We start from the raw sequence: 57,671 nt of genomic DNA on the forward strand, positions 1-57,671 counted from the left end.
CTTTTCCAAAGAGACCACCCTGCTTTTTTCAATTTCAGAAAACAGAATCAAATCCAGCAGAAGTTTCTTTTGATAGTCTACATGAGAGTTCCAATTACACAACATTAATATAGCCTCCAAAACCAGTGTTATGGCAATTAATACCATACGCTGTGGTTTTCAAATTTTTGGAAGCTAATGTCAAGGTGTACAGTAACCATATATGGTTACTACTGGTAAATGTTGTTGGAAAATTTAAAGTAAAAAACTGGAGAATGTTAGAGGTGCGAGAAGAAAATTGCATCTTAAAACATAGAGCTCGAAAGCTATTGGAGTTTTCGAGAGTATTATAAAAATTGAGAGGGGATTTTTATTATGACAAGAACTGAACTGATCAACGAATTAAGAAAGTACAGATGTGCGGATTTATCCGATGCCATGGATGCCCTGGGAATGGTGAATGTCGGTTCAATGAACCCAAACATGAAACCTTTAAGGCCCGGAATGGAATTTAAAGGTTTTGCCTATACGGTAAAACTGCTTCCTAAACAGACTCCCAATAAGCAGTGTAAAACAGTTGCGGAATACAAGGAAGAATTGACCAGGGAATGTGAAAACATATACTCCTTCGTAAACGATATCACACCCGAAAATGCAAAGGACATGGTTGTGGTCATTGACATGGAAGGCATCGTGGGAGGAATATGGGGCTCGGAAATAGCAATGAACATGATGATAAGGGGAATTGAAGGTGCTGTAATAGATGGGGCCTGCAGAGACTCATATGAAACTAATCTTGAAAAGGCAAATGTATTCTGCACCCAGAGAACCTACAACCATGTATACGGACGTGCCCGCGGAGGAGCCAGAAACATACCGGTTCATTGTGCGGGAGTGACCGTAAAACCAGGAGATATCATATGCGCAGATGATGACGGTGTTCTGGTCATACCATATGAAGTTGCCGAAGATGTCATTAAATTTGCCAGATTGCAGCTGGAAGAGGATATTGCCACAAGATCTTCGCACTATGAAAAATTGGGTTTTGAACCTGATGCAACTCTTGAAAGAAACAGATGATTTTTTAGTATTCCATACAAAAACGGCTGTTACATTATCTTATTATGAAACAGCCTGTTTTGTAAAATTTAAGAAAGGGGGTTTCTATGAAAGCCATACAAAAAACAGCCGGAAAGCCCGGAGCACAGTTTGTTGAGTTGGAAATTCCCAGGCCCGGGAGGAATGAAGTCCTTGTACAGGTCAAGGCAGCCGCCCTGTGCAGGTCGGATGTGGATGTATATGAATGGACGCAGCTGGTCCAGAATGCCCATTATAAACTGCCGTTTACCATGGGCCATGAATTTTCAGGGATTGTGGTTGAAGTAGGTGCGGATGTAAAGGGAATCAGGGCGGGGGACAGGGTTGCGGGTGAGACACATATTCCCTGCGGCTGCTGCAATACCTGCAGGACCGGCAACCAGCACATCTGCAGGAACAATATGGGCGTGATAGGCAGGAGCTTCGACGGGTGTTTTGCCCAATACATAAAAATTCCTGAAATAGCGGCAGTTAAACTTCCCGATTCCATAACCTACAGGCAGGGTGCACTGCTGGAACCTTTTACCACAGCCATGCACGCCCTTTCAAAAGCAAATCCCTCCGGCAGCAGCACAGCCATTTTGGGAATGGGCACCATCGGATTGATGGCTGTTGAGCTTGCAAAATTTTTAGGCAGTACCAAAATCTTTGCCATGGGCAATAATGAGCTGCGGCTTGCAGAGAGCAGACGCCTTGGTGCAGATGTGGCCATCAATGGTTCCAGGGAGGATTTTGTGCAGGCTATAATGAGGGAAACAAATGGAGTAGGGGTTGCTTCAATCATAGATATGACCGGAAACGAAGACGTAATAAATAAGAGCGTTGAGGCTTTAAAGGTGGCAGGAACCCTTGTTCATGTGGGAATGGTGCCAAAGCCGCTGACCTTTAACAATTATATGTACGGTGTGGTGTACAAGGAACTGAATGTTACCGGGATATTCGGCAGGAGGATGTTCGAAAGCTGGGAAACCGTACTGTCCATATTGAGCACCGGCAGGATCGGGTTGGACAATTACATTGGGAAGGTAACAGAGCTTGAAAATTTTGAGCAGGCCATAGCCGATTTCAGAGGTGTAACAGGAAGAATAATTTTTGAGCTTTAATATAGAAAAAGAAGGTGTAAAGATGATAGCAAATCACAACTGCAAAGAGGTCAGTATTTTTGAGGTGGGTCCCCGGGACGGCCTGCAGCCCGAACCGGTATTCATACCTACTGAAAAGAAGATTGAACTGGTAAATAGGCTGACGGATGCGGGATGCAAAAGAATAGAGGTCACTTCCTTCGTACATCCCAGGTGGGTGCCTCAGATGGCCGACAGCAAGGAAGTTCTGGCCGGCATAAGAAAAAAGGAAGGTGTCACATATAACGCATTGATCCCTAATTTGAGAGGGCTTGAATTAGCTATGGAATGCGGCTTGAAGGAAGTGGTCACCATCATGAGTACCAGTGAAAGCCACAATAAAAAGAACCTTAACATGAGTACCGGAGATTCTCTTAAAGAAATAGAACAAATAAATAAAGTTGCGGCAAAAAACGGTGTTAAGGTACGTTCATATATAGCAACTGTCTTCGGGTGTCCCATCGAAGGGGAAATGAGTCCCAAAAGGGCTCTTGAGATAGCATTGAAACTGGAAGAGTACGGCTCTTATGAAATTTCACTTGGAGATACAACCGGAATGGCAAATCCGGTTTCGGCATATGAAATCCCAAAAATGATAAACGAAAAACTTACCGGAGCAAAGCTTGCTGTTCACTATCATAAATACCACGGTCTTGAATTTGCAAATAACCTGGCATCCTTCGAGGCCGGTATCAGAATATTTGACGGCGCAGCCGGAGGCCTTGGAGGCTGTCCTTATGCACCCGGTGCCAAGGGAAACTGTCAGACTGAAATACTGGTGGAGATGTTCCACCGAATGGGAATTGAAACAGGAATAGATCTGAAACAGATTTATGAGGCAGGGGAGTATGCTCAAACCTTGAGCACACTTTTGCACAGCAGATGTGTATAAGAGCCTGTTCAATATCTCATTGTACCCGTCATTCTGGCTGATTTTGCGCCATGCCACGTTAAATTTTCTTGCAATAAACAAATTATTACTTCGAAAATTTGCCTTGCCTGACACAAAATCCACCTGAGATGCCGGACACAAGCAGATATTAAACAGGCTCTAAAAGAGCCGGAGTTATAAAGGGGGAGAGGTTTAAAAATGAATGCAAAGTTGTTGGACATAAAGAAAAAATACATATCCGGAGATATTAAAAGCCAGAACCTTGAGAGTGCCATTTTCACCCAAGTCTATGGAGCAGATCCGGAAAATATAAGGGAAGCATGCAATGATGCGGCTTATGTCCGTTGTGAAGCAGTTGAGGAAGCAACGGGAGCCAGCCTTGATATTATAAAAAATACCCGCCTGGACAACTGTTCACTGGTTGGAGGGGACAGAATCCTGGCCGGAATTGAAGGGAAAATAGGTGCGGCCACTATACCCATGGGAATAGCCGGCCCTGTAAAAATCAACGGACAGTTTGTGGATGAAAAGGTATATATTCCGCTTGCCACCAACGAGGCAGCTCTGGTTGCGGGAGTTCAAAGGGGAATCAAGGCGATTAATATGGCAGGAGGGCTGAACACACTGGTGCATTTTGACGGAATGACCAGAGCACCTTTGATAGAAGCTCCCAATATCGCCGAGGCCAGAAGATTCTGCAGGCAGATAGTAACGGATAAGGTGCTGTTCAAGGAACTGGCCGTGCTGTCAAGGGACCCCTTTGTACGGCTTGAGCAGATCGATCCCTATCAGCTGGGTACCAAAGTATTCTTGAGAATGACCTTTAAAACAGGTGATGCAATGGGGATGAACGGTGTGACAAAAGCTTCGGCAGATATTACAAGAGGGATTCTGGCAAAAATGCCCCAATGGAAGCTTATAACCATAAGCAGTAATCTTTGCTCGGATAAAAAATCCTCCCATATCAATGTATTGAACGGCCGCGGAAAATCCATACAGACTGAGGTATTCATTCCGGATGAGGTTTTAAAGGCCGTATTTAAAAAGGGAGTAAACGCCAGAAGTGTTGAGAAGACTGTTTTCCATAAATGTTATCTGGGCTCCTGCTACAGCGGAACCATAGCCGGCTTCAACGTAAATGCGGCAAATGCGGTGGCGGCATTTTACGCGGCCACCGGACAGGATCTGGCACATGTCATTTCCTCCTCCAGCTGCTTTGTGCAGGCTGATGCAGCCGAAGGCGGTGTCCATTTTATGGTTTCCCTGCCCTGCATGGAGCTGGCAACCATCGGAGGGGGCACGATGTTCGGAACTGCAAAGGAAGCCTTAAGGCTCATCGGCTGCGGAGGCTTCGGAAAGAGTGTGGACGATAATGTGAATGTACTGAGATTGGCTGAAATTGCGGCAACAGCCGTAACGGCGCTTGAGTTGAACACTGCCTGTGCCCAGGCGGCAGGGTATGAAATGGCAGATTCCCATGTCAAGCTTGCAAGGGGCGAGGAAGCCTAGTGTGCATGGCCAATTAACCTCCTTCATTCGCTACATTGCGATAAAGGATATAAGTTTTCATCACTTTTTGTGCCTTGAGCACAGCGAAAGGAATGATAGTTAATATGTACGAATCCATAAAAAAGTATATGAAGGTGGGCCTGATTCATTTTATGGCCTATCCCGCCACAATGAAAGGTGAAGGGCCTATTGAAGAGACTGTGAAAAAGATTGCTGCAGACAGTTACTTTGATGCAATCGAGTTAACCTGGATCAAAGACCCGCAGACAAGAAAGAATGTCAGGAAAATGCTGGACAGTTCCCACATGACGGTGGCTTACGGGGGACAGCCCAGATTGCTCACTACCGGTATGAATATAAACGACCTGGATGAGAGCAAAAGGATGGCAGCTGTTGCAAATCTGAAGGAGGGAATTGATGAGGCGTATGAAATGGGAGCTTCAGGCTTTGCCTTTTTGTCAGGCAAATATCTGGAGGAAACAAAGGAGCAGTCCTATCAGGCTTTGATTAAATCTACAAAGGAATTGTGCAGCTATGCCAGGAGCAAGGGCAGTATGAAGGTAGCGCTGGAAGTCTTTGACTACGATATAGACAAGAAGTCCATTATCGGCCCTGTTGAGCTTGCAGAACGATTTGCACGGGACATAACTTCGGAATTTGATAATTTCGGTTTAATGGTGGACCTGTCCCATATCCCGATGATTCATGAAACACTTGAAGAAAATCTGCTTCCCATAAAAGACTATATAATACACGCACATATGGGCAACACCGTCATAAAGGATCCATCCTGCGAGGCCTATGGAGATACACATCCGCGTTTCGGCTTTCCCGATTCGGAAAATGATGTGGATGAATTGACGGCATATTTGAGAATACTGATGCAGATCGGTTTCATCAGCGAAGAGCGCAGGCCCATAGTCAGCTTTGAGGTAAAGCCCTGGGGCGATGAGGAGCCGGATATTGTCGTGGCAAATGCAAAGAGAGTACTGGATCTGGCCTGGTCAAGAGTTTGAGGTCACATATAGCATAATCTTTGCAGATTTATCCACAGCGAAGAACAAAGTTGCGCAGCGGTTTTGTTCTTGCAGGTTATTACGAGGAGGGCGATTATGAAAATAGTAGTACTGGACGGATATACTCTTAATCCGGGTGACATCAGCTGGTCGGGATTGGAGGAGCACGGAGAACTGACGGTATATGACAGGACTCCGGCAGATAAGATTGTTGAGAGGATCGGCAATGCTGAAATTATTTTTACAAACAAGACACCGCTTACAAGGGAAACCTTTGACAGGTGCCCTGAAATAAGGTTTGTAGGTGTACTGGCCACAGGCTATAATGTGGTTGATACCGAGTACGCAAAGTCCAGAGGCATACCTGTGACAAATATACCTACCTATGGTACTGCTGCAGTGGCTCAATTCGCTTTTGCACTGCTTTTAGAGCTTTGTCATCATGTGGGAGCCCACAGTGACAGTGTACATAAGGGTGATTGGACGAAATGTCCTGATTTCTGCTACTGGAATTATCCTCTGGTTGAACTTGCCGGTAAAACCTTCGGCATTATCGGTTTTGGCAGAATAGGGCAGGCAGCTGCCAGGATTGCTCAGGCCATGGGTATGAAGGTGCTGGCCTATGACCAGTTTTTCGATCCCAAACTGGAAAATGACGGGCTGAAATATGCCCGGTTGGATGAACTGTTTGCAGGGTCGGACGTTATCTCACTGCACTGTCCGCTGTTTCCTTCAACCCAGGGCATAATAAATAAAACAAATATTGCAAAAATGAAGGATGGGGTAATGATCATAAATACGTCCAGAGGTCCCCTGGTAGTGGAACAGGACCTGGCGGAGGCTCTTAATTCCGGAAAGGTGGCAGGAGCGGCACTGGATGTTGTGTCGACCGAGCCCATCGGCAGCGGCAATGTATTGCTCAAAGCCCAAAATTGCATTATTACACCCCATATAGCCTGGGCACCAAGGGAATCCAGAAACAGGCTGATGAACATCGCAGTCGATAATCTGAAGGCGTTTTTATCAGGCAGTCCGGTAAATGTAGTGAACCTGTAAGAGGGTGAAAGGATGATTCAATGAAAATCGTGGTTGCACCTGATTCGTTTAAAGGTAATCTGACTGCTCTGGAAGTGGCTGAATTTATAGAAGCCGGTATAAAGCAGGCCGATAAAGATATCGAGGTAATAAAGATTCCCGCTGCCGATGGCGGTGAGGGCACGGTTGAGGCTATTGTTGCCGCAACCGGCGGTAAAATAATAAAACAGCGGGTTCATGGCCCGTTTATGGAGGAAATGGACTCCTTTTTCGGCATTTCAGGGGATGGAAAAACAGCTGTCATTGAAATGGCCGCATGCTCAGGAATCATGCTGGTCAAAAAAGAGGAACTCAACCCTCTGTACACAACCACATACGGTGTGGGGGAATTGATATTGGCTGCCAGAAATCTTGGGTGCCGAAAAATAAACCTGGGCATCGGTGGAAGTGTGACCAATGATGGCGGTATGGGGATGGCGCAGGCCCTGGGATATAAATTCTACGACAGGCAAAATAAACTGTTGGGTCAGGGCGGAAAATATTTGTGTGAAGTGGCAGGAATTGATTCAAGTGGCTTTATAAAAGAAATAGACGGAATTGAGATCATAACTGCCTGCGATGTAAATAATCCATTATACGGGCCAGACGGAGCTGCTTATATATACGGACCTCAAAAAGGTGCCGATGCAGAAACAATACAGTTTCTTGACAAAGGGTTGAGGCACTTTGCCGAAGTTATCAAAAGAGATCTTGGCAAAGATATTGCCGCCATTCCGGGAAGCGGTGCCGCCGGAGGCCTTGGCGGCGGCCTGCTGGCTTTTTTGAACAACGCCAGGTTGTGCTCCGGCATAGATATGGTTGTCAGCAGCTGTAATTTTGAGGAGGCCGTCAGGAATTGTGATTTGCTCATAACCGGAGAGGGCAGGACCGACAGCCAGACAGCAAATGGCAAGGTTGTTGCGGGACTTGCCAAAGTGGCTGCAAAGTATGGTGTGCCTGTAGTCTGTCTATCAGGTTCATTGATGGAAGGATATCAGAAAATATATGAACATGGAGTTGACGCTGCATTTAGCAATATAATTTCTCCTATGACTTTAGAGGAGGCCATCCGTTCTTCTCCGCAGATGTTAACCCAGGCATCCTATTCAATAGCAAGGCTTATGCTGAAAATATATTCAAGGGCAAAGGCAAAATAGGTTAAATATAATAGTACTGTATAGGCAAGTGTTGTATAATTTATTTATTGTATGTTTACCCTCTATTGACAACGTATTGTACATTGTCAATAGAGGGTAATGCATATTGAAATAAATGGTTATAAGCTATACCGGATATAGGCTAAAAACAAATATATTTTCAAATGGGAGAGGTTATATGACAAACAGAAAACTAATTCTATATATTGCCGTGAGCTTGGATGGATTCATTGCAGATGAGGGTGAATCACTTGAATGGCTGTTGAAAACAGAAGGTGAAGGGGATAATGGTTATGGCGGGTTTTACGAGACAATTGACACCGTCCTTTTAGGCAGACGGACATATGATTGGATTATGAGACATGAAAATGGAAACTTTCCTTACAAGGGTAAAAAATGTTATGTTTTTTCAAAAAGTCTGAAGGGAAAAAATGAGTATGTCGAGTTTACGGATGAGGAAATACCGGCCTTGGTGAAAAACCTTAAAGGACAGGAAGGCGGGGATATCTGGATTGTTGGCGGAGGGGAGCTTCTTTACTGCTTCATAAAGGAAAGATTGGTAGACAGATTTATTATAACTGTTGCCCCGGCACTGATTGGCAGAGGAATTCCGTTATTCAAGGAAAACGATATTGAAATGGATCTGGAGCTCAAGAGTGTAAGACGGTTTAATCAATTTGCAGAACTTCAATATGATTATAAAGGCAGGCCTGTGCTTTAATACAATAAAACTTAAAGAAACTAATGTTCAGCTGATTCCGGCATTAAAAGCAGAAATTTACAGGAAAAGAAACTTGAGGAAGAACTTAAAGGCGGTGTGGATTCTTTTTTTGAAAAAGGGCAGAATGGTATTTCAAAAAATCTGTTTGTGACCGAAAAGGAAGGCAAAAAATACGTTGTCCAATTCACCAGGGATGAGGTGGGTAGAATTACCGGAAAAGTAATACTGATACAAAAAGATAATTAGTTAATTTCTGACGGCCTGCGATTTTTAAACAAGTAAAAATTGCAGGCCGTTTGGCAGCAATAAAATAAATTTCAAAGTTTAATTGCCTGATATATTTTAGTATGCTATAGTTCATTTATATTGATACTCTTAACCTGAATATATGAGGTGTAAACATGGGAAAACAGGCACTATATAATGTAAGAACTGTGGTAAATTTGAAAGATATGTTAAATCAAAGCACTTTTCTGTATGGAAACAAGGCTGCGTTTATTGTAAATAACAGAGGGGTTAATGAGAATATCAGCTATTCCCGGTTTAAAACCGATGTTGACGCATTGGGTACTGCATTGCTGGAGCTTGGTCTCAAGGACAAATGCATAGCGGTTATTGGAGAAAACAGGTATGAATGGTGTGTGTCATATCTGGCTGTTACAAATGGAACCGGTATTGTCGTTCCAATAGACAGAGAGCTGCACGTTTCTGAAATAAATAATATTCTCGGCAGATGTAATGCCGATGCCATCATATACTCCGGCAAGCATAACGACAGCATGAAAAAGCTTTCAACCACGGTACCGTCTGTAAAATATTTTATAAACATGGATGAAAGCCAGGACAGTGATTTTTATTTGTCCTTTAAAAGTCTTGTTGAGAGGGGAAAAGAACTTTTAGCTTCAGGCAATCTTGATTATGTTGACTCGGAAATAGACATGGATGCCCTGGCAGTGCTGCTGTTCACCTCCGGGACCACCGGACTTGCCAAGGGAGTGATGCTGAGTCACAGAAATATTTGTTCAAATGTGGTTTCAGTACGTTCAACCGTTCTGGTTGATACAAATGATACTTCTTTGTCCATTCTTCCCATGCATCACACCTATGAATGCACTATCGGGTTTCTGGCCTTTATTTATTCGGGAGCCACAATATCCTTCAATGAAGGTTTAAAGCATATAGCCAGGAATTTGAAGGAAATGAAGCCTACAGTTCTTGTAGTCGTGCCCTTGATACTGGAAAATCTCTATAAGAAGATATGGACCCAGGCTGGAAAACAAAAATTCGGCAGGTTGAAGCTCAAGCTGGCTTTAATTATAACAGCCATATTAAATCATCTCTTCCGTATTGACATTGCCAATAGGGTATTCAAGCAGGTGCATGACAACGTAGGAGGAAGGCTGAGGCTCATATTGACCGGTGCCGCGGCAATAGACCCCTCTGTTTCCAAAGGATTCAGACGTATGGGTATAAAGGTTTTACAGGGGTATGGTCTGACCGAATGTGCTCCTCTGGTCACGGGAAACAGGGATCATGAGTACAGGGACAGCAGTGTGGGTAAAGCCTTGCCGGGTGTGGAAGTTAAAATAAACAATCCTGATGAAAATGGTGTGGGTGAAATCCTTGTAAAAGGTGAAAATGTTATGCTGGGCTATTACAAGGATGAGGAAGAAACCGGCAGAAATCTTATTAATGGCTGGTTCCATACCGGTGATCTCGGAATGGTGGACAAGTCCGGTTATGTATATATAACCGGAAGAAGTAAAAATATCATTATTACAAATAACGGTAAAAATGTATACCCAGAGGAATTGGAAGCTTCCATAAACAAGAATCCCTGTGTACAGGAATCCCTTGTTTCGGGTGAAATTGACCGGACAACAGGAGAAACGCATATTCATGCGCATATATTGCCAAACCTTGAATATATAAAGGAAAAGTTCAAGGGAGTAAGTCTGACGAAGGATGAACTGCTGAAGCTGTTTAATGAGATTGTAAAAAGTATAAATAAAGATCTGCCCATATACAGGCGCATAAGGAAATTTACGCTGCGTGAAAGTGAATTTATTAAAACCACAACAAAAAAAATAAAGCGTTATTGTCCAGAAAATGTTGAGGGTTAATATTTGCCGTACTCTTTCGAAGGTGGTTAAATACTTTGGAATCTTTAATAAATGTCAGCATTTTGAAGGATTTCACAATATAACAGCCGGTAGACAGGTATTCATCGGTTGAGGTTATTCTTCTATAGATTTACAATTATAAAATGCATAAAAATTTATACATTATACAAAATTTTATTTACACACTAGTTTATGCAATTTTATATTAAAGGCCGTGATATAATTGTTTTCTAAAAAAGAACTGATGCGTCTCTTCTTTCCTGCATTTGTTGAGCAGTTTCTTTCCACAGCTATAGGGGTTGTCAACACCATGATGGTAAGCGGACTTGGAGCTTTTGCAGTATCAGCCGTGGGTATCGTGGATTCCATCAACTTTGTCGCAATGAATCTGTTTCTTTCGGTAGCAACGGGAGCGACAGTAGTAATTGCACAGCATCTGGGTGCGGGCAACCAGGAAAAGGCTTCAAATACGGCAGCGCAATCAATCGTATCGGTTTTTTTACTCTCTGCTTTGACAGGCTTGGGACTCTTTGTTTTCGGACAGCAAATCATTGGATTCATGTTCGGAGGAGCCGAACCGGTTGTAAAATCGGCGGCCTGGACATATCTGGTCTGCTCAGCAATATCATATCCCCTGTTGGGACTATTTAATGTTTTTACAGGTGTATTGCGTGCCAATAATAATTTTATTGCTTCAATGACGTCAATAGTTATTTCCAACCTTGTAAATCTCGGCGTGGGAGCCATATGTATCTTCAAGCTTGACCTGGGAGTGCTGGGCGCAGGCCTGGGCCTGATTTCGGCCAGACTTGTGGGTGCGGTGGTATTGCTCTTCCATTTGCTGGGGAGCCCCAAAATACATATCAGGTCGGCTTCCTTCAAGGTATCCTTCAACATAATGAAGCCTGTTTTATATATAGGGGTTCCTGCGGGCCTGGACAGTCTTGTGTTTAACGGAGGCAAGCTGCTGGTTCAGGCAATTGTGGCGTCCCTTGGAACGGCTTCCCTTGCGGCCAACAGTATTGCAGGTTCGCTGAATTCAATTATAAACATTCCCGGAGGTGCCGTTTCCATAGTTGCTGTCAGCATAATAGGCTACTATGCGGGAGCAGGCGACAAGCAGGAACTTAAGAAAATGATCAACAGGCTCACATTATATGCAATGATTTTACTTGGTGGGGTTTCACTGCTTTTCCTGCCATTTTCGTCCCATATCCTCAAACTTTATCAGCCTGCTGATGATGTGTTGACCATGGCACTGCACATAACCTATCTGACTCTGGCCTGCATACCTATATTCTGGCCTGCCGCCTTTATTATACCGGCTTGTCTCAGAAGTACCGGCGATGTTGTGTATGTGACTGTGGTATCAATACTGAGCATGTGGCTTGTAAGAGTTCTGCTGGGATATCTGCTGGTGAAGTACACCAGCCTGGGAATTATGGGTATATGGATTGCCTGGTGCTTTGACTGGGTTACAAGAGGGGTGCCTTTTTACGCCAGGGTGCTCAGCCGGAAATATGAGAAATATATTCCGGCCCGGACTGACCAGACTGTAACCGAATAGGCAGGAACAAAATTTTTAATATTTCTTTTAATATTTAATGATTGATAAATTTCATACTATGTGGTATACTAGCTAGCGGAAAAATACACACGCATCTTGAATTGTTAAAGTGTCGGTAAAATGATAAAATCGTCAATATTTAAGTTGTACGATAACATGGGATGCGGAGGTATTAACTTTAACGGAGGTGTTTTAATATGGCAGTTATTTCAATGAAACAACTTTTGGAGGCAGGTGTCCACTTCGGTCACCAAACAAGAAGATGGAACCCGAAGATGGCAGAATACATCTTTACAGAACGTAATGGTATTTACATCATTGACCTTCAGAAAACAGTAAAGAAAGTGGATGACGCATACTTCTTCATAAGAGAAGTGGCAATGAACGGACAGGATGTTCTCTTTGTAGGAACTAAAAAGCAGGCTCAGGATTCCATTAAGGAAGAAGCCGACAGAAGCGGACAGTTCTTTGTGAACAACAGATGGCTGGGCGGTATGCTCACCAACTTCAAAACTATTCGCAAGAGAATAGACAGATTGAACCAATTGAATGCTATGGAAGCAGACGGAACTTTTGAAGTTCTTCCCAAGAAAGAAGTTATCAAGCTTAAGAAGGAAATGGAAGATCTCGAAAAGAACCTTGGCGGAATCAAGAACATGAAGAAGATTCCGGGAGCAATGTTCGTTGTTGACCCACGCAAGGAAAGAAATGCTATCCTTGAAGCCAAAAAGCTCGGTATTCCGGTTGTAGCCATAGTTGATACAAACTGTGATCCTGATGAGGTTGATTTCGTAATTCCGGGTAATGACGATGCTATAAGAGCTGTTAAGCTCATTGCAGCAAAAATAGCCGATGCTATTATCGAAGGCCGTCAGGGTGAACAACTTTCACCTGAGGCTGTTGAAACAGTTGAAGCTGTGGAAGTTGTAGAAGCTGCTGCTGAATAATTTAGTATGAAATGATATATTGCCGGATTGTGTTTAATACACAATCTGGTAATTAGTCTTAATCGATAATGAACTTAATATTTTATTCGGGTATATTATTCTATTACTAAATAATTAATGGCACAGGCGATAAATTATTGTTTATCCCATTTATGACATGGGGTAATTCAATTGGCCTATGTCGGAAATGGAGATAAAAATGATTACTGCAGAAATGGTAAGACAGCTCCGTGAAAGAACCGGAGCCGGAATGATGGACTGCAAAAAGGCACTCACAGAAACAAACGGCGATGCCGATAAGGCAGTTGAGTATTTGAGAGAAAAGGGTATAGCCAAAGCCGCCAGCAAAGCGGGAAGAATTGCTGCTGAGGGCTTGGTTGAATCTTATATACATGGCGGCGGAAGAATTGGTGTTCTCGTTGAAGTAAACATTGAAACCGACTTTGCTGCAAAGAATGAAGAATTCAAACAATTGGTCAAGGATATTGCAATGCAGATAGCTGCAAGCAAACCTGAATTCGTAAGAAGAGAAGAAGTACCTGCTTCGGTATTGGAAGCTGAAAAGGAAATTTTAAGAGCACAGGCCAGGAACGAAGGAAAGCCTGAAAAAATCATTGATAAAATGGTTGAAGGCAGAATCGATAAATACTACGGTGAAAAATGTTTGATGGAACAGGCCTTCATTAAGGATCCTGATATTACAGTCGATCAGCTGATCAAGGAAAAAATAGCTCATATTGGTGAAAATATCACTGTTAGAAGATTTGTTAGATTTGAAAGAGGCGAAGGTATAGAAAAGAAAGAAGAAAACTTCGCTGATGAAGTAATGAAACAAATAGGCGGTTAATAATAAAGGGGGCTGTTGCAAAACAAAATAAACTGTTTGTTTTGTGGCAGCCCCTTTTGGAACATATGCTTGTATGTTCCTTTTATTAGGGCCTTTTTTGGAAAAATAATATATTTATCTAACGGAGGAAAACCATGTCGGAAATAAAATATCGAAGAATAATGTTGAAGATCAGTGGAGAGGCTTTATCCGGTGAAAAAGGCAATGGAATTGATACCAACACTGTTAACGAAATATGCGACAGAATTCTTGCAGTACACAATCTGGGAGTGGAAATTGCCATCGTAGTGGGCGGAGGTAACTTCTGGAGAGGCAGAAGCGGTAAGGGCATGGACAGGACCACAGCGGACCACATGGGGATGCTTGCAACAGTTATAAATTCACTGGGGCTCCAGGATGCACTTGAGTCGAGGGGAATTCAGGTGAGAGTCCAGACTGCCATTGAAATGAGACAGATAGCCGAACCCTATGTAAGAAGAAAGGCCGTAAGACATCTGGAAAAGAAGAGAATCGTAATATTTGCCTGCGGCATGGGTAATCCTTATTTTTCAACTGATACGGCAGCAGCTCTCAGAGCGGCTGAAATTGATGCTCAAGCCATACTTATGGCTAAAAATGTTGATGGGATATATGATTCCGATCCTTCAAAAAATCCCGATGCCGTTAAATACAACAAACTCAGCTATCAGGAATATCTCAATAAAAATCTGTGTGCCATTGATTTGACAGCAGCTTCCTTCTGTAAGGATAACGGAATACCTACGCTTGTATTCGGATTGAATGATCCTGATAATATCATCAGGGCGGTCAAGGGTGAAGAGATTGGTACTACAATATATTGAAATCCTTTGTGATTAATTGTATTATATATAGGGAATGTATAAATTATTCCTGGGAATATTCAGGAAGATAATCTTTATTTATTGGCAACAAATTTTTTTAGGAGGAGTATTATGGATAAAGAGCTTTATAAACCTATTGAAGAAAAGATGAAGAAGACCATAAATGTATTAAAGGACAATCTTGCAGGCATCCGAGCAGGAAGAGCAAATCCCCAGATACTTGATAAAATTACCATTGATTATTACGGCGCGCCAACACCTATTCAACAGGTTGCAACTGTGTCAGTACCGGAAGCAAGAGTTATTCTGATACAGCCATGGGAAGCAAAGCTCCTTAAAGATATAGAGAAGGAAATTCAAAAATCTGATATCGGCATTAATCCCAATAATGACGGAAAGATGCTCCGTCTTGTTTTCCCGGCCCTCACAGAGGAGAGGCGTAAGGAATTAACCAAATCGGTTAAAAAGGAAGGCGAAGAAGCCAAGGTTGCCATCAGAGCTATAAGAAGAGATTCCATAGAGCATATGAAGGCCAAGAAGAAGAGCAGTGAAATTACCGAGGATGATTTAAAGGATGCTGAAAAGGACATTCAAAATCTCACCGATAAATTTATTGCCGAAATAGATCGTATAGTAGAAGCAAAAGATAAGGAAATAATGGAAGTATGAACCGGCTAATAGGGTATACGCTTGGAGATGCCTTTAAGCTGGCCCGGGAGGAAGGCTTTGAAATCGGGGAAATTACAATTACATCTCCTCCCAAAATGGAGATTTTGGAATACGATGATTCTTTCCGGGTACTTCGTGTCAATACTTCGGAAAATAAATTGAATATTCTGGTATGCAAACCCCTCTAAATGAGGGGTTATTTTAAAAGCGGCCGGGATATGGACAGAGTTTACATACAGGTATTTTAAATACTATTTGTTTTATTGTGCGTACTTTGGTACGCCTGTGTACGAAGATGGAGGTCGGTGTGGGTATTTGGGACAGTGTTGCCCGGTTGTTGGGACGAAAAAAAGACGTTAAGCAGGAGTTTGCTTCAATTCCGAAGCACATAGCCATTATCCCCGACGGAAACGGAAGATGGGCAAAGAAAAGGGGTCTGCCCAGAAATGTAGGTCACAGGGAAGGGTCCATGGCTTTGAAAAAGGTTGTCATATATTGTTCAGAGGCAGGCGTAAAATATCTGACGGTATACGCTTTTTCCACAGAGAACTGGAAGCGTCCCAAAAGTGAAGTGGATGCCCTCATGAGTCTGCTTGTGGAGTTCCTGCGGAATGCGGAAAAGGAACTTGACGGCAGCAATGTAAAAATAAAGGTAATAGGAGATGTAAAAGGTCTTCCGGAAGAACTTCAGAAGGAAATTATCAGAGTGGAAAAGCTGACCGGCATTAATAACGGCCTTAATTTAAATATTTGCCTTAATTATGGAGGAAGGCTTGAACTGCTGCATGCAGTCAAGGAAATTGCAGTCAAGGTTAAATCGGGTAATTTAAAAATAGATGAAATAGATGAAAAACAATTTGAAAGCTGCCTGTATACTGCCGGAATTCCAGAACCGGATCTGCTTATCAGAACCAGCGGTGAACAGAGGATAAGCAATTTTCTTTTATGGCAGTGTGCATATACTGAATTCTGGTTTATAAATGAATTATGGCCTGATGTGAACGGAAGCCATATTGCAGAAGCAATAAGAGCTTATGAAAAAAGAAACAGAAGATTTGGCGGACTGGAGCAATAACGCCGGATTTAATAACCCAAACGGTCCTGACGTATTAAAGCCGGGTGCTGTTGGAATCATGGAGGCATAATGTTAAAAACAAGAGTTATCAGTGCATTGGTAGGACTTATCCTGCTCATAGCAGTTTTATATCTGGGATCTATCGTATTGGGAGTTGTAGTAAGTATAATTGCAGCAATAGGGTTGTATGAGTTTTACAATTCTGCAGCCAAGCTGAAAAATATTCATCCCATAAAGCCGGTGGGCTACCTGTCAATAATTCCGCTTTTATTGCTGGGGCTGGAGGAAACAGGTTGGTACAGACTTGATCTGGGAATTTTGACCGGAATTTCTGTTTGTGTTGTTATATTTTTAAGTATGGCTTTTATTGTTTTCGGGCATAAAAGATATAATATAATAGATGCCTGTGTAACTGCCTTTGGTATTGCCTATGTGCCTTTCCTTATGAGCTTTTTGATTCTGATAAGGAAGATGGATTTTGGAATTCTGCTGATTTGGCTCATATTCATAGGAGCATGGGGCACCGACACCATGGCATATACCTTTGGAAGATTATTCGGGAAAAGAAAGATCGTACCCGAGATAAGTAAGAATAAGACCATGGCAGGTGCAATCGGAGGCATTCTAGGCTGTGTGGCGCTGATGTTCGTCTTCGGACTTATATCCAGGTCCTTTTTTGGACTTGAGCTTTCCACGGCTGCACTTGTATTGCTGGGACTGTTCTGCGGTGTAATTTCCCAGATCGGTGACTGGTCGGCATCTGCTGTCAAGAGATATGTGAACGTGAAGGATTACGGCAGTATCATGCCAGGTCACGGCGGAGTTCTGGACAGGTTTGACAGTATATTGTTCGTTGCTCCGGTAGTTTATTATGTAATAGTAGTCTGTAACATCTAAATTCATACATTGCCGACGGTTAAATTTCCCCAGAACTGCGTTGTCGAAAAGCACTGCTTCGCAGTACTTCGTTGGAATAAAGCGATTATTCCGCCCTTCTCCGCCTTGTCCTGAAAAAATTTTCCTCGCCGGACAATATACGTTTTAGATGTTACAGACTACCAGTACTTTTCTTTAAAGGCTGAAAGACCTAATATTGTTGTTCCATTGGGGATGTGGAGGTTAAATGGCAAAGATAATTTCAATTATAGGATCGACCGGTTCTATAGGTGTACAGACATTGGATGTTGCCAGAAATCTTGGAATAAAAGTTGCAGCAATGTCTGCAAATTCAAATATAGATTTACTTGAAAAGCAGGTTCATGAGTTCAAACCCCGGCTGGTTTCGGTTGGGAGCAGGGAGCTTGCCTCAGAACTGAAAGCCAGGCTGGCGGGTATGAAGGTGCAGGTTTTGTCGGGCCTTGAAGGAATGCTTGGCGTGGTGGAAGTACAGGAGGCGGATACTGTGGTGACGTCGGTGGTTGGCACTGCCGGCCTTATTCCGACTATGCATGCGATAAAAAACAGAAAAAATATCGCATTGGCCAACAAGGAAACCCTTGTAACGGCCGGCCAATTGGTTATGGAGGAGGCTAAAAAGCAGGGAGTGGCAATATTCCCTGTGGACAGCGAGCACTCGGCTATTTACCAGTGTCTTATGGGCAACAGCGACAGACAGGTTGAGAAAATAATCATTACTGCTTCGGGCGGGCCTTTCAGAGGCAGAACGCTTGAGGAGCTTAGGGATATTACCCCTGCACAGGCCCTGAAACATCCCAATTGGAGCATGGGGAGCAAAATAACCGTTGACTCTGCGACACTAATGAACAAAGGGCTGGAAGTAATAGAAGCAAAATGGCTTTTTGGCAGGGAACTGGATAAAATACAGGTGCTGGTGCACCCTCAGAGCATCATACACTCCATGGTTGAATATGTTGACGGATCGGTTATGGCGCAGCTGGGTTCACCCGATATGCGCATACCTATTCAGCTGGCTCTCACATATCCAGACAGGTGCGGGAATAATTTCTCAAGGCTGGATTTCTTGAAATGTTCCCAGCTAACCTTTGAAGAGCCTGATACAAAAACCTTCAGGTGTCTCCAGCTGGCGTATGATGCCATGTCAACGGGCGGGACAATGACTGCCGCGATGAATGCGGCCAATGAAGCAGCCGTGTCGGCATTTTTAAACAATAGAATAGCTTTTACAGCTATTCCGGAAATAATTGAAAAGATAATGATGTTACATAAGGTGAATATTTGTCCAGGCCTGGATGATATAATAGAAGTAGACAACTGGGCCAGAACACAGGCTGAAAAAGCAGTAAACGGTTAAGGAAACAAGTCTTGAAAAACAAAACAAACGGAGGAATCTATGGGAATTGTACTGGCAATATTAGCTCTGAGCTTTTTGATAATAATTCATGAACTTGGCCATTTTATGGTGGCAAAGGCTTTCAAGGTAAGGGTAAATGAGTTTTCGCTTTTTATGGGGCCCAAGCTGTTTTCCTTTCAGAAAGGTGAAACCCTTTATTCATTAAGGCTTATACCCCTTGGCGGCTACGTCAAGATGGAGGGCGAGGAGGAAGCTTCGGAGGATGACAGGGCTTATAATAAAAAGCCTATAGGCGTGAGAGCTGCTATTATTGCTGCAGGGCCGTTGATGAATATCCTTACGGCACTTGTATTTGCCTTTATAATAATATCCCAGACAGGTTATTTTACCACACAGATAAAGGATATTGTACCCGGTTCGGCGGCAGAAAAGTATGACCTTCGGGTTGGAGACAAACTTCAGAAGTATAACGGAAAAACCCTTTTTAATGTAAATGACCTGGGAATATTTTCCTACCCGCTTACAAACGAAAGTATAACACTGCAATATGAGAGAAATGGCGTATCAAAGACAGTTGAGCTGACACCCGAAAGAGAAAATTTTATACTTGGTTTCACACCCCTGCAGGATGAACTTGAAGGGCCCGATTCAAATGTAGTTAAAGCTGTTTCGGACAATTCTCCTGCAATAAAGGCCGGGCTCAAGGTAAATGACAGGATAGTTGAAATTAACGGAGCCGATATAAGGACAAGAAAAGACATACGTGATATACTGCAGCAGAATCAGGATAAAAATGTGAATATACTTGTTGAGAGGGCAGGAGAGCTTCAGAAATTAAAGCCGGTAGTTCCCCTGAAAAGCAAAAATCCCGAATATTACGCTATCGGTATACTTGATTTTGTCCATGAAAAGGGCAGTATCGGCAGTACAATAAAAGAAGCTGCGAAATACAACATATTCATTTCCAGGTCAATATATTATTCCCTTGGCTGGTTGTTTACAGGGACGGTTCCTGCAAGCGAACTCATGGGTCCGGTGGGTATTACCACTACAATCAGCAATGAGGTGGCAGAAAGCCAGTCGCTCAAAGAAACCGTAATCAGACTTTTGTCTATTACAACCATGATTAGTATAAACCTGGGGCTGGTAAATCTTATTCCGTTCCCCGCTCTCGACGGCAGCAAGCTTGTACTGCTGCTCATTGAAGGAATCAGAAAGAAGCCTCTCAATCCCGAAAAGGAAGCGTTAATCACCATGGTTGGTATGGTAATTCTGATAATGCTCATGTTATATGCTACCTTCAACGATATACTGAGGATCGGAAAAGGTTAGTGCAGACCATTGGAGACCAATAATTACAGGAAGGTTGACGGCTGTGGAGAATTATATACAGAGAAAACAGACAAAGAAAATAAAAGTGGGAGATATCTTCTTAGGAGGAGATTCTCCTATTTCTGTTCAATCCATGACAAATACCGATACAAGAGATGTAAAGTCCACGGTGGAACAGATAAAAAGACTGGAGGAGGAAGGCTGCAGCATTGTCAGGGTTGCAGTTCCAGACAGCCAGTCGGCAGAGGCTGTAAAAGAGATAAAAAAAGCCATCTCAATACCGCTGGTTGCCGATATTCACTTTGATTACAGACTGGCTCTGGAGTGCATGAAAAACGGTGTGGACAAGATCCGTCTGAATCCGGGCAATATAGGCGGGCAGGACAGGGTAAAAACAGTGGCGGATATGGCAAAGGAACGTCAGATACCCATACGGATCGGAGTAAACTCAGGCTCGGTGGAAAAGAGTATCCTCGAAAAATACGGCGGTGTCACACCCGAAGGAATGGTGGAAAGTGCCTTGAGCCATGCCGCAATGCTTGAAGCCGCCGACTTTGGCGATATAGTAATATCCATTAAGGCTTCCAGCGTTCCCATGACCATTGCGGCCTACAGACTTCTTTCCGGGAAAACGGCGTACCCTCTGCACGTGGGCGTAACCGAGGCAGGAACTGTTTACAAGGGCACCATCAAATCATCGGTGGGCATAGGCTGCCTGCTGGCCGAAGGCATAGGTGATACCATCAGAGTTTCGCTGACGGGAGACCCTGTTGAGGAGATAAGAGCAGGAAAGCAGATACTTAAGTCCCTGGGCCTGCTCAAAGAAGGTATAGAGGTAGTTTCCTGCCCTACCTGCGGAAGAACGAAAATAGACCTCATTGGGATAGTCAATGAAATCGAGCCGGTACTGGACAGGCTGAACAGGGACATAAAGGTTGCCATAATGGGCTGTGCGGTAAACGGACCGGGGGAAGCCAGGGATGCTGATATCGGTATTGCAGGCGGAACAAATGAAGTTCTCCTTTTTAAAAAGGGACGGATAGTAAAAAAAATACCGCAGGAAAATGCAGTTGAAGAGTTGATAAAGGAAATAAACAAATTATGAACAAAACAATATTCAGGTGCCCCAATTGTCTGAGGGCTCTGAGGCAGGGTGAGAAACAATATTTTTGTCCCAACGGGCATAGTTTTGATATTTCCAGGAAGGGCTATGTGAACCTGCTGCTCCCTGGCCATACGGGGGCCGGAAATCCGGGGGACAGCAAGGAAATGCTTCAAAGCAGAAGAGATTTTCTTGATAAGGGCTACTATCAGAAATTTTCAGATAAGTTAAATTCTCTTGTAGACCTCTCAAGGGTTGAATTATCAAAGAACGAGGCCGACAGGAACATCAACCTGTATGATGCGGGCTGCGGAGAGGGCTACTACATAAGCAGGCTGAAAGCTGTGCTTAAGAGCCGGTACAGCCAACAGGAAATAAGCTATTACGGCACTGATGTGTCAAGGGATGCAATAAATTATGCGGCAGGCAGGGACAGGAGCATTCACTTTGCGGTTGCCAGCAATTATCACATTCCCATTTTGAATAATTCGGTGGATTATATATTCTGTATATTTGCCCCCAGGGATGAGAAGGAATTCAGGCGGATTCTCAGAACTTCGGGAAAGCTTGCGGTGGCAGTACCGGGTGCGCGGCATCTCTACGGTTTGAAAAAGACCATGTATGAAGCCCCGGAGGTTATCGGACAGAAGGGAACCGTAAGGGAAGGCTTTAAACTCCTGGAGGAGACAAATATTTGCTATGAGATCCACCTGGAGGATAAACGGGATATATTGAATCTTTTTACCATGACACCCTACAGCCGCCATGCAGATATTGAAAATATAAAGAAAATGGACAGGCTTTCCACAGAGGTTGACATAAATATCTTAATTTATGAAAGAGAAAAGTCGGTTTAATTATGTTAAAATATATTAGTAGTCTGTAACGTCTAAATTCATATACGGATTACAATATATCGGAAAATAATATATATTGTTTTTTAAAAAAGATTAGATAAATGGGGTCTTACAAATGGAGGGTTCAGTTAATTCAAATAAGTTATTTGGTGATTTATTCCCTGGGGCAGTGGAGTTTAACGGGGAATTTTCTGTTTTCAGGGATTTAAATGTGGACAGGATGAGCGTGTTCATCAAGTCCAACAGACTGGAAATATACACTTCCAGTTCCGGCTTGATAGGTCCCGGCCTGGTAGCCAGGCTGGAGGAACATCTGGCAGACAGGCTTGGAGCCAATAATATCAGCATAAAGGTTAAATGTACCGGTGAATGCTGCATTGAAGAATTTCTGGAGAAAATGTGGGACGAGCTGGTACTGATGCTGAACCGGAAAGTCGCGGTTTGCAGAGGAATACTTACCGGCAGTACCTGTGAATTTGCAGATGGAAAAGTACATATCAAACTGGCTACCAAAGGTTCCCAGATTCTTAAATCACAGAACTGCCATTCAATAATCGAGCAGTACATGGAAGATACTCTTTCAAAAAGGATAAAGGTGGAGTTCAGCGACCTGGAGGTTGATTCCAGCATACTTGAAGAGTATGTTGCAGAGAAGGAAAAGAATGAGGCCAGGGTTGTAAGTTCTGCCATGACGGCGACGGCGCCTTCAGAGACAAAACCAAAGCAGAATTACCAGGAAAACAGAGGTTCAAACCCCGGTGAGGGAGCAACCAGGGGGATAATTACCGGGAAGCCTTTTACCGACAGTATTATGAGGATTTCAGAGGTGACTCCCGATTCCGGAAAAGTTGCTATAGCAGGAGAGGTTTTCAGAACTGAATTCAGGGAGATCAGGGGCGGAAAATTCATATATATATTTGACATTACAGACTACACCAGCTCTGTAACAGTTAAAATGTTTGTTGAAAAGAAGGATTTTGCAAATATATCAGAGCGCATTGTGGAAGGCGCGTGCCTCAGAATAAGGGGAGACGCCCAGTATGACAAGTTCTCAAAGGAACTGGCCGTAATGGCTTTTGACATTGTGGAGACTGAGAAGGAAATACGACATGACGAGGCTGAAACCAAAAGGGTCGAGCTGCATTTGCATACTCAAATGAGCTCCATGGATGGTGTAACTCCAGTCAAGGAGCTTGTAAAAAGAGCGGCCCAATGGGGCCACAAGGCCATTGCCATCACCGATCACGGAGTCTGCCAGGCTTATCCCGATGCCTACGGGGCGTCCAAGAAGTTTGGCATAAAGGTTATTTATGGGCTGGAATGCTACCTGCTGGATGACAATGTTCCAATTGTCTATAATCCTGATTCACACTCCCTGGACGACGAATTTGTTGTTTTTGACATAGAAACCACTGGACTTAATTCCCACCAGGACAGAATAACCGAAATCGGTGCGGTAAAAGTCAAGGCAGGAGAAATTGTCGACAGGTTCAGCGCATTTGTTAACCCCGGCATACCTATTCCAAGCTTTATAGTCAAACTGACGGGTATCACAGATGAGATGGTCAGTGAAGCGCCGCCCATAGAGCAGGTTCTCACCGATTTTATGAAATTTATTCAGGGAACTGTGCTGGTAGCACATAATGCCAATTTCGATGTTGGCTTTATCAGGCAGAGCGCAAGGGTAATGGGAGAAAATATTAAAAATCCTTATATAGACACACTGGAGCTGTGCAGAAAGATGTTTCCCGAGCTTGGAAAGCACAAGCTCAACCTGGTGGCAAAGCATTTGGGGATAGAACTGGAAAACCATCACAGAGCGGTGGATGATTCCATGGCTACTGCCAAAATATTTCTGCACTGTATGAAAGAGTTGAAGGAAAAGGGCTGCAAAACCATTAAGGATATTGAAAATGCCTTTGATTACAAAGTGAATGTGAAGGGCAGCTCATACCATGCCATAATCCTGGTAAAGAACTCGGTAGGGCTTAAAAATCTGTATAAAATAGTTTCACAGTCCCATTTGAAGTATTTTTACAAAAAGCCCAGAGTACCCAAGAAGCTGCTGATGGAATACAGAGAGGGACTGATCCTGGGAAGCGCCTGTGAGGCGGGAGAGCTGTACAGGGCAATTCTCAACAACAGGAGCGATGAGGATATTTCTCAGATCGTAAGATTTTATGATTATCTTGAAATACAGCCCCTGGGGAATAACAAGTTCCTTGTTAATAACGGGAAGGTGGATTCACAGGAGGAACTCATAAAAATAAACAAAAGAATAATAAAGCTGGGGGAAAGATACCAAAAGCCGGTTGTGGCCACCTGCGACGTGCATTTTATGGATCCCCGCGATGAAGTTTTCAGAAGGATACTCATGTCGGGACAGGGCTTCACGGACGCGGATGATCAGGCACCGCTGTATTTCAGAACAACCGACGAAATGTTGGAGGAGTTTGATTATCTCGGCCCTGAAAAAGCCCGTGAGGTTGTCATAGACAATACAAACCACATTGCCGATTTGATTGAAAATATTGCGCCGGTGCTTGAAGGCACATATCCTCCTAAAATTGAAGGCGCTGAACATGATATTGAAGAAATGGCCATGAACAAGGCAAGAGAGATATATGGGGAGGAGCTGCCCGAGGTAGTCCGGCAGAGATTGGAAAAGGAGCTCAATTCCATAATCAAAAACGGCTTTGCGGTTATGTACCTGATTGCCCAGAAACTTGTTTCCAAGTCTGTGGGCGACGGATATCTTGTGGGCTCCAGAGGTTCGGTCGGCTCCTCCTTTGTTGCGAACATGTCGGGTATAACCGAGGTTAATTCACTTCAGCCCCATTATATATGTGAGAAGTGCAAGCACTCCGAATTCATACTTGACGGTTCATATGACTGCGGGTTTGATATGCCTGACAAGACCTGCCCCAAATGCGGCAATAAACTTAAAAAAGACGGCTATGACATCCCCTTTGAAACCTTCCTGGGCTTCGACGGAGACAAGGAGCCCGATATAGATTTGAACTTCTCGGGAGATTATCAGCCGGTAGCCCATAAATATACCGAAGAACTCTTTGGGGAGGGCTATGTTTTCAGAGCCGGTACAATTGCATCGGTTGCAGAGAAGACTGCGTATGGTTATGTCAAGAATTATCTTGACGAAAGGGGAATCATTGTAACGAATGCAGAAATAAACAGGCTGGTTAAAGGCTGTACGGGTATAAAGAAAACTACCGGCCAGCATCCGGGAGGTATAATGATAGTTCCCAAGGACAAGGAGATATTTGATTTTTCTCCGATCCAGAGGCCGGCCGATGACACAAGCTCTGAAATAGTGACAACACACTTTGACTATCACTTCCTGCATGGAAGCATACTCAAGCTTGATATACTTGGACACGACGATCCCACCGTCATAAGGATGCTGGAGGATCTGACCGGGATCGATGCCACAACCATTACAATCGGAGAGGAAAAAACCATGAGCCTTTTCAGCAGTACCGAGGCTCTGGGGGTCACACCCGAGGATATCGGCAGTGAAACGGGAACCTATGCCATACCTGAATTCGGAACTAAATTTGTAAGGCAAATGCTGGTGGATACAAAGCCAAAGACGTTCTCTGAGCTTATCAGGATATCAGGACTTTCCCACGGCACCGATGTTTGGCTCAACAATGCACAGGATCTGATCAGAGACGGTATAACGACACTGTCCAAGAGCATATGCTGCCGTGACGATATTATGATTTACCTGATGCATGCCGGGCTGCCTCCGAAAACAGCTTTTAAAATAATGGAGGACGTCAGAAAAGGAAAAGGCGTCAAGGAGGAATATGAAGCTGTAATGAAGGAGAATAATGTTCCCGACTGGTATATAAAGTCATGTAAAACCATTAAATACATGTTCCCGAAGGCCCATGCGGCAGCCTATGTCATGATGGCCTTCCGAATTGCCTGGTTCAAGGTTTATTATCCGGAAGCCTTCTATGCTACATATTTTACCGTAAGAGCCGACGACTTTGATGCCGAAATGATGGCTCAGGGACGGGACAAGGTAAAAAATAAGATCAGGGAATATGAGATGAAGGGAAATAATATCAGTACGAAGGAAAAGAACGTATTGACCATACTTGAGGTTGCAAATGAGATGTATGCCAGAGGTCTCAAGTTCCTTCCAATAGATTTGTATTCGTCGGAAGCAAAGAAATTCAAAATAGAGGAGGGCGGAATAAGACCGCCGCTTAATGCACTCCAGGGTCTGGGAGGGGCTGCTGCGCTAAATATTGTGGAAGCCAGGAAAGAAGGGGAATTCCTCTCTATTGATGAGCTGAGGACAAAAGCAAAGATAAGCAAATCGGTAATAGAGATACTTGAAAGAAACAACTGCCTGAAGGGAATGCCTGAAAGCAATCAGTTATGTTTATTCTAAAAGTTTCCCTTTTAAAAAATTTTTTAAAGTCTTTGTTCAAAATGGTAATAAATTGTTGATAAGTTGAAATAATAATGGTATAATACACAAGGATAGAGGTTTAATAGACTTGACTGCCAAGAGTGGGAAATCCCACTCTTTGTTGTTTATCTGACAGGTTTCTGGTTATGATAATATGATGTGCAGTTACCGGATTGACGTATATTACTCAAAAGTCAATTAGTTTGACTTTTTTAAAGGCACATTTTGTGCCTAAGTTTTTGTGTGGCATTGCCACTTTTGTTATGATGCGTGTAATTTTTTTCTCCGCATATAATATTATACCGTCCGGTTTTAAACCCTGACTTACTGGAGGACGAATAAATAATGAAAAGAAATGTACAGCAGGATATTATGGAACTTGCGGCACCTGTGGTTGAAGCGTTGAATTATGAATTGGTGGATGTTGAATTTATTAAAGAGGGTGCCAACTGGTACCTGAGAATATACATTGACAAGCCGGGCGGGATAAGCATTGATGATTGCCAGGCCGTCAGCGAACAAATGAGTGAAATACTTGACAGGAAAGATCCCATAGAACAAAGTTATTATTTGGAAGTTTCCTCGCCGGGTCTTGAAAGACCATTGAAAACCGAGAGGGACTTTATTAAGTATAAGGGCGAATTGGTTGAAGTTAAGGTTTTCCAGCCCATAGACGGCAAAAAGCTGTTTGAAGGTGAACTTGTGGGATTGATTGATGACAGGATCGTAATCAGTGATAACGGAAATGAAATGCATTTTGAAAAGGATAAGGTTGCCATAGTAAAAAGGGCCATTAAATTTTAATTTAAATTAGTAATGGGAGGTTAACGTAATGAGCGCTGAGTTAATACTTGCACTTGAACAGCTGGAGAAAGAGAAGGGTATTAAAAAGGATGTAATAATTGAGGCCATAGAGGCCGCTCTTATTTCTGCGTATAAGAAAAACTTTGGTTCGGCAATGAACGTCAAGGTAAATATAGATAGAACAACCGGAGATGTAAAAGTTTTTGGACTCAGAAAGGTTGCAGAAGTTCCCGATATGGAACAGATGGATATATCTGTGGATGAAGCCGCCAGATTAAATCCCACACTTGCCGTCGGCGACATTGCCGAAATGGAAGTCACTCCGAGAACTTTCGGAAGAATAGCCGCCCAGACGGCTAAACAGGTTGTGGTACAGAAACTCAGAGAAGCTGAAAGAGGAATTATATACGATGAGTTTTACAACAAGGAAAGTGACATTGTTACTGGTATCATTCAGAGAATAGAAAAGAGAAACGTAATAGTAGATCTGGGAAAAACCGAGGCGGTGCTTGCTCCCACCGAACAGACTCCGGGTGAGGAGTACCGTTTTAATGAAAGGCTCAAATCCTATATCGTAGAAGTTAAGAAAACCACCAAGGGTCCTCAGATCATGATATCAAGAACCCATCCGGGACTTGTAAAGAGGCTTTTTGAGCTGGAGGTTCCCGAAATACACGATGGTACTGTTGAAATAAAAAGCATATCACGTGAGCCGGGCTCCAGAACAAAAATTGCAGTTTACTCCAAGGATGAAAATGTTGATCCGGTAGGTGCATGTGTAGGACAAAAGGGCACAAGGGTCCAGGCTATAGTCGATGAACTCCGCGGTGAGAAAATAGATATCATAAAATGGAGCAACGATCCCAGGGAGTATATCTCCAGCAGCTTAAGCCCTGCCAAGGTAGTGAGGGTGGATGTGACTGAAGATGAAAAAGCTGCCAGAGTTATTGTTCCTGACTATCAGCTTTCACTCGCCATTGGAAAGGAAGGCCAGAATGCAAGACTGGCTGCCAAGCTCACCGGCTGGAAAATTGATATAAAGAGTGAATCACAGCTGAGACAGTCTATTGAAAAACAGCTTTTCGACGATAGTTTAAACGGCGGTTATATGGATTTTAACGCCGAAGATGAAAATAATGATTACGGCGAAGAAGAAAATAATGATTACAGCGGTGACCAGGATGATGATGTTTTCATAGACTGATAGATGGTAACCTTTAATGATTTTGGCAATGCTTAATAAAGTTGCATACTGTCGGTTCATCCGATGGTAATTGACTATGGGAAGGTGTGGATGGATGAAGCAAAAAAAGATTCCATTGCGTATGTGTCTTGGCTGTAAGGAAATGAAGCCAAAGAAGGAATTGATACGGGTGGTAAGAAATAATGAGGGAGAAATCAGCATAGATCTAATTGGCAAAAAGCCGGGCAGAGGTGCATATATATGCAGGGATGCCGCGTGCCTGGAACAGGCCATAAAGGCCAAAAGACTCGACAAAGCTTTTGAGATGACAATTGATAATGAAATATATGAAAATTTGAAATGCCAATTGGAGGGAAATGATGGATAGGATTTATTCCTTGTTAGGTCTTGCTAAAAAGGCAGGACAGCTGTCAGCCGGAGACGAAACTTGTGAAAGGGCCGTCAAATCGGGTAAGGCTGTTCTTGTAATTGTAGCAGGAGATGCTTCTGAAAACACGAAGGACAAATTTAAGAGTATGTGCAGTTTCCGCAGTGTTTCCTATAGAGAATATGGAGAAAAACTTGGGCTCGGAAGATGTATAGGAAAAGAAATACGTTCAGTTATTTCGATTCAGTCAAAGGACTTTAAAAATGGCCTTCTTAAACTAATAGATAACCAAATTAATGAATCCGGGGGTGAAGGTATTGGATAAAGCAAGAATATACGAGCTTGCCAAAGAACTTAATACAACGAGTAAGCGGTTAATGGAAAAGCTTGCTGAGATAAATATAAATGTAAAAAATCATATGAGCCTTCTTGAACCTCATGAATTAGACGCACTTTATAAACACATTGGCGTAATAAAACATGACGAAAAGAAGCCTGAGGATGAAAAAAAAGCTGTCTCTGCGGACACTTCTCATCCAGTTGAAAAGAAGAAAGAAATTAAAAAGGATATGAAAAGTGCACCAAGGATAATCAGAACCACAGAGATTGTAATTGACAGCAATGGTGAAACTGAGAATACCGACCGTGGAAATTATAAAAAAGAAGGGAATCAGCCTTCTTCAAAACCGAATTATATAAAAACCGAGTCCAGCACTTCAGGGCTCAGACCGGGGTATGTGAGAGACAGCAAACCTGATTTCAAAAATAAACCTGCTAACAGGAATGAAAAATCTCACGAGTCTCCTAAAAATGCTGCCAAAATTCCTGCCGTTCAGCATGATGATTCTTCAGTTTCAAAGCAAAGTACAAAGACTGAGGATATTAAAAAAGAGGAAAAGCTTGTGGCGGATACTGCTGTTCAAACAGATACAAAAATATCAAAAAACATTGATGCAACCGATACAGAAAAAATAAGCAAAGAGAATGCGGCTGAAAGAGTGGATATGAAATCAAACACAATTGTTGAACCAAAGGAAGCAATAACCGGCACAAACACGGCTCCAAAGAGTGAAAGTACTGAACCCAGGAAGGAAGATACTGCCGCAGTGGCTGAAACACAGGCCCCAGAGACTGACAATGTCAAGAGTGAGAACAGGCAGGGAGACAGACCACAGGGCCAGTATAACAGAAATGACAGACCACAGGGAGACAGATCACAAGGCCAGTATAACCGAGGCGACAGACCACAGGGTCAATACAACCGGGGAGACAGGCCACAGGGAGACAGACCGCAGGGTCAGTATAACAGAGGTGACAGACCCCAGGGAGACAGACCACAAGGCCAGTATAACCGAGGAGACAGACCACAGGGTCAGTACAACCGAGGAGACAGACCACAAGGCCAGTACAACAGACCACAGGGAGACAGGCCGCAGGGGCAGTACAACCGAGGCGACAGACCGCAGGGTCAGTACAACAACAGACCACAGGGAGACAGGCCGCAGGGTCAGTACAATAGAGGAGACAGGCCTCAGGGCCAGTACAACAGACCCCAGGGAGACAGACCACAGGGTCAGTACAACAGAGGAGACAGGCCGCAGGGGCAATACAGACAGCAGGGCCTGGATATTCCAAAGCCGGATGCAACTGTTGCTCAGGAACAATTTGACTCACTGAGAAATGAAGCGCGGAGAGAATTCCAGAGCAGGGATCTGGATAAGAGCGTCAAGAGGGAAGAAAAGCAGAAGAAAGAAGCACCAAAGACAACTGCCGATAAGAAACAGAAATTTAAACCCCAGAAAATAGTTATCGAGAAGAAGGGTGTTTCTGAAATTCTTGATGAAAATTACATCTTTGACGAATTCTACAGTGATGACGGCAAGAAGAAGAGATTGCCAAGGAATAAAAAGAATGAAAAGGTTCAGGAAAAGTATATTCCGCCAAAGGCAGTTCTTACTTCCATAACCATACCGGAATCACTTACAGTCAAGGAACTTGCCGAAGCTCTTAAAAAGACTTCGACAGAAATTATCAAGAAATTGATGGGTTATGGTGTTATGGCCACCCTTAACAATGATGTGGACTTTGAAACGGCTACAATTATTTCGGAAGAGTTTGGAGTAAAGACTGAGAAAGCTGTTCAGATCAGTGAGGAAGATATACTCTTTGATGATGAAGAGATAGTTGACGAATCAAAATTACAGCAAAGACCTCCTGTAGTTGTTGTTATGGGCCATGTTGACCATGGTAAGACATCATTGCTTGACGCAATCAGAAGTGCTCATGTAATTGACAGTGAAGCCGGCGGTATAACACAGCATATCGGTGCGTATACGGTCAAAGCTAACGAAAGGCTGATTACCTTCCTGGATACACCCGGTCATGAAGCCTTCACGGCAATGCGTGCCAGAGGTGCTCAGGTTACCGATATTGCAATACTTGTTGTTGCAGCAGACGACGGAGTAATGCCGCAGACCATAGAAGCCATAAACCATGCTAAAGCTGCAAATGTATCAATTATAGTTGCTATCAATAAGATTGATAAGCCTGGTGCAAATCCAGACAAGGTAAAACAGGAGCTTACGGAATATGGTATAGTTGCCGAGGAATGGGGCGGAGATGCAATAATGGTTCCCGTTTCGGCAAAAAAGAGGGAAAACATTGATCAATTGCTGGAAATGGTGCTTTTGGCCGCAGATATGCTTGAATTAAGAGCCGATCCCGACAGACAGGCGAAGGGTACTATTATAGAAGCCAAACTTGATAAGGAAAGAGGGCCTGTTGCCACAGTTCTTGTTCAGAGAGGCACATTAAAAACCGGCGATTCAATAATAGCAGGTTCCGCTTTTGGAAGAATCAAAGCTATGACAAACGACAAGGGTCACAGCATAAAGAACGCAGGGCCTTCAATGCCTGTAGAAATACTTGGTATGAATGAAGTTCCCGAAGCAGGTGAAGTATTCTATGCTGTTACTGATGAGAAGGTAGCCAAACAGCTTGTTGAAAAGAGAAAGTTCAGACAGAAGGAACAACAGTACAAGACCAGCGCAAAGGTCACTCTTGAAGATCTGTTTACCCAGATCAAAGAGGGTAAGGTCAAGGATTTGAATATTATTATCAAAGCCGATGTACAGGGTTCTGTAGAAGCTGTCAAGCAGTCGCTGGAAAAGCTGAGCAATGATGAAGTCAGAGTCAAAACCATACATGGTGCTGTTGGTGCTATCACCGAATCGGATGTCACTCTGGCACAGGTTTCAAATGCCATAATCATAGGCTTTAATGTAAGACCTGGCGCAAATGTTACCGAAGCTGCCAAGAATGCTGAAGTTGATATGAGATTATACAGTATTATCTACAAGGCTATAGAAGATGTTCAGGCTGCCATGAAGGGTATGCTTGAGCCTACCTACAAGGAAGTTGTACTGGGCCATATTGAAATAAGGCAGATATTCAAGGTTTCGGGTATCGGAACCATTGGCGGTGCCTATGTAACCGACGGTAAAGTACAGAGAAATTCTGAAGTCAGGGTAGTCAGAGAGGGTATTGTAATTCATGAAGGAAAGCTTGCTTCCCTTAAGAGATTCAAAGACGATGCAAAAGAAGTTGCAGCGGGTTTTGAATGCGGTGTGTCCATTGAACGCTTCAACGATATCAAGGAAGGCGATGTAATCGAGGCCTTTGTAATGGAAGAAGTTAAGAGATAAGTTAAGGCTTTTTTGGAATAGGTTGAAGTGGATTAAATTCCAATTCAACCTATTCGTGTATTTGCCGCCTGCCCGGAGTGTACTTGAATACGCTGTGGTTGGCAATACTATTTATAAATGAAGCAGTAACGCACTTAACGATTTTCATTAGCTAATAATTAATATGGAGGATGGAATTGATGGCAGATAGAATAGTCAGGATTTCTGAAGAAGTAAAAAAAGAAATAAGCAGCATTATTCATAATGACCTTAAGGATCCGAGGCTTCCTGATATGGTAAGTATCATATCCTGTAATGTAACCAAGGATTTGAGATATGCTAAAGTATTCGTAAGTGTTTTGGGTGATGAGCAGCAGAAGAAAAACGCCATAAGCGCGCTGAAAAGCGCAGCGGGTTTCATAAGGCGTGAACTCGGGCACAGATTGCAGCTCAGATATACTCCCGAAATACATTTTGAACTTGATACCTCGATTGAACACGGAATATATATAAATAAATTACTTGACGATGCAAAGAAGGAACTGGGAGACTGATGGCATTTCAGCCTGTATTCCAAAACAGACAGACTGAAAAAATAAAATTAACCCCGTATAAAAGTATTAAAATACTATTGCCGCGTTGAAAACCATTAAATGCGATGGGAAAAGAAAACCGGCATAACGGGGCGGGGAGGTTTAATGGATAGGGAAATTGTCAAACTTATAGCCCAGGCAGGCGGAATAGCAATATTTCCTCATGTTTCTGCAGACGGTGATGCAATCGGTTCATCCCTGGCTCTGGCTCTGGCACTGAAAAATGCAGGTAAAAAAGTAATCGTTTATCTGGAGGAAAATATTCCTACGGTGTACAGATTCTTGCCCGGGACTGAATTGGTCTGCTTTTATGATACCCGGGATGAGGTCATGGATATCAATATAGCTCTGGACACAGGGGATGTCGGAAGGCTTGGAACCAGAGGAGATGCTTTTTTCGAGGCCCCCTGCACAATAAATATCGACCATCATGTGACAAATACAAAATTTGCCCTTTTAAATTTTGTTGATGATATGTCGGCTTCAACCGGTGAAATAGTATATACACTGCTGAAGAAATTGAAGCTCGGGATAGACAGGGATATTGCGGCCTGCTTATACACTGCAGTTTCAACAGATACCGGAGGCTTCAAGTACAGCAATACCACCTCCGAAACACACAGGATAGCTTCGGAACTTCTGGCTACAGGTATAGACATAGGAGAACTGTCGCAAAGGATATTTGACAATACCACTTACACAAAGCTGAAGCTTACGCAAAAAGCAATAGAGCTGCTGGAGCTTCATGAAAATGCAAAACTTGCGGCGGTTGCAATCTCACAGGCCGACCTGCAGGCAACCGGGGCAAAGGATGAGGACTGTGACGGCATAGTGAATATCGGAAGATCAATCGAAGGTGTGGAAGTTTCCGTTTTGGTCAAGGAGAAGAATGCCGAAGAGGTCAGGGTGAATTTGCGTTCCAAAACCCATGTGGATGTTTCCGAAGTAGCTGCGGCATTTGGGGGCGGCGGACATAAACGGGCGGCCGGCTGCACTGTTAAAGGCTCTTTGCAGGAAGTTAAGGAACAGATGATAAAGGTGTTAAAAGAGAAACTTCAGTAATATAAAATGCTTTTGACAAAGAAAGGGTTTTATTTTAGGGATAATATGAACGGAATAATAAATGTACTCAAGCCTGCCGGAATGACATCATTTGATGTGGTGGGTTTTCTCAGAAAAGTTGCCGGACAGAAAAAAATAGGGCACACGGGGACGCTTGATCCGTCTGCTGTGGGGGTTTTACCCATATGTTTGGGAAATGCCACCAGGGCCATCGAGTTTATTATCGATAAGGACAAGGTCTATCGCGCAGAGCTCACTCTGGGTTGGGCAACCGATACCCAGGATTCCTCGGGGAATGTAATTTATTCCAAAGAGGTGGAGGCCGGCAATGACAGAATAGAAGAGGCAATAATGAGTTTTGTCGGTGATATTGACCAGCTTCCGCCAATGTATTCTGCAATAAAAATTGACGGAAAAAAGCTGTACGATATAGCCAGACAGGGCGGGACTGTGGAACGTCAGCCAAGAAGGATCAGGATATTTGATATAAAAATTATCAGGATATGGGAAGAGCCCGGGCCTGAAAAGAGAAGGGTAAAAAAAGCACTGTTTGACGTTCATTGCTCCAAAGGTACCTATATAAGGACTTTATGCCATGACATGGGAGAAAAGCTGGGCTGCGGAGGACATATGTCTTTCCTCGTCAGGACAAGAGCCGGCAAATACAGTCTGGATACTGCTTTGACCCTTGAGGAAATCAGGGAGCTTGCTGCCGGGGGCCGGCTGGAAAACAGGCTTATCCCTGCCGAAACAGTATTTGAAGATATGGAAAGTATCCGGCTTGGTTCAAAAGACACCTTTAAATACTGTAATGGCGTATGGCTTCAATTAAATAATGAAAATTTTGATACAAAGCCTTTCATAAGGGTATATGATAACAATGAAAATTTTTTGGGCATAGGTGAACTTTTCCATAACGGTCAAGGTACCTGCCTGAAATCAAAAAAGTTTTTTAGCATATAGGAATTTATATTTAAAGATAGTGTAATTGCTATTAAAACTGAGTTTAGAACAAGTACACTAGGAAATTCCAGTTATATATAAATTTCTATATGCGGGGTTTGAAAAGGGGAATCCCCTTTCCGGTTTAGAGGGGGTGCTCAGAAACACGAAGTGTTTCGTCGAAGCAAATTTCTTGACGTATAGGAATTTTCATTTGAGTTACTACAAGGAGAATTATATGCAGGTTATTCACACCACCGATGAAAATAATAGTTTTAAAATAAAAACAGGAGTTGGCCTGGGTAATTTTGACGGATTACATATTGGCCATATGGCTCTGATCAACACACTGATACGTGAATCCCGGCTTAACAACCTGTGCTCGATAGTTTATACCTTCACAAAGCATCCCGAGAATATTCTCAGGAAAAAGCTCATAACTCCGCTGTTACTGACTGAGCAGAAGAAAGTGGAATTGCTTGGAGAAATTCATCTGGATTATCTGTACTTTGATGAATTCAATGAAGAATTTTCAAGACTTTCACCCGAAGACTTTGTAAAAAAAATACTGATTGATAAATTGAATATCAAGCTGGCTGTGGCCGGTTATGACTATAGATTCGGCTATATGGGGCAGGGCGATATTCCCCTGTTGAAGGAATTGGGGTTAAAGTACGGTTTCAGGGTTGTTGTCATACCTGCCATAAAATGTGACAATGAAGTTGTAAGCAGTACAAAAATAAGACAATGTATAATCAATGGGCAGCTTGAAACTGCCTACAAACTTTTGGGAAGGAACTACTCTATTACGGCAGAGGTGGTCAGTGGGAGAAGGATAGGAAATACCATCGGTTTTCCCACTGCCAACATTCACCCTGAAAGGTTTCTCGTGCTGCCGGCCAACGGTGTATACATTACCAAGACACTGCTGGACGGCAAGCTTTATAACAGCATGACCAATGTGGGTTTTAATCCGACTTTTGAGGACGCTAAGGAAAAAACAGTGGAAACTCATATCATCGATTTTAACAGGGATATATACGGCAAAAAAATAGAAGTTTTCTTTCTGAAGAAAATAAGGGACGAAAAGAAGTTTGAGTCGGTAGACCTCCTTAAGGAACAGATAGCGGAAGACATGCAGACAACCAAGAAATACCTGGAGATTGAAGATAACTGAAAGGTAAGACCATGAGACGATATAGGATAACAATTACAGGAATAGTTCAGGGCGTGGGTTTCAGGCCCTTTATTTATAATCTGGCAAAAAGCATGGGCTTAAAGGGGTGGGTAGGAAATACCGACAGCAATGTGGTAATAGAGGTGGAAGCCGGTGAAAAAATATTATCCGGCTTTATACAGTCTATAAAAGCAAAATCTCCTGTTTTAGCAAAAATTGAGACTTTAAATTATGAAGAGCTGCCTGTTAAAGGTTTTACAGATTTTGAAATAAGGCAGAGTGAGGCGGTTTCCGGGGGCAATATCTTCATTTCGCCCGATGTATGCACCTGCGGGGATTGCATAAAAGAGCTGAAGGACCCCGGGAACAGAAGGTATGAATATCCCTTCATCAATTGTACAAATTGCGGCCCCAGGTTCACAATCATCAAGGACATTCCCTATGACAGGGAGAAGACTACCATGGGCTGTTTTGAAATGTGCCGCCCCTGTGCCCTGGAATATACCGATCCCTCCGACAGGAGATATCATGCCCAGCCCGTCTCCTGCCGCGACTGCGGTCCTGTTCTGGCAATAGCCGATGAGAACGGGAAATTCATTTCCCGGCTGGACGGCAGGGAACCGCCCGACAGCCGGCAGTGCCTGGAATATATCACAGGAATTATAAAATCGGGAAGGATAGCCGCCGTCAAGGGTATTGGCGGATACCATCTGGCCTGTGATGCGCTGGACTCAAGTGCCGTAGGAAGGCTCAGGAGCAGGAAAAACAGGGATGACAAGCCCTTTGCCCTAATGATGAAAAATCTTGAAACAATTCAAAATTATTGCCATGTGAATGAAAAGGAAAGACAGCTTCTGGAATCTCCGGCCAGTCCTGTTGTGCTGCTCAGAAAAAAGGAGGGCATTGTTCTTCCAGAGGAAATAGCACATCTAAACAGCTATCTGGGGGTGATGCTGCCATATAATCCCATACACTATATACTGTTCGAACAGGAAAGTTTTCCGGAGGTACTGGTGATGACCAGCGGAAATCTCAGCAGTGAGCCCATATTTTACAGGGACGAGGAGGCAATACAGGGGCTTGTGGGCATAGCAGACGCCTTTCTGACAAATGACCGGGAGATATATATCAGAACCGACGACTCGGTAACGAGGGTTTTTAAAGATAAGGAATATATCATCAGGAGATCCCGGGGTTATGTACCCATGCCTGTAAAGCTGGACACAAAAAAGCTGCTGGGGGTGGATGACGCCGTGGAGCTCCCGTCGGTACTTGCCTGCGGCGGGGAACTTAAAAACGTATTCTGTCTCAATAAGGGAAATATGTTTTATCTCAGCCACCACATAGGCGATCTGGAGAATGAGAGTACAAACAGGGCTTTTGTCCATGCGGTTGAACATTTTAAGAAATTGTTTGATATAGCTCCCCGGCATATAGCATATGACCTGCATCCCAACTATTTTTCCTCACAATACGGACTTGAGTATGACGCCGGCTATAAAACCGGTGTACAGCATCATAAGGCCCATATAGCCTCCTGTATGGCCGAAAACGGGCTGTCCGGGGAAGTGATCGGAGTTTCCTTTGACGGCACTGGCTACGGGGAGGACGGCAGGATATGGGGCGGGGAATTTTTCAGGGGAGGCTACTATGGTTTTGAACGTGCCGGCAGCCTGGAGTATGTCATGATGCCGGGAGGCGATTCTGCTGTAAAACATCCCTGGAAAATGGCATTGGGATACCTTTACTCAGCGGGGGTGCAAATTCCCCATATAAGCGAGGACGGCCGGGAGCACCGGCTTTTGGGAGATATAAACGACGGTGAAATTGCTTTTGTCCGGAAAATGCTGGAGAAAAAACTCAACTGTCCCGAAACCTCAAGTATGGGCAGATTTTTTGATGCGGTTTCAGCCTTGCTGGGTGTCAAAACGGACATCAGCTATGAAGGGCAGGCTGCCATAGAATTGGAGTATTACGCGGTGGACAGGGCTGCAGAGCCATATGAGGTAATGCTGGACACCGGTGGAACAGGTGGCTTTGCTGTAAGAACCCATATGATAATCCGGCAGCTTTTGAGTGATATGGAGGCCGGCGGCAGCCTGGAAACCATTGCTTCAAGATTTCACGCCACAGTGGCTGAAATTGTACTGAGGGGCTGCCGTGAAATCAGGAAGACCTGTGGTTTGAACAGGGTGGTGCTCAGCGGCGGAGTATTTCAGAACCTTACACTGCTGGCTATGAGCTCGGAGCTGCTTGAGAAAAATGGATTTCAGGTGTATATCCACTCGCAGCTCCCGGCAAATGACGGGGGGATAGCACTGGGACAGGCAATAATGGCTATAGCAAGCAGTATTGCCAAGACTTGAAGATTGAAATAGTTTAAAAATATGTTTATACTTAAACAAAAGAAAAGTATAATTAAGAATAAATTATTATATGTTAAAGATATTCGATTTAAAAAAGGGAGGTTTATATTATGTGCCTGGGTTTACCTGCAAAGGTTGTAAATATTGACGGGAGTTCCGCCCAAGTTGAAATGATGGGCGTAATAAACAAAATTTCGGTCGAACTGCTTGAAAATGTAAAAGTCGGAGATTATGTTCTGGTACATGCCGGCTGTGCTATCCAGATAGTTGATCAGGATGAGGCAGCCAGAACTATTGATATTTTTAATGAGATCAGGGAATTGGGGATCAAGTAAAATGGAGGCAAAATGACAAATTATATAGATGAATTCAGAGACAAGGCAGTGATACAAAAAATTGTGGACTGCCTTAACACATATTCGGGAAGAAATATAAAAATAATGGAGGTCTGCGGTACTCATACCATGGCTATTTCCCGCTACGGCCTCAGATCACTGCTCCCCAAAAGCATTGAGCTGTTGTCGGGACCCGGCTGTCCGGTGTGTGTAACACCAACCGGATATGTTGACAGTGCCGTTGAACTGGCTGAAAACAAAAATGTAATCATAACAACCTTTGGTGATATGATGAGAATACCCGGAAATAACAGCACCCTGCTGTACAAAAAGGCACAGGGCTGCAATGTACAGATGGTGTACTCACCGTTGAATTCTCTGGAAATAGCCAGAGCCAATCCTGACAAAGAGGTTGTGTTCCTGTCGGTTGGCTTTGAAACGACTACTCCTGTTATTGCACTTTCAGTTTTAAAGGCGGAGGCAGAAAAAATAAAAAATTTTTCTGTGCTGACTGCAAACAAAACAATGCCCGAAGCCATCAAAGCCCTGGCAGGAGACGGGGAGCTGGCTCTCGACGGGTTTATTTATCCGGGTCATGTTTCTGCCATAATTGGTACAGACTTTTTTTCATACGTTGCGTATAATATGGAAAAGGCTGGTGTTGTTGCGGGTTTTGAGCCTCTGGATATTCTGTATTCAATAAATGTTTTACTGAAAAATATTACAGAGGGCAAAAAAGTTTTTGAAAATGTATATTCCAGAATAGTATCTAAGGAAGGAAATACAAAAGCCCAGCAGAAGATGTACGAGGTTTTCAAGCCTGTGGATGCAGTATGGCGCGGCATAGGCATGATACCGGGGTCGGGGCTGGGTTTGAAGGAAGCATATGAAACCTTTGATGCCATGAAGAAATTCCATATGGAGCCCAAAGACAGTCCTGAACCCAAAGGCTGTATGTGCGGGGAAGTTTTGAAAGGCAGGAAGCGCCCCCACGACTGCAAGCTTTTTAAAACAAGATGCACGCCGGAAAATCCTGTGGGAGCCTGTATGGTATCATCTGAAGGCACATGTGCCGCATACTACAAATATGGGGACTAAAGCGGTAATGTTCGGAGGAACTGTATAATAATTGAAAAATAAGTATATTGAAAGTATTAAAACAAATAAAAAAATGCTCTGAAATATTCAAAATTGTGTATATAATAACAAATGATATATGGAAGCGGGTAAAGAATAATATAAAATAATTTACGTACTATCGAGGAGGAAGCTTAATACAATATGGAAAACATAATCACTCTGGCTCACGGCAGCGGAGGTTCAGCCACACTTGCTCTTATAGATAATGTATTTAAGAAATACTTTAAGAACGATATACTCTCTGCCGGAGATGATTCGGCCAGACTTGACATAGGAAACAGCAGAAATATCGTATTTACCACCGACAGCTTTGTAGTAACCCCTATTTTTTTCAAGGGAGGAAATATCGGAAAGCTTGCTGTCTGCGGTACGGTTAATGATCTGGCAACCAGCGGAGCGACTCCTCTGTATCTGAGCTGCGGTTTTATTATTGAAGAAGGATTCAAATTTGAAGAGCTTGAAAAAATAGTTGAGTCCATGGCTGTTACGGCTGAGGAATGCGGTGTCAAAATTGTAACCGGCGATACCAAGGTGGTTCAGAAAGGTGCAGTTGATAAGATATTTATAAATACCTCGGGCATAGGCATATTGCCGGAGGGAGTGGATATCTCGGGAAGAAATGCAAAAACCGGCGACAAAATAATAGTTTCCGGAACCATTGGCGATCATGGCAGCTGCATACTGCTTGAAAGAGAGAATATGGGATTCCAGGCCGAAATAAAGAGCGACTGTGCACCTTTGGCGGGAATGGTGCAGGACATGCTGAAGGTAACCCGGCAGCTCCATGTGCTGAGAGATCCCACAAGAGGGGGCGTTGCTACAACGCTTAATGAGATAGCGGTACAGAGTAATGTCACCGTACAGATATATGAAGAAAAGCTCCCTGTCAAAAGGGAAGTCCAGGGGGTTTGTGAGCTTCTGGGCATGGAGCCGCTGTATATGGCCAATGAGGGAAAACTATTGATATTTGTTCCAGGAGACAAAGCCGGCGATGTTCTTGAAGCGCTTAAAAAAAATAATTACGGAAAAGATGCTGCCATTATTGGAGAAGTAATAAATGACAGTGAGGCAAAAGTGGTTCTCAAGGCTCTCAGCGGAGGCACAAGAATCATCAAGTTGTTGGCAGGCGATCAGCTGCCCAGGATTTGTTAACAAAACTCTATCTTAAAAAGTTGAGTTTAAATAAATAAAATATTGAAAGGAGGAAAAAAAGCTTTGATTATTTCCATGAAAAATCTGGGTAAGACCTACAAAAACGGACATATCGAAGTTGAAGCTCTTAAGAACGCCAATATAAATATAAATAAAGAGGAATTTGTCGCTATAATGGGACCTTCAGGATCTGGTAAATCCACTCTGATGAATATAATCGGATGTCTTGACAGATCCACAAAGGGTGAGTATTGGCTCGACGGAGTAAATATATCTTCATTGAACGAGGGAGAACTTGCTAAAATAAGAAATCTTAAAATTGGCTTTGTTTTCCAATCCTTTAACCTATTGCCGAGAATTACGGCACTGCAAAATGTTGAACTTCCCATGATCTATGCGGGTATTGGAAGCAAGGAAAGGCGCAAAAGGGCCACCGCGGCACTTGAGCGTGTCGGGCTGGAAAAGAGAATGCACCATAAGCCAAATGAAATGTCGGGCGGTCAGAAACAGAGGGTTGCAATTGCCAGAGCACTTGTTAATTCGCCTTCAATTATTCTTGCGGATGAGCCCACAGGAAACCTGGATAGTACATCCAGCGAAGAGATAATGGCTGTTTTTCAGGATCTGAACAGGGAAGGTGTAACCATTGTACTTGTTACACATGAACCGGATATTGCCGACCATACCAAAAGAGTGCTGAGGTTCAGAGACGGGTTTTTAAAATCGGATGAACTGGTCCGGAATCCTCTTGATGCAAGAGAAGTACTCGCAAAGTCCAACCTGGAGGAAGAAAATGAATTAGAAAAAGCTTAAAAGAGCTTTTAAATTTTTTAATATTTCAATGTCAAATTTTTCTTTAAGAGGAGACTTTTATGAACGATGATTTAGTAATTGAACAGCAAAGCAATACCTTGCCAAGGCTGAATGTATTTCAGCGAATTGCCGGTGCTATTTTTTCGCCTGAGAGGTTAATGAATGATCTTGAACAGAAGCCGAGGGTCCTTCTGGGTATCATATTGAATGTTCTCGCACCGGTTATATTGATGTACGGCACATTTCCAATGTTCAAGGAGTATTTGAGAACTACAATGGAAATGACGGCTGCCAATACGGCACAGCAAATGACGCCCGAACTGCTTGATCAGGTTGTGAACATTTCGGCAATTTCGACACCTATCATGGGCGGCATTATGGCCGGTGGCATGTTTCTGATACAGGCACTGGTCATATGGCTGGTTACAAAGATATTTAAAGGTCAGGCAAGTTATAAGCAGATCCTGTCTGTTCTTGGATATTCGTCGGTAATATCTGTTTTGGGTACCATCGTAACTGTTGCGGTAATTTATATAACCGGAACATATACCGACGTTACATACACCAGTTTGGCTTCTCTTTTGCCCGAAATTAAAGGGAGCTTCATATACGGTGTGGCAAAGGTTGTAGAGGTGTTCTACATATGGCAGTTGGTGGTAAATGCCATTGGTATAGCCATTGTGAGCAAAATGGACAAGAAGAAGGCATATCTGATTATGGTGCTTGTACTTATAGTTTATGCCGTATTTACAGGCTACAGTGAAATCAAAGCTGCCGCGTTATTGAAATAGTACATAATTGGGGGTAATTTTAAACGATGAAAAAGAAAATAGTTATTGGGATATGTGTTGGAGTACTGGTTATTGCAGTGATTGCAGCCAGTATTATTAGGAATTCCGGGGCAGTCGGCTCGGGACCTGTATTTTCGGTGAGTGCTGCCGAGATTAAAAAAGATGATATCAGTTCGGCTATTTCTGCAAACGGAACGGTAACAGAGGTTGAAAAGTCGGAAATATACCTGGATACGCCTGTAAAAGTCACTAAATTGTATGTCAAGCAAAACGATATAGTAAAAAAAGGCCAGAAGCTGGCAGATTTTGATTTTGATACATTGAACCTGCAGCTGGACCAGGCCAAACTCCAGAAGAAGACCCAGGAACTTGCATTACAGAAGCTGAAGCTCACAGATACCGCAGTAAGTGTTGCTACAGCCCAAAACGGACTTAAGGCTGCCGAAAGCAGTGTCACATCAGCTCAAAGAACCCTGGATAATGCAATAAAGGATAGAGACAATACCAAATCCCTTTATGAAATGGGTGATAAATCCAAGAATGATTTGGACCTGGCTGAAAATAAGGTAAAAGATGCAGAAGAGGCATTAAAGAATGCAAAGCTTAAGGTTGAAAATGAAAAAGAAAATGTCAATACGGCTTCAAAATCAACCAGTACCAAGCAAATAGACATACAAAGCCAGGAACTGGCCATTGAGAACAGTGCACTGACCATAAAGGACCTGGAAAACAAAATCAAGAAGTACAATGATGCCATGTATGCCACCATGGACGGTGTGGCAACACATGTCAATGTTACCGAGGGTTCCTTCACACCAAATGCGCAGCCGGTATTTACCCTGGTTAACCCTGACAAGCTGGAAGTCAAGCTCAATATCAATGAATATAACGCCAAGATGATGCAGCCGGGACAGAGTGTAGATATTACCGGAGATTCCATACCTGAAACCGATAAGATCACAGGAAAGGTTGAGAGTGTTTCCCCTGTGGCAAGTACGAACACCAATAGTACAGGTACACAGGAAACGGTTATACAGGTAACCGTAAGTATAGATAACATCACTGAGGTAATTAAGCCGGGTATCACCGTCAATTGTGATATTAAAACGGTGGATATAAAAAATATACTGACATTGCAGCTTGATATGCTCAGCCCTGACAAGGACGGCAAAAACTTTGTTTACGTTCTGAGCAAGGATAAACAAACCATGCACAAGGTACCTGTAGAAGTTGGAACCACTTCAGATATGAAGGGAGAAATCAAATCCGGAGATATCAAAGAGGGGGATCTTGTCGTAATGAATCCAAAGTCCACATTTAAAGATGGAGCCAGAGTCAAATTAGTCGAAGATAAGGGATGAGGTAAATAATGAATATTATTGAAAGCTTCAAGCAGGCGTTATCCAGTCTTCGGGCAAATAAGCTCCGGTCCATACTGACAATGATAGGTATTGTAATGGGTGTATTTTCGGTTATCACCATAGTTGCCATAGGAAATGCAACCCAGAGCTACATGGATAACGAATTTGCAAAAATAGGGGCTAACGTGTTAGCCGTATCATACAAGTCAGGCACCATTAATTCAAATGATGTATTGCAAAACGATGACATGAAGGCAATTGCCAAGGTAGAGGAGATTAAAAACGTGGGTACCTCCATGGGAAGATCCGGTACCATCAGGCTTGGCGACAAGACCAGGAATGCAAATATAACCGGTATTTCCTCACAGTACAAGGACATCATGCCCACTGACATGGCTCAGGGCAGAATGATCAATGATATTGACAACTCCCTCAGATCAAATGTGGTTGTAATTAATGAGGATTTTGCCAGAGCCAATTTTAAAAATGAAAATCCCATAGGACAAAAACTTAGAGTAAAATTAGGTTCGGGAAGCTCCATGAATTTAACGGTAATCGGAGTCACCAAGGCCGAGGACTCAATTTTTGGGGATATGATGTCCTATGAAAGTCAAAGTGTTTCACTGACCATTCCCCTGACTACCTTGCAGGCTTACTATCCCTGGTCGGATCAGCTGAATTACATGTATGCTACCGTTGAATCCAAGGATAAGGAAGATCTTAAAAAAATAGCCGATAAGGTTATACGGATTCTTGAACAGAAGCATGGCAACAAGGATAAGTATTATGTACAATTCCTGTCCGAAGTACAGGAGCAGCTTAACTCAGTGCTTGGTATAGTATCATCGGTATTGCTGGTGGTTGCCGTCATCACACTGGTGGTGGGCGGTATAGGAATAGTCAACATACTGTTGGTTTCGGTTACCGAACGTATCAGGGAAATCGGCGTCCGAAAGGCACTTGGAGCAAGAAAAAGAGATATTATCTTCCAGTTCATAACAGAATCAATTATTTTGACCGGATTGAGCGGAACAGTGGGAATAATACTGGGTATACTGGCGGGCTTTGTCATTTCTTCTGCCATTAAAATACCTCCCACTGTCGATGTTACCGTTGTTATTCTTGCGTTCCTTGGCTCGGTAGCTCTTGGACTGCTATTTGGAGTATATCCCGCCAAGAGGGCAGCCGACCTTGATCCGATAGAATCCTTGAGATATGAATAAGAAGCACATAATTTACGTGTAAAAAATATACAAATTGAAAAGACCGTTTTCAAACTAAAGCAATTGTAATACATAAATTACTGATTGGTGCTCAGTTTAACTTTAATAAATGGGCAGCTCCATTAAAAGTATATGCCTGAAATTGCAGGTGAAGCACAAGTATTTTGCTGGCAAATCGGCAGGAAGCCGATTTGAGCAGGAACCCCGAAACAGGATGTTGAGTGTTCTGCGACAGCTAAATATACTTGTGATGAGCCGTACAAATTTCAAGCATATGCTTTGTGAGCAATCCATTTATTAAAGTTTGTACGGGAGCATTTTTTTATCTCTGACATGTATTGCAATTGTCATAGTGGTCTGCATCACTCCTTTTTACCATTTCCTGCACATATCCACAAGTTTTCCAGCCGCCACCCCCACAAGAAAGGTTCCGCCCAGAATCCCGATTGCCGCGGTAGTTGAAAGTGTAAATTCCGTATCTTCATTTTCATATACGGTGCTTGAGGTTCGTCTTTTTGAGGGCCGTGCATATTTTCTATTTTTTGTATTCATAAATACCTCCTTATAAAATTCCGAAATAAGATTTTATCAAAGGATAGTATTTGTGTTTATATTGAATATATACGATTTTTTTTATTATACTATATATGGATGCTTAATTTTTGAAATTCTGGAAAGTCAATTACGGCTGAAAGGCGAAGGCTTTTCAATCGTAATTGACTTTGGTAAGGATAACATCAATCTATTAAAATAAAAGGCGGGATATCCATTTAAAAGGTTTTCTGCCGGAAGTGGAGATGAATATGACAGATACCGCAAGGTCTCAGGAGAATCTTAACAAGTTATTTGAAGTAAATGGCATTACTGTCTATAATATAAAATCAAGACGGTTCAAGACAAACACCATAAATATTTTTTTCCAGGATAACCTTAACAAAAATACCGTAGCGTTAAATGCACTTTTTCCTTCAGTACTCAGAAGAGGTACTCATAAGCTCCCTACCCTGAAAGACATTAATCTATATCTTGAAGAACTGTATGGGGCGGTATTTGACTGCGGCGTCGGGAAAAAAGGTGAAAGGCAGATAATTCATTTCTATTTTGAATATCTGTCCGATAAATATGCCAATGCCGAAAAAAGTAATTTTGAAGGCGCTCTGGAATTTCTGCTTGATATCATCTACAGACCGGCCTTGAAAGACGGCTCCTTCAATCCTCAGTATGTTGAACAGGAGAAGACCAATCTGAAGATGCTTATAGAAAGCAGAACCAATGACAAGGTGCAATACTCCATGGAAAGATGCTATGAGCTCATGTGCCGGGAGGAGCCCTTCGGACTTTATGAATACGGTACTGCCGGCCAGATAGAGGTCATAACTGCAGAAGAATTGTATAAGCATTATAAAGAAAAAGTAACCACCCTTCCGGCAGATATTTTTATAACGGGTGAATTGGATGAGAGCGACATGGAATATCTGAAGAACAGGGTCGGCAGTATTGACAGAGGTGTAACCAAGGGGCTGACCACAGGTATTGTTAAAAAGTATATAGATAAAGTTGAATATTTTGAAGATAAAATGGATGTCACCCAGGGAAAGCTCTCATTGGGCTTTAGGACCAATATAACCCCAAAAGAGGATGATTACTATGCATTGATGGTTTACAGCGGTATTTTGGGCGGAGGCATGCATTCCAAGCTGTTTCAGAATGTCAGGGAAAAAGCCGGATTGGCGTATTACATCTTCGCCGGTCTTGAAAAATTCAAAGGTTTGATGATCATAGGAAGCGGCATTGAATTTAAAGAAAAGGACCATGCAAAAGACTTGATAATGGAACAACTGGAGGCTATCAGAGCAGGAAAGATATCGGACTACGAGTTTGAGGCAACCATCAAATCTCTTGAGACGGGAATCCATTCCCTCAAGGACAGCCAATTGCAGGTGGTGGATTTCAATTTCAGCCAGCTGGTATCCCAGACACACGACACCTTTGAAGGGATTCTGGCCAAGATACGGAGAGTGACCAAACAGGATGTTATAAATGTAACAGGCAAAATTCAGCTTGATACTGTATACTTCCTGACCTCTCAGGAGGCTGAAGCGGTGTGATAACAGTTTTATTCGAATTATGACGATGGACGTTGATTATACGCTGACGGACGGCGGAAATGGAGATTGAGTATGAGATATGAAACCCTTGAGTTTAAGAAATATGACGAAGTAATGTACAGGTATGAACACAGCAGTGGATTAAATTGTATCGTAATCCCGAAAAAGGGTTATTACAAAAAACATGCCACCTTTTCGACACATTACGGTTCTGTGGACAATAAGTTTATCATACCCGGAGATTCCGAACCCACGAAAGTTCCCGACGGAATTGCCCACTTCCTTGAGCACAAGCTTTTTGAGCAAAAGGATGGGAGCGTCATGGATAAGTTTGCCGCATTGGGGTCAAGGCCAAATGCATTTACAAGCTTTACTCAAACCGTTTATTTATTTTCATGTACCGATTTGTTTAAAGAGAACTTTGAACTGCTTTTAAATTTTGTTCAAAACCCCTACATTACTGAAGAAAGTGTCGAGAGGGAAAAGGGCATAATTGGGCAGGAAATCAACATGTACCGCGATGACCCGGGCTGGAGGGTAACCTTCAACCTTCTGGATGCCTTTTACAAAAAGCATCCTGTAAAGAAGGATATCGCCGGTTCAATAGAAAGTATCGCCAATATAACAAGGGATACGCTTTATAAGTGCTATGAAACCTTTTATCACCCTTCAAATATGGTGATCACCGTAGTAGGTGATGTGGACCGGGAAGAGGTGTTTGAGCAGGTTGAAAGGAACATTGAAGCCGGGGAAAGCCATGGAGAAATAAAGCGGATATATCCTGAGGAGGGCAATGAACTGCATAAGGCTTATGTGGAACAAAATATGCCGGTGCCGACACCTCTTTTCTACATGGGTTTTAAAGACGGCAATTACAAGCTGGAGGGCCCTGAAATCATCAAGTATGAACTGGCCGTCAAGCTGCTCATATCAATGATGATAGGCAGGAGTTCAGAACTGTACGGTGAGCTGTATGACAAGGGATTGATCAACTCAAGCTTCGAATCGGATTTTACCATAGAGAACAGTTATGCATATTCCATGCTGGGAGGGGAATCGGTTAATCCCCGGGCTGTACAGGAAAGCCTTGTAAGAGAAATAAAAAAGCTGAGAAATGACGGCCTGAAGCCCGAGACCTTCGACAGACTGCTGAAGGCATCAAAGGGAAGATTCCTGAGACAGATGAATTCGGTGGAAAGCATAGCAAGAAGTTTCATAAATTTATATTTCAAAGGTGTAACATTATTTGATTATTTAGATGTTTATGATAAAATGAATTTTGATTATATTACTGAGGTCTTTGATAAGCATTTTGATATTGACCGTATGGCATTATCGGTAGTCAAAGGGATGGATAAGCAGCAGCTATCATAAATTGACCCGTTATTTGTCTCGGTAAAATAAATAGTATTATGTGGAGGTTATCATGGATGATAGAGTAACTGTAAGTTTCCCCAACATGGGACTGGATTTTGACATATCAAGGGAAGCCTTTAAAGTATTCGGCATATCTATATACTGGTACGGCATTATTATAGCACTGGCATTCTTCATATGTGTGCTGTGGGCTATGAGAGATTCCAGGAAATTTGATCTGGTGCCCGAGACCATTATTGATCTTATGCTGTTTGCGGCACCAATTGCTATAATCTGTGCCCGCCTGTACTTTGTCATATTCAGCTGGGACAATTATAAGTACGACCTTAAGCAGATATTCAACACACGAAACGGCGGGCTGGCCATTTTGGGCGGAATTATCGGTGCAGTCATCACAGCTTATTTTGTAGCCAGGTATAAAAAGATACCCACCTTTAAGCTTTTCGATTTTGCCATACCCTATGTAGCGCTTGGACAGGCCATAGGCCGCTGGGGCAATTTCTTCAATCAGGAAGCTTTCGGAACAAATACAAACCTGCCATGGGGAATGACAAGTCCCACCGTCAGAGCTTATCTGCAGAATTTGCAGAACGGTGGGATGAATATAAATCCTGACCTGCCGGTACATCCCACTTTTTTATACGAGTCGCTTTGGGATATAGCCGTCTTTATCTTCCTGCTTCAAATGAGGAAAAAGAAAAAATTCAACGGTGAGATCTTCTGTCTGTACTTCATAACCTATGGCATCGGAAGAGCGGTAATCGAAGGACTCAGGACTGACAGTCTCATGCTGGGCAGCTTAAGAGTGTCACAATTGCTTTCAATAATATTCGTAATAGTATTTTCGATAATTGTAATATACAAGAGAATAAAAATTAAGAACAGTTTTGATGATGTCGAGATTGGGCAGAGCGGATATGCAAGCATCTTAAAAATCATGGATGAAGACGAGGTCCATGAAAAAGAGGACAGTACTCAAAAAGCCCGGGACGCTGTTGGGGGAGCTGACGACAGCAGTCAGGAGCCCCAAGAGGATAGAGCAGATAAAGAAGAAGCAAAAGAACCAAAAGAACCAAAAGAACCAAAAGAACCAAAAGAACCAAAAGAACCAAAAGAACCAAAAGAACCAGAAGAACCAGAAGATATAAAAGAAACAGAAGATAAATAGGCGGTGAAGAATGTTATTTGTTGAGAAGTCAAAAACAACAAATCCTTATAAAAGATTTGATTACCTGTTGTTCGGCCTTGTATTGATACTGGCGGCCATAGGACTGGTAGTCTTCAGCAGTGCCGTAAAGGACAGGCCGAGTTTGCTCAAACCTCAAGTACTGGGTTTGATAATGGGTGTGGCTCTGTGCCTGATACTGAGTGCTATAGACTATAAGGATTTAAAGGTGCTCAGCCTGTTTATATTCTTTGGTGCCATGGGCTTGATGGTTTTGGTATTATTCTTTGGAAGCGGTGAAGAGCTGGGGAATAAAAACTGGATTTCTATTGCAGGTATGAGTGTCCAGCCTTCGGAATATGCCAAAATAGCGTACATAATACTGGCTTCGGTATTTCTGGAGCGTATCAAGGACAGTCCGGAAAAAAACAAGGCTGACATACTGAAGTTTTTGGCATATTCATGTGTTGCAATAGGTTTCGTGCTGCTTCAAAAGGACCTTGGAACAGCCATGGTTTTTGTATTTATATTCTTCCTGTTCATTTATATAGCGGGCATACCTTACCGGTATATATTCATTCTGCTGGGAGTTGCCGGGCTTTCACTGCCCTTTATTTGGGTGTATGTGCTTAATGAAAACAGGAGGAACAGAATTCTGACTTTTATATCACCTGAAAGGGATCCCCAGGGCGGAGGATATAATGTCATCAGGTCAAAGCTGGCCATAGGGTCGGGCAGGCTATTCGGACAGGGTTATGGAAGCGGGCTTCAAACCCAGAGCGGCAGTGTTCCGGTAAATGAATCCGATTTTATCTTTTCGGTGGTAGGGGAGGAATTGGGTTTCATAGGCGGATGCATTATCATATTGCTGGGATTGCTTATTTTATTGAGGATCATCTATATTTCAAAGAATGCCAGTGATTCTTACGGCTCATTTGTATGTATAGGTGTGGCCGGTATGATGGGTTTTAATTTTATAGAAAATATTGGGATGAGTATGGGACTGCTTCCGGTAACAGGACTTCCTCTGCCATTTGTGAGTCAGGGTGGTACTGCAATGCTTGCAAACTTTATGGCTGTGGGCATCGTACTTAGTGTTTCACTAAGGCGGAAACGGGGAAATTTTAATTCTTCATAAGGAAATATCAGCGTTCTGTAAGCATCCGATTCATATATTGCCTTATACGTTTTAAATATTACAGACACTAGTACTTTGGTCCTAGTAAAGACGGGTTATTTAACCCGTCTTTTATTTTTTTTCAAAAAAACATTGATAAAATATCTATTTTGAAATAAAATATCCATATAAGTGGTGAGAAGTGGTGTGAAGTGGAGGGAAAAACCAGGCTGATTATAAAAAATAGCAATTCTTTTATTTATTGACCTGGGAGTGTGAGGTGTGAAATTTGTTTTATGGTGAGTACCAGCATACGGTTGACCCAAAAGGACGAGTTATTGTGCCCTCAAAATTCAGAGAGGGCCTGGGTGAAAAGTTCATATTAACCAAGGGACTTGACAGCTGTTTGTTTGCGTACTCTTCGGAAGAATGGACAAGCCTTGAAAACAAATTGAAAACACTTCCGTTCACCGATAAAGATGTACGTGCCTTCATAAGATTTTTTTTCTCGGGAGCGACCGAATGTGAGGTTGACAAGCAGGGAAGAATACTTATTCCGCAGAATTTACGCGAATATGCAGTGCTTGAAAAGGACATAGCTATCATAGGAGTTTCTTCAAGGGTTGAAATTTGGAATAAGACTACCTGGAAAAACTACAACAGTGATGATAATATGAGTGCCGACAAGATTGCAGAAAAGATGTCCTTGCTGGGAATATGATATTGATCGGATTGTATGAATATATCCGGTTAAAATCTTAAAAGTACGTCTTGAGGTGAGAAATGGAATTTAAACACAAATCGGTATTGCTTGATGAATGTATTGAATATCTGAATATAAGACCCGACGGCATTTATGTGGATGGTACCATCGGAGGTGCGGGACATTCGTCGGAAATATATAAAAGATTGGGTCCGGAGGGAATGCTCATCGGTTTGGATCAGGATACATTTGCAGTGGAGACATCCACAAAACGCCTTGAACAAATAGGTTCAGAAACAAAGTTCAAGGTGGTGAACACAAACTTTAAAAATATCACTGAAACCTGCAGGCAGCTGGGAATAGATCAGGTGGACGGAATTCTGCTCGATCTGGGAGTTTCTTCACACCAGCTTGATGAGGCGTCAAGGGGGTTCAGTTACCAGCAGGATGCGCCATTGGATATGCGGATGGACAGCAGTTCGAAACTGTCGGCATATGAGGTGGTAAACCTATACAAGGAGCAGGATATTTACAGGATCATACGCGATTACGGTGAAGAGAAGTGGGCATCGCGGATTGCAAAATTTATCGTTGAAGCCCGGAATAAGCAGCCTGTGAAAACAACCTATGAACTTGTGGATATTATAAAAAGAGCAGTACCCAGTGCGGCAAGGAGAGACGGACCTCACCCTGCAAAGAGAACTTTTCAGGCCATAAGGATCGAGGTGAATGACGAACTGAACATACTGAATAACACTGTCGGGGAATGCGTGACACTTCTGAAGACTGGCGGGAGACTTTGCATAATAACCTTCCACTCACTTGAAGACAGAATAGTAAAGGTTCGGTTCAATAAAGAAGTAAACCCCTGCACCTGTCCTTCGACCTTTCCGGCTTGTGTATGCGGAAAAACACCACGGGCGGTGCTTGTTAGCAAAAAACCTGTTATTTCGGCAGAGGAAGAGCTTGAAGAAAATCCGAGAGCCAGAAGTGCAAAATTGAGAGTACTCGAAAAAATCTAGTTCTTAATATAGATTGCAAAGCGAAATTCAAAGGATAAGCTTAACAAGACACAAAAGAAAGCAATAAAAATACAAAAGATAAAATTTTAAAAAACAAAAGATAAAAACAAAAGAAAAAAAAGGCATAAAAATCAAACTGGTTAACAAATGAAAAAATTATAAACAACAAAAGACAAAATCAACAAAATACCAATGAAGACCATCTAAGAAACAAAAGCTAAAACTTCTAAAAATGGATGGGAATCAGATTTATTTCTGATTCCCCCCAATACTTTACGAATTTTGTTATTAAGATCTTTAAAGGGAGGGATTGGAGAATGGCCGGGGCAAATAACAGATATATACACGGTTCTGCTGCTGAAAAAATCAGGCATGAACAGCAGTTTAATACCGACTCTGTCAACCAGAGCGACTATTATGATCCCTATGAACAAAATGCCGTTCTTAAATCTAAAAAGGTTGCCAGAAACAATGCAAAATTAAAAAAGAGAATAATGGTAAATATATTTCTGATCTTTGGCATGTGCGCCGTTATAATGACGAGATATGCCCAGATAAGCCAGATGAATTATGACAACAACAATCTCAGCAAGCAATATGTGGCATTGCAAAATGAAAACATCCGCCTTTCGCTTGAAATTGAAAAGGCAATGTCATTACAAAGTATAAGAGATATTGCAGAAGCCAAACTTGACATGCACGCTCCTGAAAAGAGCCAGATCGTGTATATCAGTGTGCCTAGACAGGATGTTATCATTCTGGCCGAAAAGCAGGAATCAAAACTCATGTTGATGGCGAAGGAATTGGGAGCAGGCATACAGAAATTCCTGAACATATTCGAATAATATGAATACTATGTATGGATTATATATTCACATATATAAGGCATTTGTGCAGTATCCGGTTGAATTGAATAATTTTGGTAATTAACTATAGATTTATATGCTCAATATTAAGTCTATAGTTTTTTCAGTATAAAGCCTAAATTATTATGTAAATTTTTATTAATTTGGACTTAACAATAATATATTCCAAATTCAATTAATATTATTAATAAGAATTTATATAAATACTGGTAACATACAATTGATTTAACAAAAAAACTCAAGGGGGGAGACTTTTGGCTAGCCCAAACATATCACTTAAAAAGAGACTTCTGTTTATACTTGGAGTTTTCACTTTTTTTACAGCATTGCTGGTATTTAGGATCGGCTGGATACAAATAGCGAATGGTCAGGAATATCAGCAAAAAGCATATGAACAGCAAACAAATAACCGTACTATCAGCCCAAAGAGAGGTACGATTTATGATAGGAATATGAAACCGCTTGCCGTCAGCGGTTCTGTCGAAACCGTCACAATAAACCCGCAGATGGTCAGAGAACTCAATAAGGATGTTGATTTGGTTGCAAGCGGACTGGCCGAGATACTTGAGATGCAAAAGGACACAATAATTAAAAAAATTAACAGGAAGACCCAATACGAACTTATAAAACAAAAAATAGATAAGGATGTGGGCTCACAGGTCAGAGAGTGGAAGAAAAAAAACAATGTGGTCGGAATATTTGTAGATGAGGACACAAAGAGGTTTTATCCCAACAGCAATCTGGCAGCTCATGTTATCGGGTTTACCAATGTAGACAATGATGGAATTGACGGTGTGGAGAAAATGATGGAGCAGTATTTGAAAGGGGTTCCGGGAAAAATACTGAGTGAAGTTGATGCCAGCGGTATGGAATTGACAATGGGTGAGGAAAAATATATTCAGCCCCAGGATGGAAACGATGTAATATTGACCATTGATGAAACAATACAGTACTTTGCGGAAAAAGCGCTTGAAAAGGCTATTTCAGACAATAATGTAATCAATGGGGGAACGGCCATAGTCATGGACCCAAGAAACGGTGAACTGCTTGCATTGACTTCAAAACCGGACTTTGACCTCAACAGTCCGAGAGCTGCTCCCAAAGGTAAGGATAAAGCCGCCTGGACAGGAACCAGTACAGAGGATGTCCAATACCTCCAGAAAACAGTGTGGAGAAACAAAGCAGTTGTTGACACATATGAACCGGGATCAACTTTTAAGCCTGTTACTGCCGCCGCAGGACTTGAAGAAGGGGCAATCACACCTGAGACCCAGGTTACCGATGCCACCGTCAAGATAGCAGGACACAGCATAAATTGCTGGAAGCCCAATGCACATCTTCATGAAACCTTCAGAGAAGGTGTGTATAACTCCTGTAACCCGGTTTTTGTAAGACTGGCGCAGCAGCTGGGCATAGATAAGTTTTACAGCTATGTAAAAGCATTCGGCTTTTACCAGAAGACTGGCATAGATCTCCCCGGTGAGGCAGGAAGTATCATTCACACAAAACCCACTGAAATTGACATGGCAACGGCCTCCTTCGGCCAGCGCTTCCAGATAACTCCCATACAGCTCATACAAGCTTACGGAGCAATTGCCAACGGAGGAGATCTGATCACTCCCCATGTGGTAAAGGAAGTAGTTGACGAATCGGGGAATGTCATAAAGAAAGTCGAGCCAAAAGTCGTCAGGAGCGTTATTTCAAGACAGACTTCAGATACCCTGAAGGATATTCTCAAGGGCGTTGTAGATGTGGGAACAGGTAAAAACGCACGGGTACCGGGTTATAAAATCGGAGGAAAAACCGGTACTTCAGAAACAAGAGAAAGTGAACAGCTGATGGTACAGGGTAAAAACAAAAGATATATTGTATCGTTCTCAGCCATAGCACCCACTGACAATCCGGTAATATGCGTTCTGGTAGTGCTGGATTACCCGGATATATACAATCCCGGAGGAGGTGTGCTGGTTGCTCCTGTGGTAGGTAAACTCATTGATGAGATCCTGACCTATAAAGGTATTGAAAAAGAGTATACCGATGACGACAAGAAGCTCCTCAAACAGGAAGTCCAGGTTCCCGATGTCAAAGGCAAAACTGTGAAAGAAGCCATCAATCTGTTGAAACAAAACAAACTGGAGTATAAAATAGAAGGAAGCAACAGGGATTTGAGTGCCATAGTACAGGAGCAGACTCCTAAATCCACAGCCCTGCTGCATGAGAACTCAATTGTAATCCTGTATACTTACAAGCCTACCAATGAGGCTGAGGCAATGGTGCCCGACGTAAAAAACAAAACTATAAATGAAGCGACACAGGCCTTTAAGAAAGCCGGTATAAATATAGACATAAACGGAACAGGCACGGCTGTGAGCCAGCAGGTTGAAGCAGGCAAAACAGTTAAAAAAGGTGCGGTTGTGGAAGTAACCTTTAGGAACATTTTTGAGGATTAACGGGAAATTATCCTGCAATACTCACTTAAGGGTGTAAATATAATGCCTGACGGCAAAAATCTAAAAATAAACACAAATATGGAGGTGTAAATATATTGTTACTTGGTGATTTGATTAAGGGATTGAATACAAGAAATATACAGGGCAAGCTTGATATGGAAATAGACGGTGTGGCATATGATTCAAGAAAAACCAGACAGGGGGTCCTGTTTGTCTGTATAGAAGGTACTGTCGTCGACGGTCATCAGTATATCAATGATGCCATAGAAAACGGCACAAGGGCCTTTTTGGTCCAAAAGCCGGTACAGGTGCCGGAGGGTATAACTGTTATAGAAATAGAAGATACCCGATACGGACTTGCACATGTATCTGATGCATTTTTCGGGCATCCGTCACAAAAGCTGAACCTGATAGGAATAACAGGAACCAAGGGGAAAACTACGACAACGTATATGGTCAAGTCTATTTTGGAGGCGGCCAGTCATAAAATAGGACTGATCGGCACCGTAGCAAATCTGATTGGAGAGGAAATACTTTACACCTCCAGAACAACACCCGAATCCTATGATCTTCAGAGCCTTTTCAGTGATATGGTGGAGAAAAAGGTTGATACAACCGTAATGGAGGTATCCTCTCAGGGGCTTGAACTCCACAGGGTCGCGGGATGTGATTTTGATGTGGGAGTGTTTACAAATTTTTCAAGAGACCACATAGGCCCCAGGGAACATGCAACACTGGAAGAATATTTCAATGCCAAGTCAAAGCTCTTCAAGATGTGCAAACAGGCCATTATAAATATAGACAGTGAACATGGCAGGAAAATGGCCCAACTTGCGGAATGCAAGGTATATACCTATGGTTTCGGAGAAAATGCCGACATCAGGGCGGCGGAGATAGTCAAAAAGACTGCCTATACCTATTTCAAGCTCATATCTCCATGGGGAACTACAGAAGTGGAAACAAATCTGCAGGGGGAATTCAATGTTTATAATGCCCTTGCGGCCATCGGCTGCTGCTGTCTTATACCCGGGGTGACCCTTGAACATGTAAAAACCGGTCTTACAAATGTGGTAGTACCCGGCAGGATGGAACCTGTGGCAACAGGCGGTAACTATTCCGTTCTGATTGATTATGCCCATACTCCCGACAGTCTTGAAAAAGTGCTGTCGACAGTCAGGGAGTTCGCTCACGGAAGAGTCATAA

At 42.8% G+C, this 57,671-nt stretch carries 50 protein-coding genes (1 of these 50 running past the window's edge); 49 read left to right on the forward strand and 1 reads right to left on the reverse strand.

Annotation, left to right across the window (positions count from 1 at the left end):
- The first annotated feature begins 354 nt into the window (after window positions 1-354).
- The 40 genes from T344_RS0115590 to T344_RS0115790 all read left to right on the forward strand — a co-directional run bounded on the left by T344_RS0115590 (window position 355) and on the right by T344_RS0115790 (window position 45,660).
- Window positions 355-1,059: an RraA family protein gene (locus T344_RS0115590; RefSeq protein WP_027629483.1), complete on the forward strand. Its 705-nt coding sequence runs from the start codon at window positions 355-357 to the stop codon at window positions 1,057-1,059.
- 86 nt (window positions 1,060-1,145) lie between these two features.
- Window positions 1,146-2,180 (forward strand): alcohol dehydrogenase catalytic domain-containing protein, encoded by a 1,035-nt coding sequence (locus T344_RS0115595; RefSeq protein ID WP_027629484.1) that lies wholly within the window; start codon window positions 1,146-1,148, stop codon window positions 2,178-2,180.
- Complete coding sequence (locus tag T344_RS0115600) at window positions 2,170-3,090, forward strand: hydroxymethylglutaryl-CoA lyase (RefSeq protein ID WP_242842093.1); 921 nt, start codon at window positions 2,170-2,172, stop codon at window positions 3,088-3,090. Before T344_RS0115595 ends, T344_RS0115600 begins: the two co-directional genes overlap by 11 nt.
- Before the next feature lie 198 nt (window positions 3,091-3,288).
- Entirely contained in the window at window positions 3,289-4,599 is a 1,311-nt protein-coding gene (locus T344_RS0115605) for a hypothetical protein (protein WP_051571934.1), read from the forward strand.
- Window positions 4,600-4,703: 104 nt separating this feature from the next.
- Window positions 4,704-5,615: a sugar phosphate isomerase/epimerase family protein gene (locus T344_RS0115610; RefSeq protein WP_027629487.1), complete on the forward strand. Its 912-nt coding sequence runs from the start codon at window positions 4,704-4,706 to the stop codon at window positions 5,613-5,615.
- 96 nt (window positions 5,616-5,711) lie between these two features.
- The gene (locus T344_RS0115615; protein WP_027629488.1) at window positions 5,712-6,671 is read left to right on the forward strand and encodes a D-2-hydroxyacid dehydrogenase; all 960 of its coding nucleotides are present in this window, start codon (window positions 5,712-5,714) and stop codon (window positions 6,669-6,671) included.
- 20 nt (window positions 6,672-6,691) lie between these two features.
- Window positions 6,692-7,846: a glycerate kinase family protein gene (locus tag T344_RS0115620; RefSeq protein ID WP_027629489.1), complete on the forward strand. Its 1,155-nt coding sequence runs from the start codon at window positions 6,692-6,694 to the stop codon at window positions 7,844-7,846.
- Between the two features lie 178 nt (window positions 7,847-8,024).
- The gene (locus T344_RS0115625; RefSeq protein ID WP_027629490.1) at window positions 8,025-8,567 is read left to right on the forward strand and encodes a dihydrofolate reductase family protein; all 543 of its coding nucleotides are present in this window, start codon (window positions 8,025-8,027) and stop codon (window positions 8,565-8,567) included.
- A 96-nt stretch (window positions 8,568-8,663) separates the two neighbouring features.
- Window positions 8,664-8,813 carry a hypothetical protein gene (locus tag T344_RS30430; protein ID WP_207641846.1) on the forward strand — a complete coding sequence of 50 codons (150 nt, stop codon included), beginning with the start codon at window positions 8,664-8,666 and terminating at the stop codon, window positions 8,811-8,813.
- Window positions 8,814-8,968: 155 nt separating this feature from the next.
- Window positions 8,969-10,690 carry an AMP-dependent synthetase/ligase gene (locus T344_RS0115635; RefSeq protein ID WP_027629491.1) on the forward strand — a complete coding sequence of 574 codons (1,722 nt, stop codon included), beginning with the start codon at window positions 8,969-8,971 and terminating at the stop codon, window positions 10,688-10,690.
- A 223-nt stretch (window positions 10,691-10,913) separates the two neighbouring features.
- The gene (locus T344_RS0115640) at window positions 10,914-12,257 is read left to right on the forward strand and encodes an MATE family efflux transporter (RefSeq protein ID WP_027629492.1); all 1,344 of its coding nucleotides are present in this window, start codon (window positions 10,914-10,916) and stop codon (window positions 12,255-12,257) included.
- A 197-nt stretch (window positions 12,258-12,454) separates the two neighbouring features.
- Complete coding sequence (gene rpsB / locus T344_RS0115645) at window positions 12,455-13,204, forward strand: 30S ribosomal protein S2 (RefSeq protein ID WP_027629493.1); 750 nt, start codon at window positions 12,455-12,457, stop codon at window positions 13,202-13,204.
- A gap of 199 nt (window positions 13,205-13,403) precedes the next feature.
- Complete coding sequence (gene tsf, locus T344_RS0115650) at window positions 13,404-14,051, forward strand: translation elongation factor Ts (RefSeq protein ID WP_027629494.1); 648 nt, start codon at window positions 13,404-13,406, stop codon at window positions 14,049-14,051.
- Between the two features lie 134 nt (window positions 14,052-14,185).
- The gene (gene pyrH, locus T344_RS0115655; RefSeq protein ID WP_027629495.1) at window positions 14,186-14,893 is read left to right on the forward strand and encodes a UMP kinase; all 708 of its coding nucleotides are present in this window, start codon (window positions 14,186-14,188) and stop codon (window positions 14,891-14,893) included.
- 111 nt (window positions 14,894-15,004) lie between these two features.
- The gene (gene frr / locus T344_RS0115660; RefSeq protein WP_027629496.1) at window positions 15,005-15,562 is read left to right on the forward strand and encodes a ribosome recycling factor; all 558 of its coding nucleotides are present in this window, start codon (window positions 15,005-15,007) and stop codon (window positions 15,560-15,562) included.
- The gene (locus tag T344_RS28430) at window positions 15,559-15,750 is read left to right on the forward strand and encodes a hypothetical protein (RefSeq protein WP_051571936.1); all 192 of its coding nucleotides are present in this window, start codon (window positions 15,559-15,561) and stop codon (window positions 15,748-15,750) included. The genes frr and T344_RS28430 overlap by 4 nt, the downstream gene beginning before the upstream one ends.
- Before the next feature lie 119 nt (window positions 15,751-15,869).
- The gene (locus T344_RS0115670) at window positions 15,870-16,637 is read left to right on the forward strand and encodes an isoprenyl transferase (protein WP_027629497.1); all 768 of its coding nucleotides are present in this window, start codon (window positions 15,870-15,872) and stop codon (window positions 16,635-16,637) included.
- A gap of 69 nt (window positions 16,638-16,706) precedes the next feature.
- The gene (locus T344_RS0115675) at window positions 16,707-17,534 is read left to right on the forward strand and encodes a phosphatidate cytidylyltransferase (protein ID WP_027629498.1); all 828 of its coding nucleotides are present in this window, start codon (window positions 16,707-16,709) and stop codon (window positions 17,532-17,534) included.
- A 226-nt stretch (window positions 17,535-17,760) separates the two neighbouring features.
- Entirely contained in the window at window positions 17,761-18,909 is a 1,149-nt protein-coding gene (locus T344_RS0115680) for a 1-deoxy-D-xylulose-5-phosphate reductoisomerase (RefSeq protein ID WP_027629499.1), read from the forward strand.
- Window positions 18,910-18,948: 39 nt separating this feature from the next.
- Entirely contained in the window at window positions 18,949-20,241 is a 1,293-nt protein-coding gene (gene rseP / locus T344_RS0115685; protein ID WP_027629500.1) for an RIP metalloprotease RseP, read from the forward strand.
- 43 nt (window positions 20,242-20,284) lie between these two features.
- Entirely contained in the window at window positions 20,285-21,346 is a 1,062-nt protein-coding gene (gene ispG, locus T344_RS0115690) for a flavodoxin-dependent (E)-4-hydroxy-3-methylbut-2-enyl-diphosphate synthase (protein ID WP_034861788.1), read from the forward strand.
- Complete coding sequence (locus tag T344_RS0115695; RefSeq protein WP_084331253.1) at window positions 21,343-22,200, forward strand: putative RNA methyltransferase; 858 nt, start codon at window positions 21,343-21,345, stop codon at window positions 22,198-22,200. Before ispG ends, T344_RS0115695 begins: the two co-directional genes overlap by 4 nt.
- A 115-nt stretch (window positions 22,201-22,315) precedes the next feature.
- Window positions 22,316-26,626 (forward strand): PolC-type DNA polymerase III, encoded by a 4,311-nt coding sequence (locus tag T344_RS0115700; RefSeq protein WP_027629503.1) that lies wholly within the window; start codon window positions 22,316-22,318, stop codon window positions 26,624-26,626.
- Between the two features lie 366 nt (window positions 26,627-26,992).
- Window positions 26,993-27,451 (forward strand): ribosome maturation factor RimP, encoded by a 459-nt coding sequence (rimP, locus tag T344_RS0115705; RefSeq protein ID WP_027629504.1) that lies wholly within the window; start codon window positions 26,993-26,995, stop codon window positions 27,449-27,451.
- Between the two features lie 28 nt (window positions 27,452-27,479).
- Window positions 27,480-28,655 carry a transcription termination factor NusA gene (gene nusA, locus T344_RS0115710; protein WP_027629505.1) on the forward strand — a complete coding sequence of 392 codons (1,176 nt, stop codon included), beginning with the start codon at window positions 27,480-27,482 and terminating at the stop codon, window positions 28,653-28,655.
- Between the two features lie 94 nt (window positions 28,656-28,749).
- A complete protein-coding gene (rnpM, locus tag T344_RS0115715; RefSeq protein ID WP_027629506.1) occupies window positions 28,750-29,022 on the forward strand; it encodes an RNase P modulator RnpM in 273 nt (90 codons plus the stop codon).
- Window positions 29,015-29,347 (forward strand): L7Ae/L30e/S12e/Gadd45 family ribosomal protein, encoded by a 333-nt coding sequence (locus tag T344_RS0115720; protein ID WP_004622967.1) that lies wholly within the window; start codon window positions 29,015-29,017, stop codon window positions 29,345-29,347. Before rnpM ends, T344_RS0115720 begins: the two co-directional genes overlap by 8 nt.
- Window positions 29,340-32,726, forward strand: a complete 3,387-nt coding sequence (infB, locus tag T344_RS0115725) for a translation initiation factor IF-2 (RefSeq protein WP_027629507.1) — start codon at window positions 29,340-29,342, stop codon at window positions 32,724-32,726. The genes T344_RS0115720 and infB overlap by 8 nt, the downstream gene beginning before the upstream one ends.
- A 179-nt stretch (window positions 32,727-32,905) precedes the next feature.
- Complete coding sequence (gene rbfA, locus T344_RS0115730) at window positions 32,906-33,259, forward strand: 30S ribosome-binding factor RbfA (RefSeq protein WP_027629508.1); 354 nt, start codon at window positions 32,906-32,908, stop codon at window positions 33,257-33,259.
- Between the two features lie 144 nt (window positions 33,260-33,403).
- Window positions 33,404-34,360: a DHH family phosphoesterase gene (locus tag T344_RS0115735; protein WP_027629509.1), complete on the forward strand. Its 957-nt coding sequence runs from the start codon at window positions 33,404-33,406 to the stop codon at window positions 34,358-34,360.
- 45 nt (window positions 34,361-34,405) lie between these two features.
- Window positions 34,406-35,323, forward strand: coding sequence for a tRNA pseudouridine(55) synthase TruB (truB, locus tag T344_RS0115740; protein WP_027629510.1), 918 nt, complete (start codon window positions 34,406-34,408; stop codon window positions 35,321-35,323).
- A gap of 217 nt (window positions 35,324-35,540) precedes the next feature.
- The gene (locus tag T344_RS0115745; RefSeq protein WP_027629511.1) at window positions 35,541-36,479 is read left to right on the forward strand and encodes a bifunctional riboflavin kinase/FAD synthetase; all 939 of its coding nucleotides are present in this window, start codon (window positions 35,541-35,543) and stop codon (window positions 36,477-36,479) included.
- Between the two features lie 11 nt (window positions 36,480-36,490).
- Window positions 36,491-38,845, forward strand: coding sequence for a carbamoyltransferase HypF (hypF, locus tag T344_RS0115750; RefSeq protein ID WP_027629512.1), 2,355 nt, complete (start codon window positions 36,491-36,493; stop codon window positions 38,843-38,845).
- A gap of 110 nt (window positions 38,846-38,955) precedes the next feature.
- Window positions 38,956-39,180, forward strand: a complete 225-nt coding sequence (locus tag T344_RS0115755) for a HypC/HybG/HupF family hydrogenase formation chaperone (protein ID WP_027629513.1) — start codon at window positions 38,956-38,958, stop codon at window positions 39,178-39,180.
- A gap of 12 nt (window positions 39,181-39,192) precedes the next feature.
- Window positions 39,193-40,278 (forward strand): hydrogenase formation protein HypD, encoded by a 1,086-nt coding sequence (gene hypD / locus T344_RS0115760; protein WP_027629514.1) that lies wholly within the window; start codon window positions 39,193-39,195, stop codon window positions 40,276-40,278.
- Between the two features lie 183 nt (window positions 40,279-40,461).
- The gene (gene hypE, locus T344_RS0115770) at window positions 40,462-41,472 is read left to right on the forward strand and encodes a hydrogenase expression/formation protein HypE (RefSeq protein ID WP_027629515.1); all 1,011 of its coding nucleotides are present in this window, start codon (window positions 40,462-40,464) and stop codon (window positions 41,470-41,472) included.
- Between the two features lie 63 nt (window positions 41,473-41,535).
- A complete protein-coding gene (locus tag T344_RS0115775) occupies window positions 41,536-42,285 on the forward strand; it encodes an ABC transporter ATP-binding protein (protein ID WP_027629516.1) in 750 nt (249 codons plus the stop codon).
- Between the two features lie 59 nt (window positions 42,286-42,344).
- Entirely contained in the window at window positions 42,345-43,076 is a 732-nt protein-coding gene (gene yknW, locus T344_RS0115780; RefSeq protein WP_027629517.1) for a YknW family membrane protein, read from the forward strand.
- Window positions 43,077-43,102: 26 nt separating this feature from the next.
- Window positions 43,103-44,437 (forward strand): HlyD family secretion protein, encoded by a 1,335-nt coding sequence (locus T344_RS0115785; RefSeq protein ID WP_027629518.1) that lies wholly within the window; start codon window positions 43,103-43,105, stop codon window positions 44,435-44,437.
- An 8-nt stretch (window positions 44,438-44,445) separates the two neighbouring features.
- Entirely contained in the window at window positions 44,446-45,660 is a 1,215-nt protein-coding gene (locus T344_RS0115790) for an ABC transporter permease (RefSeq protein ID WP_027629519.1), read from the forward strand.
- 372 nt (window positions 45,661-46,032) lie between these two features.
- Here T344_RS0115790 and T344_RS0115795 read toward each other — a convergent pair whose 3' ends face one another.
- A complete protein-coding gene (locus T344_RS0115795; RefSeq protein WP_027629520.1) occupies window positions 46,033-46,212 on the reverse strand; it encodes a hypothetical protein in 180 nt (59 codons plus the stop codon).
- A gap of 251 nt (window positions 46,213-46,463) precedes the next feature.
- On the opposite strand from T344_RS0115795, the gene yfmF reads away from it, so the two are divergent.
- From yfmF to T344_RS0115840, 9 genes are all read left to right on the forward strand, one after another.
- Window positions 46,464-47,768, forward strand: a complete 1,305-nt coding sequence (gene yfmF / locus T344_RS0115800; protein ID WP_027629521.1) for an EF-P 5-aminopentanol modification-associated protein YfmF — start codon at window positions 46,464-46,466, stop codon at window positions 47,766-47,768.
- A gap of 72 nt (window positions 47,769-47,840) precedes the next feature.
- The gene (gene yfmH / locus T344_RS0115805; protein WP_027629522.1) at window positions 47,841-49,142 is read left to right on the forward strand and encodes an EF-P 5-aminopentanol modification-associated protein YfmH; all 1,302 of its coding nucleotides are present in this window, start codon (window positions 47,841-47,843) and stop codon (window positions 49,140-49,142) included.
- A gap of 52 nt (window positions 49,143-49,194) precedes the next feature.
- Window positions 49,195-50,313: a prolipoprotein diacylglyceryl transferase gene (lgt, locus tag T344_RS28435; protein WP_242842094.1), complete on the forward strand. Its 1,119-nt coding sequence runs from the start codon at window positions 49,195-49,197 to the stop codon at window positions 50,311-50,313.
- Window positions 50,314-50,323: 10 nt separating this feature from the next.
- The gene (gene rodA / locus T344_RS0115815; RefSeq protein WP_027629523.1) at window positions 50,324-51,448 is read left to right on the forward strand and encodes a rod shape-determining protein RodA; all 1,125 of its coding nucleotides are present in this window, start codon (window positions 50,324-50,326) and stop codon (window positions 51,446-51,448) included.
- Window positions 51,449-51,716: 268 nt separating this feature from the next.
- Entirely contained in the window at window positions 51,717-52,148 is a 432-nt protein-coding gene (gene mraZ / locus T344_RS0115820) for a division/cell wall cluster transcriptional repressor MraZ (RefSeq protein ID WP_027629524.1), read from the forward strand.
- Between the two features lie 62 nt (window positions 52,149-52,210).
- Window positions 52,211-53,152: a 16S rRNA (cytosine(1402)-N(4))-methyltransferase RsmH gene (gene rsmH, locus T344_RS0115825; protein ID WP_027629525.1), complete on the forward strand. Its 942-nt coding sequence runs from the start codon at window positions 52,211-52,213 to the stop codon at window positions 53,150-53,152.
- Between the two features lie 317 nt (window positions 53,153-53,469).
- On the forward strand, window positions 53,470-53,997 hold the full coding sequence (locus T344_RS0115830) for an FtsB/FtsL family cell division protein (RefSeq protein WP_027629526.1): 528 nt from the start codon (window positions 53,470-53,472) through the stop codon (window positions 53,995-53,997).
- 275 nt (window positions 53,998-54,272) lie between these two features.
- Window positions 54,273-56,468, forward strand: coding sequence for a PASTA domain-containing penicillin-binding protein (locus T344_RS0115835; RefSeq protein ID WP_027629527.1), 2,196 nt, complete (start codon window positions 54,273-54,275; stop codon window positions 56,466-56,468).
- A gap of 95 nt (window positions 56,469-56,563) precedes the next feature.
- Window positions 56,564-57,671, forward strand: the 5' portion of a protein-coding gene (locus T344_RS0115840) for a UDP-N-acetylmuramoyl-L-alanyl-D-glutamate--2,6-diaminopimelate ligase (protein ID WP_027629528.1). 353 nt of this gene lie beyond the right edge of the window; only the first 1,108 of its 1,461 coding nucleotides appear in the window; it begins with the start codon at window positions 56,564-56,566; its stop codon lies beyond the right edge, outside the window.

Source organism: Ruminiclostridium cellobioparum DSM 1351 = ATCC 15832 (genome assembly GCF_000621505.1).
In the GTDB taxonomy this organism is placed as follows: Bacteria; Bacillota; Clostridia; order Acetivibrionales; family DSM-1351; genus Ruminiclostridium; species Ruminiclostridium cellobioparum.

What these genes read in the sequence shown, in the direction of transcription:
- T344_RS0115590 (WP_027629483.1), top strand. Translation starts at nt 355, where the DNA reads ATGACAAGAACTGAACTGATCAACGAATTAAGAAAGTACAGATGTGCG.
- T344_RS0115595 (WP_027629484.1), top strand. Translation starts at nt 1,146, where the DNA reads ATGAAAGCCATACAAAAAACAGCCGGAAAGCCCGGAGCACAGTTTGTT.
- T344_RS0115605 (WP_051571934.1), top strand. Translation starts at nt 3,289, where the DNA reads ATGAATGCAAAGTTGTTGGACATAAAGAAAAAATACATATCCGGAGAT.
- T344_RS0115610 (WP_027629487.1), top strand. Translation starts at nt 4,704, where the DNA reads ATGTACGAATCCATAAAAAAGTATATGAAGGTGGGCCTGATTCATTTT.
- T344_RS0115615 (WP_027629488.1), top strand. Translation starts at nt 5,712, where the DNA reads ATGAAAATAGTAGTACTGGACGGATATACTCTTAATCCGGGTGACATC.
- T344_RS0115620 (WP_027629489.1), top strand. Translation starts at nt 6,692, where the DNA reads ATGAAAATCGTGGTTGCACCTGATTCGTTTAAAGGTAATCTGACTGCT.
- T344_RS0115625 (WP_027629490.1), top strand. Translation starts at nt 8,025, where the DNA reads ATGACAAACAGAAAACTAATTCTATATATTGCCGTGAGCTTGGATGGA.
- T344_RS0115635 (WP_027629491.1), top strand. Translation starts at nt 8,969, where the DNA reads ATGGGAAAACAGGCACTATATAATGTAAGAACTGTGGTAAATTTGAAA.
- rpsB (WP_027629493.1), top strand. Translation starts at nt 12,455, where the DNA reads ATGGCAGTTATTTCAATGAAACAACTTTTGGAGGCAGGTGTCCACTTC.
- tsf (WP_027629494.1), top strand. Translation starts at nt 13,404, where the DNA reads ATGATTACTGCAGAAATGGTAAGACAGCTCCGTGAAAGAACCGGAGCC.
- pyrH (WP_027629495.1), top strand. Translation starts at nt 14,186, where the DNA reads ATGTCGGAAATAAAATATCGAAGAATAATGTTGAAGATCAGTGGAGAG.
- frr (WP_027629496.1), top strand. Translation starts at nt 15,005, where the DNA reads ATGGATAAAGAGCTTTATAAACCTATTGAAGAAAAGATGAAGAAGACC.
- T344_RS28430 (WP_051571936.1), top strand. Translation starts at nt 15,559, where the DNA reads ATGAACCGGCTAATAGGGTATACGCTTGGAGATGCCTTTAAGCTGGCC.
- T344_RS0115675 (WP_027629498.1), top strand. Translation starts at nt 16,707, where the DNA reads ATGTTAAAAACAAGAGTTATCAGTGCATTGGTAGGACTTATCCTGCTC.
- T344_RS0115680 (WP_027629499.1), top strand. Translation starts at nt 17,761, where the DNA reads ATGGCAAAGATAATTTCAATTATAGGATCGACCGGTTCTATAGGTGTA.
- rseP (WP_027629500.1), top strand. Translation starts at nt 18,949, where the DNA reads ATGGGAATTGTACTGGCAATATTAGCTCTGAGCTTTTTGATAATAATT.
- T344_RS0115695 (WP_084331253.1), top strand. Translation starts at nt 21,343, where the DNA reads ATGAACAAAACAATATTCAGGTGCCCCAATTGTCTGAGGGCTCTGAGG.
- T344_RS0115700 (WP_027629503.1), top strand. Translation starts at nt 22,316, where the DNA reads ATGGAGGGTTCAGTTAATTCAAATAAGTTATTTGGTGATTTATTCCCT.
- rimP (WP_027629504.1), top strand. Translation starts at nt 26,993, where the DNA reads ATGAAAAGAAATGTACAGCAGGATATTATGGAACTTGCGGCACCTGTG.
- nusA (WP_027629505.1), top strand. Translation starts at nt 27,480, where the DNA reads ATGAGCGCTGAGTTAATACTTGCACTTGAACAGCTGGAGAAAGAGAAG.
- rnpM (WP_027629506.1), top strand. Translation starts at nt 28,750, where the DNA reads ATGAAGCAAAAAAAGATTCCATTGCGTATGTGTCTTGGCTGTAAGGAA.
- T344_RS0115720 (WP_004622967.1), top strand. Translation starts at nt 29,015, where the DNA reads ATGGATAGGATTTATTCCTTGTTAGGTCTTGCTAAAAAGGCAGGACAG.
- rbfA (WP_027629508.1), top strand. Translation starts at nt 32,906, where the DNA reads ATGGCAGATAGAATAGTCAGGATTTCTGAAGAAGTAAAAAAAGAAATA.
- T344_RS0115735 (WP_027629509.1), top strand. Translation starts at nt 33,404, where the DNA reads ATGGATAGGGAAATTGTCAAACTTATAGCCCAGGCAGGCGGAATAGCA.
- truB (WP_027629510.1), top strand. Translation starts at nt 34,406, where the DNA reads ATGAACGGAATAATAAATGTACTCAAGCCTGCCGGAATGACATCATTT.
- T344_RS0115745 (WP_027629511.1), top strand. Translation starts at nt 35,541, where the DNA reads ATGCAGGTTATTCACACCACCGATGAAAATAATAGTTTTAAAATAAAA.
- hypF (WP_027629512.1), top strand. Translation starts at nt 36,491, where the DNA reads ATGAGACGATATAGGATAACAATTACAGGAATAGTTCAGGGCGTGGGT.
- T344_RS0115755 (WP_027629513.1), top strand. Translation starts at nt 38,956, where the DNA reads ATGTGCCTGGGTTTACCTGCAAAGGTTGTAAATATTGACGGGAGTTCC.
- hypD (WP_027629514.1), top strand. Translation starts at nt 39,193, where the DNA reads ATGACAAATTATATAGATGAATTCAGAGACAAGGCAGTGATACAAAAA.
- hypE (WP_027629515.1), top strand. Translation starts at nt 40,462, where the DNA reads ATGGAAAACATAATCACTCTGGCTCACGGCAGCGGAGGTTCAGCCACA.
- yknW (WP_027629517.1), top strand. Translation starts at nt 42,345, where the DNA reads ATGAACGATGATTTAGTAATTGAACAGCAAAGCAATACCTTGCCAAGG.
- T344_RS0115785 (WP_027629518.1), top strand. Translation starts at nt 43,103, where the DNA reads ATGAAAAAGAAAATAGTTATTGGGATATGTGTTGGAGTACTGGTTATT.
- T344_RS0115790 (WP_027629519.1), top strand. Translation starts at nt 44,446, where the DNA reads ATGAATATTATTGAAAGCTTCAAGCAGGCGTTATCCAGTCTTCGGGCA.
- T344_RS0115795 (WP_027629520.1), bottom strand. Translation starts at nt 46,212, where the DNA reads ATGAATACAAAAAATAGAAAATATGCACGGCCCTCAAAAAGACGAACC.
- yfmF (WP_027629521.1), top strand. Translation starts at nt 46,464, where the DNA reads ATGACAGATACCGCAAGGTCTCAGGAGAATCTTAACAAGTTATTTGAA.
- yfmH (WP_027629522.1), top strand. Translation starts at nt 47,841, where the DNA reads ATGAGATATGAAACCCTTGAGTTTAAGAAATATGACGAAGTAATGTAC.
- lgt (WP_242842094.1), top strand. Translation starts at nt 49,195, where the DNA reads ATGGATGATAGAGTAACTGTAAGTTTCCCCAACATGGGACTGGATTTT.
- rodA (WP_027629523.1), top strand. Translation starts at nt 50,324, where the DNA reads ATGTTATTTGTTGAGAAGTCAAAAACAACAAATCCTTATAAAAGATTT.
- rsmH (WP_027629525.1), top strand. Translation starts at nt 52,211, where the DNA reads ATGGAATTTAAACACAAATCGGTATTGCTTGATGAATGTATTGAATAT.
- T344_RS0115830 (WP_027629526.1), top strand. Translation starts at nt 53,470, where the DNA reads ATGGCCGGGGCAAATAACAGATATATACACGGTTCTGCTGCTGAAAAA.